At 39.8% G+C, this 54,710-nt stretch carries 51 protein-coding genes and 1 tRNA gene; 5 read left to right on the forward strand and 47 right to left on the reverse strand.

What is annotated here, in order from left to right:
• Window positions 1-151: 151 nt before the first annotated feature.
• From RYP29_RS02265 to thiT, 4 genes are all read right to left on the reverse strand, one after another.
• Window positions 152-1,174, reverse strand: a complete 1,023-nt coding sequence (locus RYP29_RS02265; protein WP_311532031.1) for an AraC family transcriptional regulator — start codon at window positions 1,172-1,174, stop codon at window positions 152-154.
• A 554-nt stretch (window positions 1,175-1,728) separates the two neighbouring features.
• Window positions 1,729-2,964: a molybdopterin molybdotransferase MoeA gene (locus tag RYP29_RS02270; protein WP_311531972.1), complete on the reverse strand. Its 1,236-nt coding sequence runs from the start codon at window positions 2,962-2,964 to the stop codon at window positions 1,729-1,731.
• The gene (locus RYP29_RS02275) at window positions 2,945-4,069 is read right to left on the reverse strand and encodes a molybdopterin-guanine dinucleotide biosynthesis protein MobB (protein ID WP_311531974.1); all 1,125 of its coding nucleotides are present in this window, start codon (window positions 4,067-4,069) and stop codon (window positions 2,945-2,947) included. Before RYP29_RS02275 ends, RYP29_RS02270 begins: the two co-directional genes overlap by 20 nt.
• Entirely contained in the window at window positions 4,062-4,592 is a 531-nt protein-coding gene (thiT, locus tag RYP29_RS02280; RefSeq protein WP_311531976.1) for an energy-coupled thiamine transporter ThiT, read from the reverse strand. Before thiT ends, RYP29_RS02275 begins: the two co-directional genes overlap by 8 nt.
• A 194-nt stretch (window positions 4,593-4,786) precedes the next feature.
• On the opposite strand from thiT, the gene RYP29_RS02285 reads away from it, so the two are divergent.
• On the forward strand, window positions 4,787-5,773 hold the full coding sequence (locus RYP29_RS02285; RefSeq protein WP_311531978.1) for a GMP reductase: 987 nt from the start codon (window positions 4,787-4,789) through the stop codon (window positions 5,771-5,773).
• Window positions 5,774-5,847: 74 nt separating this feature from the next.
• Here the strand turns inward: RYP29_RS02285 and RYP29_RS02290 are convergent, their stop codons facing one another.
• The 3 genes from RYP29_RS02290 to RYP29_RS02300 form a co-directional block, all read right to left on the reverse strand.
• The gene (locus RYP29_RS02290; RefSeq protein WP_311532032.1) at window positions 5,848-7,032 is read right to left on the reverse strand and encodes an MFS transporter; all 1,185 of its coding nucleotides are present in this window, start codon (window positions 7,030-7,032) and stop codon (window positions 5,848-5,850) included.
• 171 nt (window positions 7,033-7,203) lie between these two features.
• Complete coding sequence (locus RYP29_RS02295; protein WP_311531980.1) at window positions 7,204-7,920, reverse strand: DUF554 domain-containing protein; 717 nt, start codon at window positions 7,918-7,920, stop codon at window positions 7,204-7,206.
• Window positions 7,921-8,049: 129 nt separating this feature from the next.
• Window positions 8,050-8,646 (reverse strand): DNA-3-methyladenine glycosylase I, encoded by a 597-nt coding sequence (locus tag RYP29_RS02300; RefSeq protein ID WP_311531982.1) that lies wholly within the window; start codon window positions 8,644-8,646, stop codon window positions 8,050-8,052.
• 377 nt (window positions 8,647-9,023) lie between these two features.
• Between RYP29_RS02300 and RYP29_RS02305 the strand changes: the two genes are divergently transcribed.
• The gene (locus tag RYP29_RS02305) at window positions 9,024-11,279 is read left to right on the forward strand and encodes an autotransporter outer membrane beta-barrel domain-containing protein (protein WP_311531983.1); all 2,256 of its coding nucleotides are present in this window, start codon (window positions 9,024-9,026) and stop codon (window positions 11,277-11,279) included.
• Between the two features lie 321 nt (window positions 11,280-11,600).
• On the opposite strand, the gene dcuC is transcribed toward RYP29_RS02305, so the two are convergent.
• From dcuC to ilvB, 16 genes are all read right to left on the reverse strand, one after another.
• Window positions 11,601-12,956: a C4-dicarboxylate transporter DcuC gene (dcuC, locus tag RYP29_RS02310; protein WP_311531984.1), complete on the reverse strand. Its 1,356-nt coding sequence runs from the start codon at window positions 12,954-12,956 to the stop codon at window positions 11,601-11,603.
• Window positions 12,957-13,256: 300 nt separating this feature from the next.
• Window positions 13,257-13,517 (reverse strand): hypothetical protein, encoded by a 261-nt coding sequence (locus tag RYP29_RS02315; RefSeq protein WP_311531986.1) that lies wholly within the window; start codon window positions 13,515-13,517, stop codon window positions 13,257-13,259.
• Window positions 13,504-14,757 carry an HAD-IC family P-type ATPase gene (locus RYP29_RS02320; RefSeq protein WP_311531987.1) on the reverse strand — a complete coding sequence of 418 codons (1,254 nt, stop codon included), beginning with the start codon at window positions 14,755-14,757 and terminating at the stop codon, window positions 13,504-13,506. The genes RYP29_RS02315 and RYP29_RS02320 overlap by 14 nt, the downstream gene beginning before the upstream one ends.
• 387 nt (window positions 14,758-15,144) lie before the next feature.
• Window positions 15,145-15,681 carry a flavin reductase gene (locus tag RYP29_RS02325; RefSeq protein WP_311531989.1) on the reverse strand — a complete coding sequence of 179 codons (537 nt, stop codon included), beginning with the start codon at window positions 15,679-15,681 and terminating at the stop codon, window positions 15,145-15,147.
• Window positions 15,682-16,085: 404 nt separating this feature from the next.
• Window positions 16,086-16,511 carry a hypothetical protein gene (locus RYP29_RS02330; protein ID WP_311531991.1) on the reverse strand — a complete coding sequence of 142 codons (426 nt, stop codon included), beginning with the start codon at window positions 16,509-16,511 and terminating at the stop codon, window positions 16,086-16,088.
• A 262-nt stretch (window positions 16,512-16,773) separates the two neighbouring features.
• Window positions 16,774-17,952, reverse strand: a complete 1,179-nt coding sequence (locus RYP29_RS02335) for an amidohydrolase (protein WP_311531992.1) — start codon at window positions 17,950-17,952, stop codon at window positions 16,774-16,776.
• A 128-nt stretch (window positions 17,953-18,080) separates the two neighbouring features.
• On the reverse strand, window positions 18,081-18,263 hold the full coding sequence (locus RYP29_RS02340; protein ID WP_311531994.1) for a hypothetical protein: 183 nt from the start codon (window positions 18,261-18,263) through the stop codon (window positions 18,081-18,083).
• Window positions 18,264-18,394: 131 nt separating this feature from the next.
• On the reverse strand, window positions 18,395-19,582 hold the full coding sequence (locus RYP29_RS02345) for an aspartate aminotransferase family protein (protein ID WP_311532034.1): 1,188 nt from the start codon (window positions 19,580-19,582) through the stop codon (window positions 18,395-18,397).
• Between the two features lie 89 nt (window positions 19,583-19,671).
• Complete coding sequence (gene argB / locus RYP29_RS02350) at window positions 19,672-20,529, reverse strand: acetylglutamate kinase (RefSeq protein WP_311531996.1); 858 nt, start codon at window positions 20,527-20,529, stop codon at window positions 19,672-19,674.
• On the reverse strand, window positions 20,526-21,476 hold the full coding sequence (argC, locus tag RYP29_RS02355; protein WP_311531997.1) for an N-acetyl-gamma-glutamyl-phosphate reductase: 951 nt from the start codon (window positions 21,474-21,476) through the stop codon (window positions 20,526-20,528). The genes argB and argC overlap by 4 nt, the downstream gene beginning before the upstream one ends.
• 60 nt (window positions 21,477-21,536) lie before the next feature.
• A complete protein-coding gene (gene argF / locus RYP29_RS02360) occupies window positions 21,537-22,547 on the reverse strand; it encodes an ornithine carbamoyltransferase (RefSeq protein WP_399553308.1) in 1,011 nt (336 codons plus the stop codon).
• A gap of 62 nt (window positions 22,548-22,609) precedes the next feature.
• Window positions 22,610-23,797: a M20 family metallopeptidase gene (locus RYP29_RS02365; protein WP_311531999.1), complete on the reverse strand. Its 1,188-nt coding sequence runs from the start codon at window positions 23,795-23,797 to the stop codon at window positions 22,610-22,612.
• Window positions 23,798-24,215: 418 nt separating this feature from the next.
• Window positions 24,216-25,220: a metallophosphoesterase family protein gene (locus RYP29_RS02370; protein ID WP_311532001.1), complete on the reverse strand. Its 1,005-nt coding sequence runs from the start codon at window positions 25,218-25,220 to the stop codon at window positions 24,216-24,218.
• Window positions 25,221-25,485: 265 nt separating this feature from the next.
• Window positions 25,486-26,073, reverse strand: coding sequence for a carbonic anhydrase (locus tag RYP29_RS02375; protein ID WP_005381899.1), 588 nt, complete (start codon window positions 26,071-26,073; stop codon window positions 25,486-25,488).
• A 281-nt stretch (window positions 26,074-26,354) separates the two neighbouring features.
• Complete coding sequence (ilvN, locus tag RYP29_RS02380; RefSeq protein ID WP_005381918.1) at window positions 26,355-26,867, reverse strand: acetolactate synthase small subunit; 513 nt, start codon at window positions 26,865-26,867, stop codon at window positions 26,355-26,357.
• Between the two features lie 8 nt (window positions 26,868-26,875).
• Window positions 26,876-28,603, reverse strand: coding sequence for a biosynthetic-type acetolactate synthase large subunit (gene ilvB, locus RYP29_RS02385; RefSeq protein WP_311532002.1), 1,728 nt, complete (start codon window positions 28,601-28,603; stop codon window positions 26,876-26,878).
• Window positions 28,604-28,785: 182 nt separating this feature from the next.
• Here ilvB and RYP29_RS02390 point away from each other — a divergent pair, with 182 nt between their 5' ends.
• On the forward strand, window positions 28,786-29,064 hold the full coding sequence (locus RYP29_RS02390; protein WP_205096883.1) for a glutaredoxin: 279 nt from the start codon (window positions 28,786-28,788) through the stop codon (window positions 29,062-29,064).
• 75 nt (window positions 29,065-29,139) lie between these two features.
• Here RYP29_RS02390 and RYP29_RS02395 read toward each other — a convergent pair whose 3' ends face one another.
• From RYP29_RS02395 to RYP29_RS02415, 5 genes are all read right to left on the reverse strand, one after another.
• Window positions 29,140-29,640 (reverse strand): folate family ECF transporter S component, encoded by a 501-nt coding sequence (locus tag RYP29_RS02395; RefSeq protein ID WP_105084401.1) that lies wholly within the window; start codon window positions 29,638-29,640, stop codon window positions 29,140-29,142.
• Window positions 29,630-29,977, reverse strand: coding sequence for a nitrous oxide-stimulated promoter family protein (locus RYP29_RS02400; protein ID WP_311532005.1), 348 nt, complete (start codon window positions 29,975-29,977; stop codon window positions 29,630-29,632). Before RYP29_RS02400 ends, RYP29_RS02395 begins: the two co-directional genes overlap by 11 nt.
• An 8-nt stretch (window positions 29,978-29,985) precedes the next feature.
• Entirely contained in the window at window positions 29,986-30,804 is an 819-nt protein-coding gene (locus tag RYP29_RS02405; protein ID WP_311532006.1) for a class I SAM-dependent methyltransferase, read from the reverse strand.
• Window positions 30,805-31,010: 206 nt separating this feature from the next.
• Window positions 31,011-32,009, reverse strand: a complete 999-nt coding sequence (locus tag RYP29_RS02410) for an ATP-binding protein (protein WP_311532007.1) — start codon at window positions 32,007-32,009, stop codon at window positions 31,011-31,013.
• Between the two features lie 181 nt (window positions 32,010-32,190).
• Window positions 32,191-32,910 carry a LemA family protein gene (locus RYP29_RS02415; protein WP_311532008.1) on the reverse strand — a complete coding sequence of 240 codons (720 nt, stop codon included), beginning with the start codon at window positions 32,908-32,910 and terminating at the stop codon, window positions 32,191-32,193.
• Between the two features lie 303 nt (window positions 32,911-33,213).
• On the opposite strand from RYP29_RS02415, the gene RYP29_RS02420 reads away from it, so the two are divergent.
• On the forward strand, window positions 33,214-33,630 hold the full coding sequence (locus RYP29_RS02420) for a hypothetical protein (protein WP_005382895.1): 417 nt from the start codon (window positions 33,214-33,216) through the stop codon (window positions 33,628-33,630).
• Window positions 33,631-33,677: 47 nt separating this feature from the next.
• Here RYP29_RS02420 and RYP29_RS02425 read toward each other — a convergent pair.
• The 11 genes from RYP29_RS02425 to moaC form a co-directional block, all read right to left on the reverse strand.
• Window positions 33,678-33,752: transfer RNA gene (locus tag RYP29_RS02425), tRNA-Arg, on the reverse strand.
• A 127-nt stretch (window positions 33,753-33,879) separates the two neighbouring features.
• Entirely contained in the window at window positions 33,880-34,338 is a 459-nt protein-coding gene (locus RYP29_RS02430) for a low molecular weight protein-tyrosine-phosphatase (protein WP_311532011.1), read from the reverse strand.
• A 36-nt stretch (window positions 34,339-34,374) separates the two neighbouring features.
• The gene (locus RYP29_RS02435; RefSeq protein ID WP_311532012.1) at window positions 34,375-35,010 is read right to left on the reverse strand and encodes a flavodoxin family protein; all 636 of its coding nucleotides are present in this window, start codon (window positions 35,008-35,010) and stop codon (window positions 34,375-34,377) included.
• A gap of 247 nt (window positions 35,011-35,257) precedes the next feature.
• Entirely contained in the window at window positions 35,258-37,504 is a 2,247-nt protein-coding gene (locus RYP29_RS02440) for an autotransporter outer membrane beta-barrel domain-containing protein (RefSeq protein ID WP_311532014.1), read from the reverse strand.
• Window positions 37,505-37,655: 151 nt separating this feature from the next.
• Entirely contained in the window at window positions 37,656-38,378 is a 723-nt protein-coding gene (locus RYP29_RS02445; RefSeq protein ID WP_311532016.1) for a DUF4198 domain-containing protein, read from the reverse strand.
• Window positions 38,379-38,644: 266 nt separating this feature from the next.
• On the reverse strand, window positions 38,645-40,456 hold the full coding sequence (gene typA, locus RYP29_RS02450; protein ID WP_311532017.1) for a translational GTPase TypA: 1,812 nt from the start codon (window positions 40,454-40,456) through the stop codon (window positions 38,645-38,647).
• A 195-nt stretch (window positions 40,457-40,651) separates the two neighbouring features.
• Complete coding sequence (locus RYP29_RS02455) at window positions 40,652-41,599, reverse strand: 4Fe-4S double cluster binding domain-containing protein (protein WP_311532019.1); 948 nt, start codon at window positions 41,597-41,599, stop codon at window positions 40,652-40,654.
• A 139-nt stretch (window positions 41,600-41,738) separates the two neighbouring features.
• Window positions 41,739-42,671, reverse strand: a complete 933-nt coding sequence (gene murB / locus RYP29_RS02460) for a UDP-N-acetylmuramate dehydrogenase (protein WP_118353616.1) — start codon at window positions 42,669-42,671, stop codon at window positions 41,739-41,741.
• On the reverse strand, window positions 42,643-43,011 hold the full coding sequence (locus RYP29_RS02465) for a YlbF family regulator (protein WP_005378601.1): 369 nt from the start codon (window positions 43,009-43,011) through the stop codon (window positions 42,643-42,645). Before RYP29_RS02465 ends, murB begins: the two co-directional genes overlap by 29 nt.
• Before the next feature lie 170 nt (window positions 43,012-43,181).
• Window positions 43,182-43,667: a tRNA (uridine(34)/cytosine(34)/5-carboxymethylaminomethyluridine(34)-2'-O)-methyltransferase TrmL gene (gene trmL / locus RYP29_RS02470; protein WP_005381877.1), complete on the reverse strand. Its 486-nt coding sequence runs from the start codon at window positions 43,665-43,667 to the stop codon at window positions 43,182-43,184.
• 112 nt (window positions 43,668-43,779) lie between these two features.
• Window positions 43,780-44,292 carry a cyclic pyranopterin monophosphate synthase MoaC gene (gene moaC, locus RYP29_RS02475; protein ID WP_311532021.1) on the reverse strand — a complete coding sequence of 171 codons (513 nt, stop codon included), beginning with the start codon at window positions 44,290-44,292 and terminating at the stop codon, window positions 43,780-43,782.
• Between the two features lie 105 nt (window positions 44,293-44,397).
• Here moaC and RYP29_RS02480 point away from each other — a divergent pair, with 105 nt between their 5' ends.
• Entirely contained in the window at window positions 44,398-45,075 is a 678-nt protein-coding gene (locus RYP29_RS02480; protein ID WP_311532022.1) for a metal-dependent hydrolase, read from the forward strand.
• A 781-nt stretch (window positions 45,076-45,856) separates the two neighbouring features.
• On the opposite strand, the gene RYP29_RS02485 is transcribed toward RYP29_RS02480, so the two are convergent.
• The 8 genes from RYP29_RS02485 to RYP29_RS02520 all read right to left on the reverse strand — a co-directional run.
• On the reverse strand, window positions 45,857-47,494 hold the full coding sequence (locus RYP29_RS02485; RefSeq protein WP_311532023.1) for a VWA-like domain-containing protein: 1,638 nt from the start codon (window positions 47,492-47,494) through the stop codon (window positions 45,857-45,859).
• 30 nt (window positions 47,495-47,524) lie between these two features.
• Entirely contained in the window at window positions 47,525-48,616 is a 1,092-nt protein-coding gene (locus tag RYP29_RS02490) for an AAA family ATPase (RefSeq protein ID WP_311532024.1), read from the reverse strand.
• 15 nt (window positions 48,617-48,631) lie between these two features.
• The gene (locus tag RYP29_RS02495; protein WP_311532025.1) at window positions 48,632-49,438 is read right to left on the reverse strand and encodes a hypothetical protein; all 807 of its coding nucleotides are present in this window, start codon (window positions 49,436-49,438) and stop codon (window positions 48,632-48,634) included.
• 112 nt (window positions 49,439-49,550) lie between these two features.
• Window positions 49,551-50,201 carry a TrkA family potassium uptake protein gene (locus RYP29_RS02500; protein WP_275249204.1) on the reverse strand — a complete coding sequence of 217 codons (651 nt, stop codon included), beginning with the start codon at window positions 50,199-50,201 and terminating at the stop codon, window positions 49,551-49,553.
• 27 nt (window positions 50,202-50,228) lie between these two features.
• Window positions 50,229-51,590, reverse strand: a complete 1,362-nt coding sequence (locus tag RYP29_RS02505) for a potassium transporter TrkG (protein WP_311532026.1) — start codon at window positions 51,588-51,590, stop codon at window positions 50,229-50,231.
• 4 nt (window positions 51,591-51,594) lie between these two features.
• Complete coding sequence (locus tag RYP29_RS02510) at window positions 51,595-52,593, reverse strand: PfkB family carbohydrate kinase (protein WP_311532027.1); 999 nt, start codon at window positions 52,591-52,593, stop codon at window positions 51,595-51,597.
• Window positions 52,594-52,793: 200 nt separating this feature from the next.
• Window positions 52,794-54,434, reverse strand: a complete 1,641-nt coding sequence (gene hutW / locus RYP29_RS02515; protein ID WP_311532028.1) for a heme anaerobic degradation radical SAM methyltransferase ChuW/HutW — start codon at window positions 54,432-54,434, stop codon at window positions 52,794-52,796.
• Between the two features lie 19 nt (window positions 54,435-54,453).
• The coding region (locus tag RYP29_RS02520) for a flavodoxin family protein (RefSeq protein ID WP_311532029.1) at window positions 54,454-54,710 on the reverse strand (257 nt) is incomplete at its 5' end.

A 54,710-nucleotide genomic window follows, 5' to 3' on the forward strand; every position in this document is an offset into this window, starting at 1 on the left:
CAACCAGTTTAGGTTACTCGGAAATAAAAGTCTAACTTTTTGGGGTCACTACAATGCTCGTCTAACAAATATATGGTTTTTTAATATATAGAAAATCACCTAGGTCTAATTTTTCTATATGCTACAAAAAATATTTTGCCGCTCCAAATAATTACAACTCGCTAACAACATCGGCGAGCTTCGCTTTCAATGATTCTAGCTTGTAGCTCATGTACTCTAACTCCGCCTTTGCTCTAGCATCATCTTCATAGGACAAGAAGGAATGTAATAGGTCTAGCACATCTTGATTTTCAACGGAAATAATTTCTTTCGACCCTTGTACTATTGTTTTACGACCTATTTCTTTCACTTGCTTTCGATATTCTGTAGGTGTCATACGGAAATGCTTTTTGAAAGCCACATTAAAGGCCTTAATATCGGCAAATCCACAACTACTTGCAATTCTTGCCACAGCCTCATCCGTGTTAGTTAATTGTGTTGTAGCATCTCGTAGTCTTAACCGCAATACATAATCCACAAAGGAAATTCCCATTTGTCGTTTAAAGAATTGAGATGTATAAGCCACATTATAGCCACCAATTTTTGCAATGTCTTCAAGCTCTAGCTTTTGTTGGTAATGCTCATCGATATAGGCAATCATTTTATCAAAGGTAGCCGGTTTAATATCACCAGGCCGCGCATTTTCATGAACCTTTTTGATTGGATCAAATTCCCTAAATACATCACCTGCTAAAGCCAAGTAATGATGCTCTATCCACATGCGATGAATTGGATTCTCACCTTTATGCATCAATAACATCGTCATAGCTGCATGATGGCGTAAAGTCGTAAAAAACTCATTGTGACGTGTGCTCGCATCAGAACGAACAACAAACTCATACATGCCAAAATCCGGATCATACTGTTGATAAAATTCATTACCTACATGAACAACAAAGGCTACCACGTCCTCTTCAAGCGCTAGAGTTGAATGTCCCACCTGAGGCGAAATAACGACAACATCAAGAGGTCCCATTGTAAAAGTCTCATCATTACAACTCATTTCAACACGACCTTTTAAGAGAATAAAAATCTCCGTACCTCCGTGCCAATTGTAATTATAAGTACCAACCTTATATATACTGCTGCTGAACTCTATATAATTGTGCTTGTAAGTATAATCGAAATAATCCATAGCATCTAATCGCTCCATATGCATAAAAGCATCCCCTACCGATCTAAGAGACACTTTCATTATGATATATTCATTCAGTTACGGTCAATAACATCTTTATCCTTTAATATCTATTTCGCTATATACTGTTCCAAAAATTAGTACAGGCCTGTTCTATTGGCTATGAGCCTATACATAGGGTCCCAGAATTAGTACAGGCCTGTTGTATTGGCAGCAAGCCTATACATGCGATCTCAGAATTAGTACAGGCTTGTTCTATTGGCAACGAGCCCTATACATAGGGTCCCAGAATTAGTACAGGCCTGTTCTATTGGCAATGAGTCTATACATGCGGTCCCAGAATTAGTACAGGCCTGTTCTATTTACAACGAGCCTATACATAGGGTCCTAGAATTAGTACAGGCCTGTTCTATTTGCAACGAGCCTATACATAGGGTCCCAAAATTAGAACAGGCCTGTTCTATTTGCAATGAGCCTATACATAGGGTCAAAAAAATTAGAACAGACCTGTTCTAATTTAAAAAGGGACTCATACATGAGTCCCTTGCAGTTTATTATATTGTTGGTAAGATGCCTAGTAAATACACCTTAAATATATCGCCTTCGTGTACTTCATGCACACCTTGAGGAATGCAGGCTAAGGCATTAACGGTATATAATCCGAGCATACTACTGCTATTAAAGTGACGATTTGCCACAAAACGCGGTTGGCCTTCACCGAATATAACCTGGCCTTGCACGTAGCGATCGAAGGCATTGCGTTTAGACAGGTCGCAATCCATTACACAATTAAGTACTGGAGTAGACCAATTTTTAATACCTTTATATCTACGCAATGTTGGAACCACTAGTAGGTGCCAACCATTAAAGGCAGCACCGGGGTTACCAGATAAACCAAAGATAAGTTGGCCTTTAGGGGTAACCGCACCATAGGAGGCTGCGCCAGGTCGCATTTGGATACGCTCATATAGGGTCTTAGCACCTAATTTTTCATATATAAGAGGCATTGTATCAAACATGCCTACAGATACACCACCCGAACTAATGATGATATCGGCTTGTTCCCCGAGTTCAAGAACGCGTGCAATTTCTAAGTCTAATTTATCCGGTGCATCGCTTACATGATAATGCGTAACGCGCCGAAAACCTAAATCATTAAGTAAACTGCAAATCATCATGCGGTTAGAATTGTAGATTTTTCCAGGAGCTAACGGTTCGCCTGGTTCGATAACTTCATGGCCGGATGTGATAACAAGAACACGTGGCATCGCATACACAGATACATCCGTATGTCCTAATCCAGTTAAAATGGTCTGCACCGTAGAGGTTATTTCTGTTCCCTTTGGAATGACAACGGTACCAGCCGCGCATTCTTCGCCGCGAGGAATAATGTGGCTTCCCTGTTTCTGATTGCCTTGGATAGTGATTGTAGAACCAACTTCACCGGTTCCTTTCACTTGTTCTTGCATAATAACAGTATCACATGTACTAGGTACAGGAGCGCCGGTCATAATACGAACCGCGTGTCCCTTCGCTACAGGTTTATCCCATACGACACCGGCACCGATGATACCATCCACGATATATTCATCATGACCAGCCTCATAGGCTAGGGCATAGCCATCCATTGCCGATTTATGAAAGGCAGGTACATCGGTAGGTGCCAAAACATCTTCGGCCAACACACAACCTTTTGCATCGCCAACGGCGACGGATTCGATGCTATGATGTTGTTCTCGTAAAGCCTCATTCCACAAATGAAGCGCTTCATCAACAGTAACGGCTATCATCTAAATTCCTCATCATACTTTGTATTCGACATACCAAATCCGGTATGCATTGATCTAATTCAGTAACCTCGATGGTCTCTACGCGTTCTATATCACTAGATATCAGCGAATCGGTATACCCTTCTCTAGTTACCTCTACAATAGGGAATATACCTTGAGATCTCGTTTCTAGTATAGCAATATCTACAGGTAATTGCTGTACCAAATCATACAGACTAGATTGTTTTTCAGTGCGAATGCGTATGGCCGTTTCTGTTGGACCTGCAATGGCTACGGCCGTGGCGCCTGCTTTCATAGCGAGATCTGTATCGGTTCCTTCATAGTCCATGTGAAAGCCATGTTTATCGCTCTTTACAACACCTACAGAGAAACCAATTTCTTCTAATTCCCTAACGAGTCGCGTTACCACCGTAGTTTTACCGGTCTTACGTTTTGCAGCAACCACGCTAATAAGTGGAACTTGACGATTAGCATTAACAGCCTCTGACCGTGCCCACTTATAATCCTCTATATGATTTACATTACGTAAGTGATGACCGTAATCACCTGCATCGATAGTTACCACAGGCCCTACAATGTCTAAGGCATGATGCAAGGATACATCGTCACCTGCTAATGCAGTTTGTAGTAAAGGAGCAATGGACGGCTTATATATCCCTGCCATCGGCTCAAAGCGCCCGCTTTCACCAACAGGCACAATAACATTCCAGTCATCACCTTCTACTTGGTAGAGCCAATCGTAATATAAATTAAAATCCATAAACGGCATATCTACAGCTAACACCGCATAAGCATGACTCTTGCCTACGGCCAATGTGCTATATAATCCGCCTAATGGACCACTCCGAGGAACAGAATCCCGAACGATAGAAACTTTTTCTTTCTCTTTATTCGACAATGTGTCGATAATATTAGCCTGAATGGCTTGGCCTAGACTTTCATCATCACCGATAGAAATAAGTATATCGTTGGCATCATGTTCTAATGCATTGCGCAGCGCATGAGAAATGAGGCTTTCACCATTCGTCCAAGGCAATAAAGCCTTAGGATATCCCATGCGTGAACTTAGGCCACCAGCCAAAATAATTACGCCTAAATTAAGCACCGCGTTTCAACCCTCTTTTTACTCCTTGGTAAATAAACAACAACACAACAATATTAAGAATTCCATCCGGCACCATATAAGATGCATTATAAATCATAGAGTAGATCCATGGATTTTGACCTTGTGGCGCATAACTAGCAAATACAACAGCACCACTTGTTACGGACGCAAACCAACGGAGCACAATGGCAACAATAGAACCGCTAACAAGACCTGTCATATTATCCTTGAAATACCCGCACACACCAATAACACCATAAGCAACAAGATAGTCTAGGATGATGCTTAAATAATGGATGGATGATTTAAAACCGAGCAAGAAATGAAGTATACCATATACAACGCCAGCCAAAATACCACGCGTACCGCCCCAGCGATAGGCAAAAATCATGAGAGGTACCATGGACGCGGCCTTAATGGAACCGCCTTGTGGCATATGAAAAAGAGTAATAAATGATAATACTTGTGCAATAGCGATAGCTACACCGGCTTCTGCTATCATGCGTGTCTTAGAATGTTCCATTAAAATAACCTCCTATTAATATAATGTTTATATAATGGGCTGAACATAGAGAAAATGTACAGACAAGCTACCTATAAAATTGTATAATAACTATATGAGTGTTTTTAATATTCGGAATGTATTGAAAATTGAAAACAAATTCAGTATAATGGTACAGGTTCAATTTATTATACCTCAAAGGAGATATAGAAACTATGATTAATACAACTAACATCTTCGATTATGAAGACGTACAACTGATTCCTAATAAATGTATCGTAAACAGCCGTAGCGAATGTGATACTCATGTTAAACTAGGTAATCGTACATTTAAATTGCCTGTAGTTCCTGCAAACATGCAAACTATCATTGATGAAGAGTTAGCTGAAAAACTAGCAGAAAAAGGCTATTTCTATATCATGCATCGTTTCCAACCTGAACGCCGTCTCGACTTTGTAAAACGCATGCAAGAAAAAAACTTATATTCTTCTATTTCTATCGGCGTAAAGGAAGAAGAATTTGCATTAGTTGATGAATTAGCGAAAGCTAACCTTATTCCTGATTATATCACAATCGATATCGCACATGGTCATTCTAATGCGGTTATCAATATGATTCAATATATTAAAAAGAATTTACCAAGCACCTTTGTTATCGCTGGTAACGTAGGTACTCCTGAAGCAGTTCGTGAACTTGAAAATGCTGGCGCTGATGCTACAAAAGTAGGCATTGGTCCTGGTAAAGTTTGTATTACGAAATTAAAAACTGGCTTCGGTACTGGTGGTTGGCAATTGGCTGCTGTACGTTGGTGTGCAAAAGCAGCTACAAAACCTATCATCGCTGATGGCGGCATCCGTGATCATGGCGACATCGCTAAATCTATCCGCTTTGGCGCTACTATGGTTATGATTGGTTCTCTATTCGCTGGTCATCAAGAATCTCCAGGGGAAGAAAAAATCGTTGACGGCCAAGCTGTAAAAGAATACTTTGGTTCCGCTTCTGAATTCCAAAAAGGGGAACGTAAAAACGTAGAAGGCAAAAAAATCTTCATTCCTTCCAAGGGCTCTATTTTCGATACATTAATCGAAATGGAACAAGATTTACAATCCGCTATCTCCTACGCTGGTGGTACTACTCTACAAGCTATCCGCAAAGTAGACTACGTTCTTGTTAAAAACTCCATCTTTAACGGCGACCGCTAATCGGTTACTAACATACCAAGAGGGGCTACGATTCATACGAATCGTAGCCCCTCTTCTTTTTTATGCTCACTAGACTATTCTTCTAATCCACAATCTTTACTCATTAAGTGATATGCATATTTGCCGATACCAGCACTGATAACAAGCAATGCAGTCAATACAATGAATGCAATGGTAAGGCTCGTACCATGAGCGATGAAGCCAATCAACGCAGGTCCCATCAAAATACCCATATAACCGAGCATAGTAGATGTTGCTACTGCTTGTGTCATTGGAATTACATTTTGTTCACCCATAGCGGAGAATAGATTTGGTACAACCATGGCTAAAGAGATACCTAGTAATAAGTACGTATACATAGAAGCATGGCCAGGTAAGAACACGATGAGTGCCATAGCAATAGCACCTAGTAAGTAACCACCTACAACGACTTGCTTAGATGTTACATGTTTACCGATTGTATTACCAAGGAGACGACCAATACACATAGTGCCATTAAAAAGCATGACGCCCATGACAGCTTCTTGAATAACAATACCTTTATCTTCAAATAAGTAAAGCGCACTCCAGTCACCTACGGCCCCCTCTACTAAATAGGATACAAATGATAAGAGACCAAAAATGATGGCAATTGGATGAAATGATAATGGGCTTTTAGATTTTTTTACAACCTTTGCATTTGGATCGCTACCAAAGGTTAACATAAATTGACTAACTACGACCATCGCAATAAAAAGTATGATGAGAAGTCCCCAAATACTTTCATTCACAGGCAAAGATAATATTTTTAAAAGAACAAGCAATACCCCAGCACCCGCAAAACCACCAAGGCTCCAACCGCCGTGATAAGCGCCCATTAAATGCTTTTTACTTACCTTTTCCGTTAAAATAGCTTGTAAGTTGGCAGAAGCACCACTAAGGCCTACGCCAATGCCAAAGAAAAATAATGCTATTGTGGTTGTCACAATTGTAGAACACATGGTAACAATAGCCAGAGACAACATGCCGATAAAACTAGCTAATAAAACGACTCGCTTACAGCCAAAGCTTTCTACAAGTTTACCAGCTATAGCCATGGATAAACAAGAACCTACACCGAGCAACAAAATCATGGAACCTAATACATCCTCACCGATGCTTAGTTTCGCTTTTAAATATGGCACAAATCCGGCCCATAAGGCAGTGTACATACCAGGGATAAAAAATGCACCAAATGCACCACGAATATTAGATTTTGAAACAGAAACTTGTTCGCTCATCATGTCCTTTCTGGTTTCTAGAACCGTTCGGCGAAGAAAGGCCCTTTTGTATCCGCTAGACCGCGATAACATGCGTTTCTAGGGGAAACCATTTTAACTACAAGAAAATTATATTGAGAATATAGTACCCCTCTTTACACATAATGTAAAGAGGGTTCTTAAAATTTAAATTTAAATTAAAAACGTAAGGCCCATAGCGATAAAAATAGCAGGTAATAAATTAGCTAAACGAATCTTATTAGGCCAAATTATATTAATGCCTACACAGAAAATTAAGATGGATCCTACATAGGATAAATTGTCGATAGCCTGCTGTGTCATAAGTGGCGCCGCAACATGCGCTAAGGCCGTGATCAACCACTGCGTGATACCTACAGGAATGAAGGAAAACAATGCGCCCTTCCCCATGGATGAGGTCATAACCATAACGATAACACCATCAAGAATTCCTTTGAGTAGCAAGGTTTGGTAATCTCCTGTCAATCCATCTTGAATTGAACCGAGCACGCCCATCGCACCAACAGTAAACGTAAGCGATGCAGTGATAAACGCTTGCGTAAACTTAGGGTCCCCTGTATTACCGGTTTTATCTTTCACCCAGTCACCAAAGACCGTAATCCATCGGTCTAAATCAATGATTTCACCAATCACAGCACCAACTACCATGCTGATAATCATCAACAAAGGTCCCGTAGTTTGCAAGGAACCATTAACGATAACCAGCATAAATTGCATGGCCCCGCTCATCCCTAGTAACAGTACGATGATACCACATACTACCATAAGGGTTTGTTTTAAATTGTCCTTCATAAATCGGCCGCACGTGAGCCCAATAATACTACCACCGACAATGAGCCCCATGTTGATGGCCGTTCCTAACCCAATCATACTTGTATCCTTTTCCTTATTTCTGAAAGTTATTATGAAAGTAGTATATCAACTACATCGATAACAATCAATATAAAATATCACAAAAAAAACCGTATCTATGTTTCAGTAGATACGGTTCTATTTATATTAATCATCTATGGTCATATAAACCACAGGATTAGCCTCATTGATTTCATTAAAACAAGGGCAATCCTTACCGTGATCGTTGATGAGACCACTAGCTTGTAAATGGGAATAGATTGTCACAGGTCCTACAAATTTGAACCCTCGTTTCTTAAGGTCTTTGCTAATGCGCGTAGACAATTCATTTTGAGCAGGCACCCTTCCCTCTGGATGGCCTTTGTAAATAATAGTTTTATGATTGGTGAAAGCCCATATATATTCGCAAAAGGATCCAAATTCGTCTTGAATGCGTTGGAACGCCTGTGCATTGTTGATGATGGCCTCAATCTTCTTGCGGGATTTTAACATTCCCTCTGTACTCATAATACGCTCTATATCTGTTTCCGTATATTGAGCCACCGCATCAACATTAAAATGTTCAAAGCACTGACGTATAATTTCTCGTTTATTTAAAATCGTGAGCCAACTCAGACCGCATTGTAGGCTCTCCAAACATAAATGTTCAAATTGACGTTGGTCATCATGAATAGGACGCCCCCATTCATAATCATGATACGCCTGATACAATGGCGTTGTGGGCCAAGAACAAGTGACTTTCATGAAGGCTCCTTTCTATACTACAACCAGCCTGTTACTAGAAATCGCGCTATACATACAATAATACCCATGCTCACTAGATTTGTAAAGAATACCATACATCGTATTCACTGCCCCTAATATGTAACTCATCTATTAATAATTTAAATATTTTTAAAATAAAATTGTGAAAATTCATTTACAATTCACGAAAAATGTTATATTATTTTAAATATATTTTAAATGTGTCTGACACAAAGTCTTTATAAAGTGAGTATATATCTATCTTTCATTATATAAGAGAGTATTAAATCAATCGATAGATATATATTCATTTATGAAGAGTCTTTCACAATATAAAATAAATTACAAATTAAGTAATATAGTTGAGGTGTAAGAGAATGAGAGCGAGAAATAAGATGTTATTGTCCGCTGTAATGATGACCATGTTGTCATCTACAGTGGCCCTCCCTAGCACGTGGGCAGCAGCAGGCCTCGGTTCTAATGGCAATGTGTTTGCCGTAGGTTCTGAAAGTAAATTTGAAAGCACTGGCGATACGACGGCAACAGGTGTCATTGCATCAAACGGCGGTCAAGTGACTATTACCTCCTTAGATACACCTGATCAAAACCAATTACCTAAGCGCCATCGCCAACCAGCTTTCATTACAGGCATGCTAGATAATAGTTCCATTCAAGTGGATGGCGGGATTATGAACGTGAATACAGCCCCATGGGACGCACCCTATCCACTAGCATTTGCCTATAATAGTAAAATTAATCTTGGTATCGATGATTCAGGCACTGTAAAACATAAAGTATTTAATATGCAAGGTAATATACTTGTATCTGATAAAACGATGCCTCCATACCAACAACAGCAACCATCCGTGATTAATATTGGCCTCGGCCGTGCGCACAATAGCCCTAACCAATTTACCGGCAAGGCTGTGAACACATTAGAGGATAAGGGTGGCGAAATCAACATGACCTTTGATGGTGGCATGTGGAGCCACGATAATATGGGTGGCTTGGAAGCATTCCAAATTAAAGGCAACGAAGCGCGCAGCAGTATCAATACACTCAAAGGCACTCGTACACGTGAAGGATTCAGCCGTATTTCCCAAGATTCTCGCAGCGACATCCACGTTAATAATTTGGACGGCCACATCAATGTCATTTACGACATGAGCGCTGGTACTGGTTTGAACTTCGCTAAACCAGCCGCTCAAAAAACAGGCCTTGATGCATCTGACATCGAAGGCGGTAACTTCATCGTAAAATCCGCTACAACAGGGTCTGGGGTACATGGCTATGTAACAGGCGATCATCTCGATACGTCCTCTGAAAGCAATGTAAACAAGATTCTAGATAACTTGGCGCATAAATTCTATTACGAAAATTATATGAATGGTGAAAGAAACCTTTCTGGTACTGTATCCATCGCTTCTAATGGCATCGTGTCAAGCTTCCAAAAAGCGTTAACTACAGATCAAAAAGAAGGTGCTATTACATGGCAAAGCGGTAATGGTCAAGGTTCCTATGCGGCTCCTACTCCAACGCCTACGCCAGCTCCAACACCAGTAACTCCTGTTACTCCGGCGCCTACCCCTGTAACTCCAGTTACTCCAGCACCTACCCCTGTAACTCCGGTGACACCTGCGCCTACACCTGTTACTCCAGCTCCTACGCCTGTAACTCCAGTGACGCCTGTTACTCCAGCACCTACTCCTGTAATACCAAGTCCTATAGTAACGACTGGCTCTTATGATACACCACAAATGCGCGGCATTCGGTCTGCTGTAGTTGGTAATATCAACGCATGGCGTACAATGACGAGCGATATGAATCGTGCTAACCAATTGCAACAAGGTTCCCCAACAGGTATTTGGGCTCGTATTGGTGGCGGTCGATATAACTATGCTAATGACGGTATCAATACAGCTACTGATTACACAAGCATCCAAGGCGGTTATGATACTAAAACTAGCCGTGACTGGACCGTAGGCGGTCAAGTTTCTTACCTACGCGGTTCTGAAGATTATGTATTCAATGGTTCTGGCAAGGTAAAATCCTATGCTGTTGGCGCTTATGGATTGAAAGACCTTGGTAAGGATCAATACGTACATGTAGAATCTCAAGTAGGTCGTATCTCTAATGAATTTACAGCACGTAATGAAATCGGCCAAGCTAAATCTGGCGATGTAAAATCCAATGCGTATAGCTTTGGCGTTCGCTACGGCAAAACTATAAAATCTGCTAATGGTTTGTATGTAGAACCACAAGCGCAATTAAACTATACACACTTCGGTGGTCGTGACTTTACAGCAGGTAACGTCTCTGTTAACCAAGCTGGTGTAAATAGCACATCTGGTAAACTCGGCCTTGAAGTAGGCAAACAATTCGGCAATGGTAACCTATATACACGCTTGGCAACAGGTCATGCTTTTACAGGCAATGTAAAAACTACCTATGCTAGCGGTAATGCCGTAAAATTGACAGAACAAGACATCAAAGGCACTTGGACTGAACTCGCATTCGGCGGACGTTATGGTTTCAATACTAACAACAGCGTATATGCGGACGTTACTACCGGTCTATCTGGTGATTACCAAGCTGACTGGGGTGTAAACGCTGGGTTCACGCACAAATTCTAATTAATATTACATACCGTTATATACGGCCATATAGTTGTACAACCATAGATATCTCCCCTGTATATCCCTTGCATATCTATGAGAGACGCATCCTAATATATTTCCCCTTTTTATGCAATACTACTCCCATAGGATGCTACTTCCCCCCTCTTATCGTAAGCTGTATGGCCTTATATACATACATTTAGATTCCGTCTAAATGTTTACTAACTTTCTTACTACAATGCAAAACGCCCCCTTCATTGGCAGCCTTAGATGGTTGCTGTGAAGGGGGCGTTTTGTTTTACAAAATAATATTCGTTATTATATTATTCATCAGTATTAATAGAGTATCCATATCCCCACACAGCTCGTAATTAGTGCTACAAGTACAGGTATCGAGGTTCGTTTAAGCAAATCTACAGATTTAATATGCGCTACCCCAGCTACACCGACCATAACAGGGCTGATAGGGCTCAAGAACAAACCAAGACTAGCACCATTTTGCATGCCAAGCATAGTCGTAATCGGATCTAGTCCAAGGTTAGATACAATATCAGGTACTAGCGGTACCAATGTAAATAAAGGAGCCACATTGCTACCAGTTACCATGCTGAGTCCTAGCATGCCACCACCCATGACAGAGGTAAGTCCCACAGAGTTAAGGGATAGTGTTTGTAGTGCGCTAACTAGCGAATCAATAAGTCCTAAGCTCACTAAGCCTTGTGCGAAAACCTGTCCACCAATGATTAAAGTTACAGCATAGGAAAACTGATTACCCATTCCTTCAAAGAATACGGTTGTACTTTTAAGGACGGTCCTTAAATTACGATGACGGATAAGTTCTGCCAATAAAGCTAGGCCAAAGGCGAGCATCATGGCAAGGGTTACATTCATCTTTACGCCAGGCAAACCATATTGACTAAAGCCCAATATAAAACATAGTGGCAATAAAGGAAATATCATATATATCTTAGGGCCAATTGGCGCCTCAGGAATGCTTTCACAATCACCTATGTCCATAGGGCCATCTAAGCAATCGCGATATCGTTGCCACAAGAAATGTGCTACAGCCGTCACAACAGCAACTAAGAAATAAAGGCGTAATTGATAACCTACGAAATAGTTTGGTACCGGTATATTAAGTGTCTTAGCTATGAGCAATGTCGAAACGGCACCAGGCCCAACATCCATCAAATGTCCTGTAGCGATAACCGCTGCTGCCCCTATGGGACTTACGCCAAGGCGCAATAGAACAGGATAGATGGTAACCATCATAAGTAAGGCAAGGCTCAATGGATTCGGTACACATATAGATAGCCCCATGTTGAGTAGAAACATAAGTGCTAGCACTATATACGGTCGATTGAGACGATATAAGGGACGAATAAATGTATGGGCTAAGCGTGTTCCTGCCCCAATGTGTTCCATATATTTTGCATAACCAGCACAGGTCATAATCATGAGTCCTAAGCTCACTACATTCTCCGATGTTGTAATCCGCACAATATCCATTGCATCAAATACCAGAACGCCTGTAGACTGAGACTCATCTAATATGGCATTAATCCAGCTACCTTCATAGGCGATATACATCATGAGGATGCCCATGCCTATCAAAATTGGTTGTGGCTGATAGCGCTTCATCAATAATATGCCTGTAATAGCAATTATGATGACACATATAACTATATTCATAAACACCTCTCAACTAGAGAATATATTAGGATTACAGCAGGTTTATATGATACATATACTACACTTTTATTAAACCTATCTTATACCTATATTATACGCAAAATATAAATAAAAATATAATGAAAATCCCCCTTTGCTGGTTGTCCAGTAAAACAAGTGGGGCATTGAACCGCACCCCAAAAGCGCTATCTATCCCACAACTCTAATTGAGTTTTGTTCGGAATAGATAGCGCTATTTTATTGACTATATTAGGTTTAGCTCATGACGCCTTATCAATCAAATCAGTAAATAAATTTTAATTACCCTTCAAATACGCATTTGCGAGCTACTTTTACAAGAACAGAATGATCATCCTCTACTACATGATTAGATTTATAAGCCCATCGTAAAAGTAGTGCAGAGTTTGCTACTACGAGGAAGCTACCACCGTTATGAACGAGGGCGCCCCAAACTGGAGATAATGTACCAATCATAGCTAAGATGATAGCAACAAAGTTCAAAAGCAAGGAGAAGGAAAGATTAATTTTAATAGTAGTCATCATACGTTTAGACAATGCCACTGCCCACACCACCCATGGCGATGCCTACATCAGATTTCTTAAGGGCTGGCGCATCATTCACACCATCGCCTACCATGGCAACGATGTTACCTTCTTGTTGTAATTGAGCCACAGTATTCATCTTGTCTTCTGGTAAACAATCAGTGATAACATTAGGAATATTTAATCGTTTACCAATTGTTTTCGCTGTTGTTCCATGATCACCGGTTAATAGGACAGGCATGACATGAAGATTGTTCAAAGACTCTACTACGGCACGGCTTTCACGACGAACACGGTCGGCCAAAGCTACATAACCTGCTAATACACCATCAACGGCAACATATACGATAGACGCACCACGGTTCAAGTGCTCATGAACGGCGGATTTCACAGTATCAGAAATAGACACATTAGACAAGGTCATCATCGCTTCATTACCAGCTAACACAGTTTTAGCATCTACAGTGGCCTCTAAACCTTTACCCGGTACCATGTGGAATGAATCTACGAAATTAAAGCTTTCACCATGACGAGACGTAAAACCATTCACGATAGCCTTGCCCAATGGATGCTCAGATTTAGTCTCTACAGAGGCCACCAAGCGATAGAGTTCATCAGCATGCATGGAGCCAACAGTTTCAACGGTAGTCACCTCAGGCGTACCATAGGTCAACGTGCCTGTTTTATCAAAGGTCATTGTATCAACCTTTGCCAAGCGTTCCATAATGTTGCCACGGCGCACGAGGAAGCCATGTTGGCTAGCATTGGAAATAGCCGCCATAATCGCTGCCGGCGTAGCCAATACAAGCGCGCAAGGGCAAAACACAACGAGGATAGTTACGGCCCGGATGATTTCACCAGTCACCACATAGGTACCAACCGCTGCCAAGAGCGCAATCACAACAATCCATGTGGCCCAACGGTCGGCAAGGCTAACGATTTTTGCATTGCCTGGACCAGTAGATTTAACGAGACGCTCAATGCCTGCTTGTGCTTTAGACACTGTGAACTCTTCTAGCATCGCACCGAGTTGCATGATGAAAGCAATTTCTGCGGCCGCAAATACTTCACCGATGGCTACCGCTGCGCCCCATACGATAGGCAACCCACATAATACAATTGTAAACCAAGCCCAATCGAATGGCAGGCCTAAACGAATGCCTAATAAACTAAATACTACGCCGATACCACCGGCTACTAATGTGATCTTTTCCCGATTTAAATCGAACCACTCTGCTACTTTGCTCAACCGTTCCATACTTACCTCCTGTGAAAGCTTATATAATAATATGTACAAACATTCATATATGATGCAAAATACAGATGAATACTGGATCTAATGACATTATATAATTCATGCATCAGCCTATTACACAAATGAATGAGCAATCATTCATATATCTAGATAATCAGATGGATTTTTATTTGGTACATGGCATAGTATTTTCTTCTTCCCTGCTCTTATTTCTATCGTTTAGCTACTACTGCAGCATAAAAAATTCCGAGCAACCAGTTTTGGTTACTCGGAATAAAAAGTCTAACTTTGGGGGGGCACTACACTTGGGGGCTGCCTTTTTTGTATTTTGAAATCGTTTTAGCTATATTATATTTCGCTTTATTAAACTTTATTTTGTTAATCTCTAACCTATTTCTCTATAGCCTCAACTACTTCGCCGATGTACATATAGTGTGGTTCCCAACGATCATGACCAATTTGAGTATAGGCAGTAGGGTATGCTGCATAATATTCCTTTACTTTATCTGCCAAATGAGCTTCATCGAATTGGTGTTCATATAACTTTTTACATACAAATATTAAATCTGCTTCTTTGAAAGTCACTCCATCACCGACTGCCACTGGTGTTAAACCAGAATTGGCAACCTTATCTTCGTCGCGACCAGAATGAGAGCCTAAATAGCCAAGAGCCTTACGCTGGCTGTCAGGGAATAAGCTAACTGTAAAAGTATCGTATTTCGCCATGAATTCTTGAGTATAGCGGGCTGGATGAATGTACACAGTCACGGTAGATATATCATTGCCAAGCATCCCCCACATGTTACCCATGCTGCCCCAGTTAACCGTACAACTATTGAAATCATCAAGCGTACCTGCTGTAACCACCGCCCAACGATTCTCGAACATGGTAAAAGCTTTATAATCTTTTGTTTCAAATGGTTTCATAAGAACCTCCGCATATAGAATTTACTTAACAATAACCTCATCAAAATGTTCTTTATTCACTTCATAATACACCGCATCAGCGATATCGTAAACTCTTTATTTTTAGAATCTTTCACAACTGGTCTACGCATGAAGGCACCTCGATGGATAGGTCAAGGCGTTCCATCAAAGCCAAAGCGGCTGAGAGGTGAACTCCTCAATCGTGATTGCTTGGGCTGGAATGGTGAAAGCTAAAACACAACCTTATAAGCATAAGTATACTATGCAAATAAGACTGTGCCTATTATTAATAATTTTATAATTTAGTATGTAGGATGTACTTCTAATAGATATTTATAAGATTGATATTTATAAGATTTATCTCCATTTGACGATATATATACGTGTTCAAAAGCTTTCAAGAGCTAACGAAATATCAATCTAAGAATCATAAGCAAAGGCAGAACTAATACACCACCAGCCAAAATAAAACCAGCAAAAACAACCATAGTGCCATACGTTATTAGACATAACTTTATTAAAAAATCTATACAACTATATATACACATACCCACGGTAGATTGTTCTTTTAAAGAAATGAACCATGCTTTCACTCTATAATAAATTTGAGGTTTATCAAACGCAGGATATAATTTCTCATACCATAAAATCAGCCACGGCAAAATCCAAATATTCCCAAAGCAAAATATCAATACCGGCAGATAATCTCTTAATGGATATGCTTCTAATACATATCGATCGTACAGTAATGTATAAATCCCCCAAATAGAGGCTCCCCAAATAAGTAAAAGCACAAACTTTAACAAAAACAAAAAAATAAGTTTAATCATCAATTTAATTCTATTCTCTGTTCTAACCATTCTAGTACTGTCTACAATCTATCACAGCTCATCATCATAGGCCACTCCATAGGCTTTCTGATAAATTATATTTGCTATTGTATATCGCTCCATGCCAAATTGAGGCGGTAATATCATTGCTTTTAAGTGTTCTTTTTGAAGTCGTTGTCGGCGTGTTCTATCGTCATTATTTTGTGTCCAAATTTTGGGGTTCAGTTCATCAGGAAGGCCTATTCATATATTAAAATTAATTCTATTTATTCTCCTTCAACCACTGAATAGCATATTCCGCATACACCGCTGATGCAGCAGATAGCACTGTATCGTCCATGGTAAATCGATTATTATGGTGATCAAAGGTGGCGCCTACCTCTGGGTTTTGGATACCAATAAAGGCAAAGCACCCTGGTTTTTCTTGTAGGTACCAAGCAAAGTCTTCGCCTGGCATTACCTTGCGCATTTTAGACAGTTTTTCTTTGCCTAGTGTATCGATAACAACACGTTCAGCTAGTTCACTGGCTGCTGCGTCATTAATGGTTGGCGGTACTTTCTTTTCATAAATCAATTCAGCAGTTGCTCCATAAGCTAATGCTGTATGTTCCACCACGCGTCGTATGGATTCTACGTAATGGTCTTCTTGTGCTGGATCAAAGAAACGGATGGTACCACCCATTTGTGCTTCGCCTGGGATGACATTCCATTCTGAGCCAGAATGAATATTACCGATGGTAAGTACAAGAGAGTCTAAGGCACTCACATTACGAGATACTACAGTTTGCAAGTTCATAACGATGGCACTGGCTACGACAACCGCATCAATAGCTTGATGTGGTTGTGCCCCATGACCTTGTTTGCCTTTTACACGGATTGTAATTTTACTGCTAGCCGCCATGCGTGGCCCTTCTTCAACGGAAATGAGACCTGCTGGTAAGTCAATCCATACATGACCACCAAAGATGGCATCAATTTTTTCAAACCAATTATCAAACTTCATGAAATCAGGAGCGCCCGCACCGGTTTCTTCGGCCGGTTGGAAGGCAAGGTATACGTCACCTTCGATACGGTCTTTCATAGCAGTAAGCATCTTAGCCGCACCGAGTAATATCGCCATATGGCCGTCATGACCACAGGCATGCATCTTGCCATCTACATTGGATTTAAAATCAAATGTATTATGTTCCTGTACAGGCAAGGCATCGATATCTGCACGAAGGGCAATCGCTTTACCAGATTTATCGCCATGAATAATACCTATAAGTCCTGTTCCACGTTCCGTATCTACATGAACCTCTACACCCATGGACTCTAATTCTTTGGCTAGAGTTTTTGTGGTTTCGAACTCTTCATTACTGAGTTCTGGATGTTTATGAAAGTACCTACGCCAATCTTGTACATAGGTTTTATATTGTTCAATTAAATCGCGACTATGCATGATATCGCCTCCTTAGCTTTTAGCACAGATTAACAAAATATACTGGAAATCCCCATATTTATGGGAATAACAGGGTAAATGTAAAAGAAAACGACAGGCAATGCCATGTCGTTTTCTTTATGCTTCTCTTATCGATTGCGCAATACTGCTTGTACCGCCAAGGATACAACAGCAGTTGCTACCGCTACAGCTGCTGTAATTTTTGCAGTTGTGCAGAGCTCATCTTTTGTTGGTTTTGCTTTTGCTACAATGTCTAATGTTTTAGCAACAGCAGGAACCAATACATCATTACGTAAGGATTCTGTATTCATATTTACTCCTCCAATATAGACTATTTATTTTAGGTTATCACGAATAGAATATAAAGTCTACATATTCATCGGATTTTATCTATATATTTATCAATTGTTCATACAAAACGAATGAATCTATCAATCTAAGACTATTTGCTAGCCAATTCACCAATGACATCAGCCAAGATGGTAATTGCTTTTTCTAGTTGTTCTTGAGGGATGTTAAGAGCTGGCAACAAACGAACCTTATTTTTAGCAGATAAACATACAACGCCTTTTTCTAGACATTTAGCAATGACTTCTTTAGGATCTACAGTTGTTTCGATACCAATCATGAGGCCCATACCACTAACGCCAACAACGCCCAGTTTACCGTCTAAGGCGTGTTTTACATAATCACCTTTAGCTTTTACAGTAGCCAAAAATTCTGGTGTTAACCGTTCAATGATGGTACAGCCTGCAGCCGCACAGATTGGGTTACCACCAAATGTAGTAGCATGCGCACCTGCAGTTAATACGAATTGCGTTTTTTCATTGAATAAGGTTGCGCCCATAGGCAAGCCACCAGCTAAGCCCTTAGCAGTAGATACGATATCTGGTTCGATACCAAATTGTTCATATGCATACAGGCTACCAGTCCGACCATTACCTGTTTGCACTTCGTCGATAAGCACGAGTTGATCGTGTTCATGCGCGTATTTTGTAATCGCTTGAACGAATTCTTTATCGAGAGGCATAACGCCACCTTCACCTTGAATTGGTTCCATCATGATAGCGCAAACTGCTGGGTTTGCTAGGACTTTCAAAGCCGCATCAATATCATTAGCAGGGGTATGAACGAACCCTTCTGTGAATGGGAAGAAATGTTGATGGAACACATCTTGACCTGTAGCGGACAAGGTTGTTACTGTACGACCATGGAAGCTATTAACGAGCGTAACGATGACATTACGACCATCGCCGTATTTGTCATGGCTATACTTACGAGCTGCCTTGATAGCACATTCATTAGATTCGGCACCAGAGTTACAGAAGAACACCTTTTTCATGCCTGTCCGTTTACATAATAATTCAGCCAATTTAATTTGTGGTACGGAATAATATAAATTTGAAATATGGTTTAAAGCATGAGTTTGTGCAATCACGGCCTTGGACCATTCATCATCGTCTACACCAAATGCTGTAACGCCAATGCCAGAACCAAGATCGATATATTCTTTTCCTTCTACATCCCATAACAAGGAACCTTTGCCTTTTTCAAAGCAAACGTTAAACCGGCCATACGTATTGGCTATATACTCTTTATCTTGTTGTTCAAAATCTTGTGTCTTACTCATCATATCCTCCAAACGTACGGCCTAGCCGCCGTCAATCTATATGCAATGTAACGATGACAAATGATGTTACCATCGTTATATCTACTATATTACTTTACAAACATTGTGCCAAGACCTTCATCGGTTAATAGTTCGATGAGGATGGCGTGTGGTATTTCACCATTGATGATGAAAACCTTTTGAGCCCCTGCATTGATAGCCTCTAAGCAACAGTCTACCTTTGGTATCATGCCACCAGCGATGACGCCCTCTTTTTTCAGCTGTTCCGCTTCAGCAAGAGTAATCTTTGAAATAAGGGAATTAGGATCGTTTACATCCCGTAGTACGCCATCGATATTCGTCATGGCCACCATGGTTTCCGCATTGAGGGCACCTGCAATCTTTGCAGCTGCTGTATCGGCATTGACATTATATACATTGCCTTCCGCGTCACAACCAACGGAAGAAATAACCGGAATATATCCCTTACTGATGACATCGTCGATAATCTTTGGATCGATTGTATCTACTTCGCCTACATAGCCAAGTTCTTCATTTTTCTTGTGCACTTGAATGAGTTCACCATCGACGCCACAAAGGCCAATAGCACGGCCACCAAAGCCGATGAGGTCCGCTACGAGGCCCTTATTGACCTTGCCAGCAAGCACCATTTGTACTACATTCATCGTTTCTTTGTCGGTAACACGCAAACCATTACTGAATTTCGATTCAATATTCATAGCCTTTAAGGTGCTATTAATATCTGGACCACCGCCGTGAACGAGGACTACTTTCACACCTACCAGTTGAAGTAGTAGCAAATCATTCATAACGGATTTTTTAAGTTCCGGATCCGTCATGGCATTGCCGCCGTATTTTACGACTACGTATTTATCTGTATATTGTTTAATATATGGAACGGCCGCCGTTAAGATATGCGCCCGCATTGCATTTGTTACACTGTTCATAATGAAAGCCCCGTTTCTTCTGGCAATCCAAGTGTGATGTTCATACATTGTACGGCTGCACCAGAAGCGCCCTTTCCTAAATTATCAAAAATAGCGTGAACGACCATGCGATCATTGTTACCTGTTACAGAGATGACCATGCCATCCGTATTGCTTAGTTTGTTAGCATTTAGCAATTGTTTATTGTCTTCTTCTAAGTTAAGTGGTGCTACCTTAACGATGGTGCTGTCCTTGTAGAAATCTACCAGTGCAGCGTGCACATCCTCTACGGTAACCGGTTTTGCTAGTAGACGTGTATGTAGGCCAACACTGACCTCCATGCCACTGTAGTAATCGTCTACGATGGGCATGAATATAGGCGCTTCTGTAAGACCGCATACATGTGTTACTTCTGGCAAATGCTTATGTTGTTGACTAAGGCCATATTGACGTGGTGCGTAGAGGAAATAATCCTTTGGCTCCGATTCGTATTGACCAATCATCTTCTTACCGCCACCGCTATAGCCTGTTAAGGATGTAATGGTGAAAGGATAATCTACTGGGGCAATACCTGCTTTCACAAGAGGTGCAATGCAAGCAATCATGCCGCTTGCATGACAGCCAGGATTGGCGATATGTTGTTTCGTTTTAATATCGTTTTTATAGCTTTCACCAAGTTCGGGAAAGCCATAGGCCCAATCATCAGCCGTTCTAAATGCTGTGGATGTGTCGATAATCTTGCAAGGGTAATCGCCGATAGCAGCCACCACCTCTTTGGAGGCCGCATCAGGCAAACACAAGAACACGATATCCGCGTCCTTTGCAATGCTCGCAATGACATCTATATTTTTACGGTCCTCATCGGAAATGGATAATAATGTAATATCCTTCCGACCGGACAGCCGTTCGTGAATTCTAAGGCCCGTCGTTCCTTCGTGACCTACGATAAATACCTTATATGGATTCATTCTATAACCTTCTTTACTATACGTAGTAGATGACCTCTCCCGCCATCTGTGTTCTTTATATTATTTCATTGGATAATCGCTAAATGTAGCAACCATAACTGCCTTGATGGTATGCAAGCGATTTTCTGCTTCTTGGAAAGCCAAGGAATTAGGCCCTTCAAATACATCTTCTGTTACTTCGATACCATTCATGCCGAATCGTTCAAAGATATCTTTACCAACTTGCGTTTCCGTATTGTGGAATGCTGGCAAGCAGTGACAGAATTTCGTATTTGGATTGCCTGTTAAAGCCATCATGTCCGCATTGATTTGGAATGGTTTAAAGAGGTTAATCCGTTCTTCCCACATATCGTAAGTATCGCCCATCGTTACCCATACGCCTGTGTAAATCACATCAAGACCTTTAACGCCTTCCGCCACATTATCTGTGCATGTAATTGTAGCGCCGGTTTCCTTCGCTACCTTCAAGCATTCTTCGTAGAACGGACCAGCTGGCCAGAATTGTTTAGGACCGATAAGACGGAAATCCATGCCCATTTTCACGGCACCGCTCATTAAAGCGTTACACATATTGGATTGACCATGACCTACATAAGCATAAGAAATTTCGTTCAATGGCTTGTCGATATTTTCTTGCAATGTAAGGAAATTAGCTAATGTTTGTGTAGGATGATCCATATCGGTTAGGCCATTCCATACAGGCACGCCTGAATATTGTTCCAATGTATCCACGTCTTCTTGGTCAAAGCCACGGAATTCAATGGCATCATACATGGAACCAAGAACACGCGCCGTATCCTTTAAGGATTCTTTTTTATTCATTTGAGAGCCTGTAGGTCCAAGGTATGTCGTATGCGCCCCTTGGTCTGCTGCCCCTACTTCAAAGGCACACCGTGTTCTCGTAGAATCCTTTTCAAAAATGAGTACGAAATTTTTGCCTTCCATCGTTTTGATTTCTGTGCCCGCTTTTTTATCTGCCTTTAATTTAGCAGCTAGATCTAAGTAATATTTAATTTCTTCTGGTGTGTAATCTAGCATTGTCTTAAATGATTTATTATGTAAACTTTTCATGATAACTCCTTCAATCTATACGGTATATATTTATACAATTTTATTTTTGTTATTTGTGAAAGCTACTCTTTCGGTTGTAAATATTCTGCAGCTAGTGCCGCCATCATGGTAATACCAGATTCTAAAATCTTTTCATCAATGGTAAATCCTGCATTATGAAGTGCTGGATTGCCTTCAAAACCAGTTCCCAACCAAAGAAAAGCGCCTTTGATTTTGTGTAAGTATGCAGAAAAATCTTCTGCCGCCATAGACGGATGTTCTGGATGTACTACGGCGTCCTTGCCAAGGTATTTTTCTACGATGGATGTAGCATAGTCGATGGCATCTGGGTCATTCGTTGTCGCTCCATGACCGCGTTTATAATCTAAGGTACTCTTTGTTTTGTACATCATATCCAAAGCGTGTAAGCTTTCACCTAAACGACGTTCAATATAGTCACGTTTCGCTGGTTCGTAGGTACGACATGTCCCTTCGAGGTATACATCGCCGCAGCCTACATTATAGCGGTCACCACCGTTGATTACCCCGATGGTGCATACGAGATTTTCCATTGGATTCGTCTCACGAGCCACCATGGATTCAACATTAACAATCCAGTTGGCCGCAGCCATGATAGCATCGATACCATTGTGAGGTTCTGCACCATGCGTAGATTTACCGTGAATATGAACGAGAAAATGATCAGATGCCGCCATAAGATGACCTTTTTTAAGACCTACCGTGCCTACCGGCAATTGAGGCCATACATGAAGTCCAAAAATTTCATCTACATCATCTAGGATACCGCTGTCCACAATGCCTTGTGCACCAGGAAATAACGCCTCTTCTTCAGAAGGTTGGAATACGAGTTTAACGGTACCGTGCAATTCATCTTTTATAGATTGCAACACAGCTGCCGCACCAAGCAAAATCGATATATGTCCATCGTGTCCGCAAGCATGCATAACACCTTCGTTTTGTGATGCAAAAGGTAGTCCCGTCTCTTCATGGATTGGCAATGCATCAATATCCGCCCGTAACGCAATAACAGGGCCTGTGTGAGCGCCCTGTATTTCACCGATAACTGCATAATCTGAAACATCATTAACAAATGGAATCCCTAATTCTCCAAGAGTCTTTTGAATGAATAAAGATGTTTCTTTTTCTTGACCAGATAATTCTGGATGACTATGAATATGTCGACGCCATGCTATAACTTGTTCTTTATATTGTGCTGCATATTTTTTTATTAAATCTTGTAATGTATTCATGACGTTATCTCCTTTATACACAGTATGTATATTTTATACATTTAATGTGTATTTTTATAACCTATGTACGTATTATAATACTATCACTTATATTATTCAAGTTTTATACATATATTTTGTATTTTTATTTGTTATTCTATGCATTAATTTTAATCATAGAACCATAAGCTATAAATTATATGAATGTCTAAGTATAAAAAAAGTTGTAATAGCATGCGTTGATGTAACGCATACTACTACAGCTCCATTTATTTTTCAATGACAGACTCATCTACCTGTGTCCCATCAGCTAAGAAGGCTCTTACAACTAATCGATTTGGTGTAACAGTCATAGTCATATAATTACTTGCCTCTCGATCTGGTATTACATATACATCGAGGGGATGTTGTTTCCACTTAGGATGCCGCGCATCCCCTGCTATACCGGTAAGAATGTATAAAGGCCCCGATGCATCGCGGTCAAAGTTTCGAACATGGCCACGATTACGATAGGAATGTAGATGAGCAGATTTGACGCTAAATCTTGTCGTAGCCACTGCACCTGTACATCGTATAAATCAGGGTGATGTGTATCGTGATTATCCTCATGAGTACTTTCATATAGCTGCGTATCTAACACAACATAATGGACATCGCCATAATCATAGGAATAATACCTGCGATCGAATGTGGCATTACCATTATTCGGCACATCAAAATAGCTCAAATAGGCACGAGGCTCACGCATCTTCCAATCTAAGGTATACATCTCGTGATTGCCCAATGTAGGGGCCAAAGGAATACGTGCACTCAACGGCTTAATGGAATCGAGCCACGTCCGCCATTGATAAGCCTGTTCACCATTATCTACGAGGTCCCCCATACTGATATACAAGGCTGCACCAGGATTACGCTTAGCAGAATTCTTCACAACTTGCTCCCACCCAGAATAATCGCCAGATTGAGAATCTGGATAGATGAGAACCTCATACTCACTAGCACCTGCCGTTTCTAAGGAATACCAATTACTACGTCGGTCTGTACTATAACCAACGCGATATTCATATTTAGTATCAGGTGTAAAATCTGTAATCGTCCCTTCATGAATATACGTCGTACTACCATCATCTGTGAAAGCAGTATCCGTAGCCGATAATTTCTTAATATCATCACTACCAACTAGGCGATACTCAATAACCGCATCAGGTTCGCTGCTATCCGATTGCCACATAATGGTTCGGCTCGTGCTATTATCCTTTGCTACGATTTGGCGAATATAACGACTTTCAGAATCAAGGAGCGGTTTGATCTCTTGTCCACTTACAACAGCTACCGTTCGAGCGATTCGACTTTGTATGGCATCTTTATATATATAGCCTCCAGTAACTAAAGCAGCTAGCGCTACAATAGCTACAGTCATTTTTACTAATCTATTTTTTCTCATAAAATTCTTGAACATCTACTTTTCTATATCTAGCAGAAATACATCCCAACATATTTAATTGCGGTATGTTCCATTCATTAGGTAAATAGATATCACAGGTAAGCTCATCGCCTATAGAATTATTAGCTATAAATTGATAGCGACCTAACAAATGAGATTTTTAAAATTTGAAAAGTCTCCGAGAAAATGTTTACACGCTACCTCAAATGTATCTAATCTATCTATATTGCTCAATTCACAATACCTCTATTAAAGAATTTCTCTACTATTTTTCGTAATATTGTTTCATTTGTGTATAGCCATTGACGATGACCTCAATTTCACCAGTTCTAGGATGGAAAATAAGACCATGAACAGGTACGTCTTTTGGAATCAACGGATTCATACGCAATTCGTCCACTGTTTCCTCTACATTTTCAGCAGGATGTGTAAACCCATCCGCCCAGTGTTCCATTTCCTTTTTCACCATATGAATCGCTTCTGGTGCAATACCACGAGCTAACATTTTTTCTGTTAAGTTTTTAGCTGTTGTTTTAGCCATACCGCATTCATGATGACCGATGATAAAGATTTCGTTAACACCTAACTCATAAATGCAAACCAACAAACTACGAACAACACCATCAAAAGGCCCTGTAATACAATTACCTGCAGTCTTAACAATCTTAGCCTCACCTCGACCAATATCCATAGAGTCTTCTAAGAAATTCACAAGGCGCGTATCCATACACGTTACAATCGCCATCTGACGGCTCGGCATCTTACTGCATTTTGTATCTACATCAACATATCCTGTATTTTGATCCTCTACATATTCCTTATTATGTTTCAAAATATCATCAAGTAAACTCATATTTCCTCCTGATAAAAAAGACCTTGTCTAAATTAAAGCAAGGTCTCTATATTTAATACATTCGATATTTTATTATACCATATATCCGTATCCCCTATCTCTCCTGTCCATAGACTTCGGCTCGCTTAGTGACAGTAATAAACCGAAAGGAAGAGAGTGTTGAGTAGTCCGTGCTCGCGAGCGACTTTGGCCCTGCGAAGCCCGAAGGGCGAAGTCAGACCCGGCCGGTGGAGCGAGCAAGTATGGGCTACTCAACCTGAATACTCTAGGTTTATATGTCACTAGCGATCCGGAGTCGCCAATGCCTCGATTGCGACACTACCACCACGAACGACTTCGATGCGATTAACGAACATGTCTTTAAACAAGGCAATCATATCATTATTCTTAGACACTGTTTTTACGCATTGTACAAGTACGGATTTTCTATTGTAGTCGATGACCTTAAGGTCAAAGGTTTCTGCAATGCGGAATATTTCTTGTTTGTCTGATTCTTTACAGCTATTAATCTTGATGAATAATAATTCTTTTTTTGTAATCGGCATGTCTGTAAAATCGATGACCTTAATAACCTCAACACTGCGGTTAAGTTGCTTAATGATTTGTTCATATGTCAAATCATCGCAGGTGAGCTCTATGGTCATACGTGACATGGTAGGGTCTTCTGTTTCACCTACTGTCAACGTATCAAGGTTATAGTTTTTACCAGCGAAGAGGCCTGAAATTTTGGCCAATACGCCGATTTGGTTTTCTACATATGCTGAAATGCAGCGTTTTTCTAAATGTAATTCCATAGCCCCTCCTATTTTTTATCCTTTAATAACATGTCACTCAACGATTTACCTGCTGGTACCATTGGCAATACATTTAACTCGGTTGGAACGATACATTCAATAAGTGTTGGTCCTTTTTTGAAAGCATCCGCTTTTGTAAAGGCCGCTTCTAGTTCTTCAACTTTTGTAACACGTATACCTTGTGCACCATAGGCTTCTGCTAATTTCACAAAGTCTGGTACATATTCAAATTCATCGTTATCAATCATATCACGAGTGACAATAGCGCTTTCATCCATCAATAAATTCGTACATGCATAGCGTTTATCGTAGAATAATTGTTGCCACTGACGTACATTGCCAAGATAGCCATTGTTGATGACAACCAAGGTCACAGGCAAATGGTAATGCATAGCTGTTGCAAATTCTTGAATATTCATTTGCACGCCCCCATCCCCACAAATGGCGAATACGCGTTTTGTAGGATTACCAAATTGAGCACCAATAGCCGCAGGAAATCCATAACCCATCGTACCTAAACCGCCGGATGTCAACAATTGATGATTGCCTTCGATTTCGAGGAATTGCGTAGTCCACAATTGATTTTGACCTACATCAGTAGCCACCACTGGACGATCATAATGATTATTAATATACTCAATAATATTTTGTGGCGTAAGACCTTCTTCACCAGCTTGCGTAACAGGTCGTTCTTCTTTTAATTGTTGTAACTGAGCTGGCCAATCGCCTAAGTCGTGAGGTTCAATATATTCTAATAAAGCCTCAATCGCTAGTTTTGCATCCGCTACAATTGGAATATCTACCTTAATATTTTTAGAAATAGATGCTGCATCTACGTCGATATGTACAATCTTACAGTTTTGTGCAAATGTACTCAATTTGCCGGTAATACGGTCATTAAAGCGCGTACCAATGGAAATCATAACATCACAATCAGTAATGGCCACATTCGGTGCATAACCACCGTGTATGCCTACATTGCCTAAGTACAATGGATGACGTGAACTAATAGCCCCTTTCCCCATCAAAGTAGTGACTACAGGAATACCCGTTTTATCTACCAGCTGTGTCATCAATTCATTAGCACCACTGATGCTAATACCACCACCTAATAAGAATAAAGGGCGTTTAGCCTTAGCAATAACAGAACAAGCCTTCTTCACCTGACCAATATGAACAGTTGTATTTGGCTTGTAGCCACGAATATTGACCTCACTTGGATATACATCAGACCCCATCGCTTTTTGAATATTCTTTGGAATATCTACTAAAACAGGACCTGGGCGACCGGTACGAGCAATGTAAAAGGCTTCTTTCAAAATGCGCCCCAAATCTTTACGATCACGAACTGTCACTGCATATTTGCTAACATTACGAACTATACCGACTGTATCTACTTCTTGAAATGCATCATTGCCCATTAAGGACAAATCAACTTGACCAGTAATACATACCATTGGCACACTATCAGAATAAGCTGTAGCGATACCAGTAATGAGATTTGTTGCACCTGGGCCAGATGTAACCATACAAACGCCGACCTTGCCAGTACTACGTGCATAACCATCGGCAGCATGTGCCAATGCTTGCTCATGACGAGGTAAAATAACCTTTACTTGATCTTGTTTGTATAATTCATCCATAATATCAATGGTTGCTGCACCAGGATAGTTAAATAAAAACTCAACATTCTCCTCTTGCAATGCTTTCACCACATATGCGGCACCTGAAATCATAGTTATCCTCCTACATATGTCTAACAACCTATAGATACATTAATAGATTGTATATCTAAAAAATTGAATATTGTTATAATTTATGATATACTTTTAAATATATCATATCTTACTTGATGTGAGTATGAAATAACTCAATAAATCACTAAATTTAGCCATATTTTCTGAAAGGACTGAATACTATGAAAGAAATTTTAGGTTTCCACTTAAATGGCTGCCCTTATTGCCATAATGCATTCCGTGCAATCGAAGAATTACAAGCAGAAAATCCTGCCTATAAAAACATTAAAATTGATTGGGTTGAAGATCAAAATGCCCATGAATTATTCAAAACTCACCCTTATGAATACTACCCTAATCTTTGGTTCGGTACAGACAAACAATACGAAGCACAACCTGGTGAAAGCTATGATCAAACTAAAGCATATATCAAATCTGTATTCGACAAAGCCCTTGCATAAAAATCTATGTAATCAATAAAATGCACCGCTAACATACAAGCTAATGTTAGCGGTGCATTTTTGTATACGGCAAAATTATAACTTTTTTTGTACCATGAACTTGCTGACTGCCTTATACACAATTAAGATTAATGCAATTTCTAAGGGGAAGCAAATGATATTTTTAATAAGACGTCCAACAAATATAGCAGATACTGCTTTGTTATAAAATATTGTTAACCACAATGTATTCAATATTAAATGTATACATACAGTAACAATTATTTCTGGTAACAGTAATTTTTTTAATGTAATATCACGACCATGTAAAAAATACCCATATATATAACCTACTAGAAATTCAGATATGATAAATCCGGGAAAAAACACCCCTTGTCCAAATAGAGACATTCCTATAAAACAGGCAATAGCAGCCATTATTCCTGCTGCCATAGGCCCATAAAGAATACCAAATATGGCAGTTGATAAAAATCCAAAGGTAATATGTATAAATGTAGTATGAATAGCAAATATATAAGATAGTAAAACCGTCAATGCTACAAATATGCCTGTCTTTACAATCATATCAGTTTTCATGGAATGTGTCGCTCCTTTTTCTATCCTTCCACTCTAAATACATATGACGAATAACTTGAATGGGAGATACAAACAACATTCTAGGCCCACCATAGCGCATAATTTCACGAATTTTGTCTCTGTACGTTGGCTCATAACAATGAGTTTTGCATACGCTACAAAATGTTTTATGTTCCATATGTGGACAGACAGCAATACGATGTTGTGCATACTGCCATACCTGTTCACAATTCTCACACAATTTTCCCTTCTGCGTATGATGTTTATCATGACAATAGATGCCAATAATTTGACGCATCGTTTTCAATTCTAGTTGACGCTTTTCTTCTACTGTCATAATACCTCCTAATTAACAGACCACGATACCCATGCAACCGTATCCACTGTTTTATTATGAATTTTACCATCTATAGTACGGGGTTCAATGAGTTGTCTAATTTCTCGCTTCATATCTTCTATGATCCCCCACTCATTATTGTGGAGGCGCAATGTAAAATAATCTACCGCTTTATCGATGCTCATAACCTCTGTTTCAGGAACTGTTTTGTAGGTAACTTTCACATTATGACCTATCTCATGAATAGCATCTAAACATTCTTTCACCTTACCAGGCCACGGAAATGAATCTCGCCCGAAGAAATGTTCTGACAACATATCTACCGTTTCATCCATACGTTCACTAAACGCAATCCATAGACATGTATCATGGCTTGCATCATGCATGGAACGTATATTCTCTACATCAAACATAATAGGACAAAAAATACTATATGCCAAATCAAACGTTTTATCCCAGCCTAATGTCTGCCTAGTTTCTTCAGACCATGGTGCAATATATAGGCTTACATCAAGGCCTTCTGTATCTGCCAGTTGTTTTGCACCATGAATCATACCATCGGATAAATCAATGCCCGTAGTTTTATAGCCTTCTCTAGCTAATCCAAGTGCGTAATCGCCGACACCACAACCAATATCGAGGGCAGTCCCACCATTTGGAGGTAATAGATGTTCGTCCTTTAAAAATGAGAGAAAGTCTGTTACCTGTGCCTTACGATCTGCTCGATTATGTAGTTCCACAAAAAATTTAGATCGATTATTCCAGGCCGCTTGTTCATCGCGCCAATCATGGAGATCAACGGATACTTCTTGTATTGTATTATTCATATTATATCCTCTACTATGATACTGTATATGTGACTGTAAATATAGTTAACGCAATATCCATATAACTCCATCGGTCCAAATGGGCAGTTCAGATTTTATATATGGATACTATATTTTTTATTGTATATTATTCTCAATAAAATTTGTGTTACTATAGTCACATTTACATATATTATCTAAAGTATCGAATATCCTATTCTATATATTTACATTGTATCGGATAAAATATATCGTATAGAACGTCCCTTGCCAATCTGTTTAAGTCGCCCCTTCTCCACTAATCGTCGTAACACTCTACCGCTCGTGGCCTGTGCTACTTTTAATTCTGTATCAACATCACTCCGTTTGATGCTTCCACAATCACGAACTAGATTAATGATCTGCTCTTCTTGCTGATAGCTAATTTTAGGTACATTATGTTCAGATATAGGCTCATCGATATTGCAATTTGGTAATATTAATTTAAATGCATTAGTAGTCACAATAATTTGAGGTTTAACTGTTTTATTTTTATAGGCATCCATAATTTTTTGTAAGCCTGTCCCATAGGCTTCAATTAATTCTAACCGATAAAATACATTAGCTAATTTGGGATTCCGGCACAATGAAAACCCATCTAATAAAATATCGTCTAAACTAGTTCTAGGTGGCAAACCACCAAGCGATGTAAACTCAATACGATTATCATATATGCCTATGGTTGGACTAGCCATATACGAATAATCTCTATGAACTAGCATATTTAATAATGCTTCACGAATAGCAATCTGTGGATAATCTCGTTTATCCTTTCTATGAAGCCCTTCAATAGTGGCTTTAACTGCATTTCGATTATCTATATACTCGTACGCTTCATATAATTGATCTAATAAGGCCCCTCTGATTTCACGCCTATCTCTAAAAATATATCCATCGGTTCCCTGAAATACTGCAATTTTCAACTCATGAGGGCATTGATCAGACAATAGTAACCCCAGATTGGTATAAATATCATCAAATTCAGTAATGCCTAAGGTTCTTTTTTGCGGATCATTAAAGGCTAGAGTTTTATCATCAAATTCATGTTTTAACCGTTTAAATGTTAATTTTTGTTGTAAGGATCTAGCACTTTCATAACTATCTCCGTCAGTATCGCGAATCATATCCTTACGAATATCCGCTGTATATTCTCTTTTTAATTCTATTATTTCCGATTCTTTATACATATAAACCTCCTTTCTAATCTAATCTAATCTAATCTAATCTAATCTAATCTAATCTAATCACATTGTACTATTTCAATGATTAGAAAACAATATATTTCATTATTTCCCAATAATCATCAAAAGGGACTATACCCACATGCAATATATTTGCATAAGGTATAGTCCCTTATAGTTAGATAAATTATTTTTTATCATCTTGCTTAGTTTCTTCTGTATCTACAGATTTACCAAGCTCATTTTGTTTTAAAACTTGTTGTTCTAATTCTTCTACACTAGTTGGTTGTTCAGATTGTTCAGGTTTATCTTGAGGTTTAAATCCAGCAGGTTTCTTATCGAATGTATCTCTAAGTTTATCAGTACCTTCTTTAGCTAAGTTTTTGATAGCCTCAGGATCTGCACCGCTGAATGCTGCAAGAGCTTCTTCATTCTTAGGATCAAAGAAAGGCGCTTGTTTAAAGCCTAACATAGCTGCTACGAATACCATGGGAATTTGAGCGATAGCACTATTGTACTCTTTAACTTGGAAGTTATAAATTTCGCGTTTATTAGAAATGAAAGTTTCATTTTCACTAATCGCTTCTAAAAATTTACCATATTGACTATCTGCTTTTAACTCTGGGAATTGATTAGCTAACGCCGTAATATTTTGAACAGCCTTAGCCGTTGCACGTGCCATTTCCAAGAAATTATCGGACACCTTTAATTGAATAGATTTCTCATAATCGCCATATTCATCAACTAAACCAGAGTATTGATTGATAATAGCTACCTTTTTCTCATAGGCTACAATAATATTAGCGCGAGCTTCTTTAATCTCTACAGTTAATTTTTGCAATGTATTATATTGCTTAATAAAGAAAATTACCAATGCTAATATCAGCAGAAATATTAATGAACTCATATAATCCTCTCTCCATATCTGTAATACTATAATGAAAACCAAACTAACATGAACAACATGAATAATTTGGCAACATTATACCATATCAAATATATAACTGATATGAAATTTCATTCATGAAGTGCAAACTATAGAATACATTTTATGAACCTGTTATAAGCCGATATATTGAAGTTTCGTCATCTAAACGATGCATACCTTACGACTATTAATACATACAAATAACGCTTCAATGTTAACGATAAAAATTATTTCGTACACCACTTATATTTATTATAATAAAGAAAAGGAGGACTTGAAAGTATGGGAACCTATATACTAATCCTAATGTTTGTATTAGTTGCTATTGCTGTCACATTTGCGACTTATAACTTATCTATGATTAAATCCATGCCGCCTGAAGAACGTTATAAACTTCTCTATTTTAAAGATGATCAAGTCTCTATAGGCATTGGATTAGTAAGAAGAACATATAAATTAAAAGATATTCGCGAAGTACGTTTCTCTAAAGGCAAAAAATTCCGCAGCATGGGTAGCTGGGCCGGTAGAATGAAGATTTGCAAAATAAATGGTAAAACAAGTCGTTGGATAGAATTTGATGGTACTGTCTATTACAAAAAAATGGTATATATATCTAACGAAGAAATTATTGATAAATCAATAGACATACTCATGAAAGAATTTAGATCTAGAGGAATTCAATGTAATAAATATAGATAGTAACATATAAAAACGGCTTCTCGAAATTTCGAGAAGCCGTTTGCTATTGGTGCGCCTAGCAGGATTCGAACCTGCGCACCCGGTTCCGGAGACCGGCGCTCTATCCCCTGAGCTATAGGCGCATGTGTACTAAAGAATTATACCATATTACAGCATGCTTCGATAGTATAAAGTATATAAGCACATAGACATATAGAATACGCCTCTATCATTAGCTAATCGATAAACTAATAATAAAGGCGTATTATACTACATATTCTTTTGAATGACCTGTAAGAGTGCATCACAGCTACGACTGACATCAGCATAGGTTTCGTCAAAGTTTCCCGTATACCAAGGATCCTTTACATCTCGGCTTTCACCAACAAAAGACATAGCCTTATGCACCTTATGCTCCACATCATCACCGATAATGCGACGTAAGTTTCGGGCATTATTTTCATCCATGATGATTAAGTAATCAAATTTACGGTAATCATCCATTGTCACTTGGCGCGCCTTACGACGAGTATAAGGAATACCCATTTCATCTAATTTTTGTTTAGTACCATAATGAGTATCATTTCCTATCTCCTCACGAGATGTGGCAGCAGATTCGATATAAATAGAATCAGTCAAACCTGCCTCGTTAACGATATGCTTCATATAAAACTCTGCCATCGTAGAACGACAAATATTTCCGTGACAGATAAATAAAACATTAACCATTATAGCTCCTTTAACACCACACCAAGTGCTGAATTATTAACGTACAAAGTTCGTAGATACATTTTTCTCTGTATCTGGATATGGCACACCTTGCTCCTTGGCTACCGCAAAGCTACGCATCATCCAAATCATATTACGAGCCAAGTTACGCATGGTTTGCATGCCTTCTTCATCTTGCTTAGCATCCTCTGCTACTAGGCCGTGGCTAATATTCCAATATGTAGATCCTGCAACTGGCATTTGAGAAATACCAAAGTATTTATTGAGTACATCAAAGGAAGCCGTTGTACCACCACGTCTAGCTACCGCAATGGATGCCCCTGGTTTAAAGGCAAATGGATTTGGTGTTACATTTTCTGCACTGAAAAACACACGATCTAAAAAGGATAAAATACGACCACTTGGATGCGCATAATATACAGGTGTGGCAAAAATAAATCCATCTGCATCCTTTGCTTTTTCTACGAATGCATTTACATCATCATCCTTAAATACACATTCACCATGTTCAAAACAATAGCCACATTGGATACAATCTCGAATCGGCTTATTACCAAGTTGAATGACCTCTGTATCTACATTGGCATCATGGAATACCTTTTCTACTTCTTGAACTGCTTGCATAGTTGTGCCATTCACATGGCTACTACCATTTACGATTAAAACTTTCATATTATAGCCTCCTAATTCTTACTTAAGAAGTGTATAAACACTAGTTATTTTATCTTAGCATAGGAAAATGAATTTGTTAAATTAATAGATTTAGATGCCCGAACCCTCTTTTCAGAATTAAAGAAGGAATAACAAAAGCTATCAGTTAATGATATAAAATCAACTGATAGCTTTTTAGTATTAAGAGGCTGTTTTGTTACAGCCTCTGGCTTTAAACTACAAAATAATTAGGTGATGTATTATTCAATTAGAAATTATGTCGTACCCCCGCATCGATACGCCATGTATTATCTATGGTAGCACCAAAGTTTTTCGTGAATGTACCATATAAATATGTACTAGGGCGAACGCTCCAGGAACCACCTATTTCAGCATCGAGCCAAGTATCTTTCAAATCGAGTTCCGTTTTTACTGTTGGATTGCCAGGTGCGGAATAGGTTGTATTCATCTTACCAGCAAATTCATGGGCCAATGCAAGTTTTGCAAAGATATTAGATTTTTCTGTTTCTTTACCAATGCCAAAACCTAATCTACCCACAGCGGAGTTAACGCCGTCTGCTTTCACATGCATGGATCCACCACCAGCAATATTCGCATCATAGGAAACGCCATTCAAACGACCTACGATGAATTCTACGCTAGGGTCAATGTAGAAACCATTTTGTTTCTTAATGCGTTTACCGTATTCGGCGCTCAAGGATGTACCAAATGTGTGATAATCACCGTTCACACGTTGACCGCCTACAGAGTAAAGTTTGTAATTATTGGATAAGCGATTTCCACGAGCGATGATGTCTAGATAACGACCATCATCATGTTGTTTTGTGCCATATAACGCAAGGCCTCCAATTTTACCATCACCACTGCCAACGGCATAGGAATTGCTAGATGTACTGTAATCTAGGGTACCGCCAAAGATCCAGCCATTAGATGCCTTATGGTCGTAACCAAGTTGTACACCATTATAGGTCATACGAGCATCAGCGCCATCTGTAATCTTTGATTTACCACCAATATATTTAGCCCATACACCTTGATCTGTATTAGCTAAACGAAGGTCGCCTAAACGGCGTTGTAAATCGTTTGTATTATTACGCCATGCCATAGCCGTAGATGCAAGAGCGGATTTGGTACCGCTTACCAATGAGGATTCCCCAGCGTGTTTAACAGTCGCCGTATTACCTACAACGAGATTACCTTGCGCATCAAATGCATCTGTACCAAGTTCTGCAACAGCTGCAGGACGTGTAATTCCTTCATTAATTTGAACTGCGGTAGCTAATTTTTTATCATTTCCAGTATATTGCAATTTATTAGCCAAAGATTGCATTTCAGCACGATAGCTAGCATCATCGGTTAAGTTTTTAGCACTATCCCCTTGCACCATTACATGGCTATTGTCAGCTGCATGTTGGATAATGATTTGCCCCTTACCGTCTTCACTAGCTGGTACACCAGCCTTATAATCGGCATTCACAAAGCCGCTATAATTTTGAATGGTAATTGGACGTGCATCGATAGGGTGGATAATACCTGCCGCAGTTGGGTTCGCCCCACCTACGAGATTACGTACTTTACTCCCCTTATATAGGTACGCCGCATTATCCCCAGAAGGACGTTCTTTCTTAGGTGTAGGACGTTCCATACCAATCCATTCATTATTCCAAGTAGCCCCATTTTGTAGATAAATATCGGCGCCAGAATTATGTGGATTTTTATTGCTTTCAGCATATTCATTCAAAACAGCACCACTAAGGCTAGAGTTAGGTGTTGTGAAAGCTAGTGCTATATTAGTTGGTTCAACATTATGATTTGGATCGCGGCCATAGTCCTTATTGATAAGGCCCACATTGCCAACAGCAACTAGGTCCTTAGTACCTGGATGTTTGCCATCAGCGCCTGCATTAACATATACATCCCCTTCTTCTGCTACTACAGAATAGGTATCAGATGTTTCTACAGGATGCGTGATAATCTTACCGCCTCCATCAACAAGGATATGACCTCGTTGATTGACTTGTAAACCAGAGCCGATAGCATCAATATCTACATTACCTTTAACGTGAATATTGGTATCCCCAAAATCTCGGTCCGGATTATCCTTGCTAAGACGTGGCACCTTCCCACCGTAACCAGCATACACAGCACTCATATAATAATGACCCAATTCGCGTTTAGAAGCAGGCGCATCATTTTTAAGACGAACCACTAAATCCTTATCTACCGTTAACTGAGATCCAAATCCATTGTAAATACCTGTTACATTTTTGGTTTTCCCTTCATCGGTTAAGCTTTTTCCATGTACATTAACCGTTAACGTATCCGTAATATGTTTAACTTCAGGTGCTGTTTGTACAGGTGAGCCCATTGTTAAACCGAGCAGTTCTTCTGCTTTATCACTCGATACATTAATATCAGTAGCCCCAGCAGAATAAGATAAACCTGTTAACACTAAAGCAGCCATGACTGCCGATACATGACGATATAATTTCATAACGTTCTCTCTTCTTTCTTAGCCAGTCTTAATTTACACTCTCTACAGACTGGTTTATATACACTCAAAAACATAGAAAGACCCCCTAAGGCCAACTTAGGAGGTCTTTTATTAACTCACACACTCGGTAAGTACTAGAAAATACTAATTATTATTCTTCAGGAGAAATAAGGAATGACAATGCACTAAAGTATTTATTTTGTTCCCCTTTATTTTGTGTAGGGAATGCTACTTCAACGCCCACTACATTTAAACCATCAGCAGTAACCGCTACAGTAGCTTTACCGTTTTCATCAGCTTTAGCTTCACCAGTCAAATCATTTACTAAATCTTTAATAAGAGGTGCATTTGCATAAGGTTTACCATCTTTCAATACTTGAATTTCATAAGTATCGCCTTTTCTAAGTGTTAATGGGTTAACAGATGGAATGATTTGGATAAATGCATTTTTATCTACGAAAGGTTTTGCTTGTGCATTCCAATAGTGAATATCATATTTGATAGCATGTGTACTCTTAACAGCACCTGGTACTTCTGTAATTGGTTTATGAATCATTTTGCCATCTTTAGTTTTAGTCCAGTAGCCATAGTCAAAATTAGTTACTGTAACACCAAGATCTGCTGGTGGAACAATAGCTATATTTTTTTCATGTTTAACAACTTGTACTGGAATTTGTTTGCCTTGAACATCATAGCCAGTAATATTTTTTACCATATCTGCAGTATAGGCATTATCTACAGGGCCTTCACCAAGAACAAGGACTTTTTCATCAGTACGGTTAGCAAAGAATACACCATGAGCGTCAACGGAAGAGCATACAAAACCTGCAGCCAAACCTACAGCAAATAAGGATGCTAATAATTTCTTATTCATAAAAACCTCCATAATCAATAACTTATATCAACAAACTTGTTATTATTATACAAATTTATAGAGGTTTCGTATATACCTATACCCGTATAATCAAGCTATTATGCATATTCTATATATACAAGCATTACTATGCTTATCTATCATAAATGATAAATTTATCATCTAACTTTCATATACATATAATAAATAGGAATATTTCATCATCACAACAAACACAAAAACCGGCACCCCTCAGGAGTGCCGGTTCTCTATATCTCATATAGATATTATTTTTTATTTTTTGCAGCTTTCGCACGTGCAGCACGATCAAGGATTGTTTTACGCATACGAATGCTTTCAGGTGTTACTTCAACAAGTTCGTCATCGTTGATCCACTCAAGAGCTTGTTCCAAGGAGAAGATACGAGGTGGAGTCAAACGAACTGCTTCATCAGAGGAGCTAGAACGCATGTTAGTAACATGTTTTTTCTTACATGGGTTGACATCCATATCAAGTTCACGAGTGTTTTCACCGATAACTTGACCTGCGTACACGTCTTGGTTAGGACCAACGAACAATGTACCACGGTCTTGAACAGAGTTCAAGCCATATGGTGTAGTTTCGCCATTTTCAAATGCTACCAAGGCACCGCGTGTACGGGAAGGAATTTCACCTTTGTATGGTGCATAACCATGGAATACATGGTTCATGATACCATTACCTTTTGTAGCTGTTAAGAATTGTGCACGGAAACCGATCAAACCACGTGCAGGAATTACGAATTCCATGCGAAGGTAACCAGCTAACTCAATCATGTTAGTCAATTCAGCTTTACGTTGGCCAAGATTTTCCATTACAGTACCCATGAATTCTTGAGGTACGTCGATAGTCAATGCTTCTAATGGTTCGCACAATTTGTCGTTAATAGTTTTGAAAATTACGCGAGGTTTACCTACTTGTAATTCATAGCCTTCACGACGCATAGTTTCGATCAATACAGCCAAATGCAATTCGCCACGGCCAGATACTTTGAAAGCATCTGCAGAATCAGTTTCTTCTACCTTCATAGAAACGTTAGTTTCTACTTCGCGGAACAAACGATCACGTAAGTGACGGGATGTTACGAATTCACCTTCGCGACCTGCGAATGGAGAGTTGTTTACGGAGAATACCATGGACAATGTTGGTTCGTCGATGGAGATGGATGGCAATGCTTCAGGATTTTCAGCATCTGCTACAGTTTCGCCGATGTTGATATCGTCGATACCAGCGAACGCAATAATATCACCCATTTGTGCTTCGTCAGTTTCAACACGGTTCAAGCCATTGTATGTATATACACGACCGATTTTCGCTTTACGAGTGCTTTCACCAGTCATGATAGCTACTTGTTGGTTAGTTTTCATTTTACCGCGAACGATACGGCCTACTGCGATTTTACCGATGAAGTTATCGTAATCAAGTGTAGTAACCATGAATTGAAGAGGACCTTCCAAATCACCTTGTGGTGCAGGAATTTCTTCAATCAATGTTTCAAACAATGGTTCCATATTTACAGCTTCGTCATCCCAGTTAGTTTTAGCCACACCAGCACGAGCAGATGCGTATACTACAGGGAAATCGAGTTGGTCATCATCAGCTTCAAGTTCCATGAACAATTCAAGAACTTCATCTTCAACCTCTTTAACACGTTGGTCAGGACGGTCAATTTTGTTGATAACAACGATTGGTTTCAATTTTTGTTCTAATGCTTTACGCAAAACATATTTAGTTTGAGGCATTGGACCTTCGTAAGCGTCTACGAGAAGCAATACGCCGTCAACCATGTTAAGTACACGTTCTACTTCACCGCCGAAGTCAGCATGGCCTGGAGTATCAACGATGTTGATTTTGATGCCATCATGCATAACTGCAGTGTTTTTAGACAAGATAGTAATACCACGTTCACGTTCCAAATCATTGGAGTCCATTACGCGTTCTGCTACCTTTTCATTTTCACGGAACACATGGCTTTGTTTTAATAATGCGTCCACCAAAGTAGTTTTACCATGGTCAACGTGGGCGATAATCGCTACATTACGAAGATTTTCGCGAATCATAAGATCCTCCCTTTAATTCCTTCAGTATATTCTATATCATATAACGCTTGTGAAAGTCGCTATATAGGTATATTCCCAAAATTGGCAACACTTAATTATAACGCAGTCTCTAGAAAAAAGTCAAAACAGACGCCTATTCTAATCATGGCAATTTCAACATTTGATTATACTTTTGACTCATCTTAAACCAAACACTTATTTACGCTCTATCACGCGTTTAGCAGATTTACGCAACAATGGAATTTGTTCATTCGTTAAATGAAAACAGAATTTAGGAATTACCTTTTCAGTAAGTTCCTCATCTGAGGCTGCCAAAATATATTCCGGCTGTAGCAATGGCTCTAATTCATCTAGCCCTGGATAGTCTTGTCCGACACTCCAATCATGATTTTTGTTAAATGGACAGTAATCTTGACAATTATCACACCCCACTACCCACTCTTCCAGCATATCTTCTGTTATTCCCTCTGGCATATTCCCATCACCAAAGGTATTGATAAAAGAAACACATGTCATTGGATTCATCGTAAATGGTGCAGATAAAGATTTTGTCTTACAACCTTGCTGACATAGGTTACAAGAATCTGGGCACGGAGGAATATCCGTATCATGAATATATTCACAAGACTTATCTATTAAATAGGCTACCAATTCATAATTAGAACCTTTAGGACCATAAAAGAAATTATTTTTCCTATAAATGCCAAGTCCTGCTGCTACGGAAGCGGGGCGTAGAGGAAGAACGCCTGCAGGCCTTGCTGTTTCACCGCCAATAAATTGGATATTCTTACTATGCAACCACGTTTCAAAAGATCGTCTTCGTTTGGCTTCAACACCATCTGGGATATTGGCTAATGATAATAGTAAGCCTTTTGCATATCGCTTCTGCAGCGACACAGGAAACTTATAATTTCCAAAATACTCGGTACAAACTACTATAGATTGTGCCCAAGGATAATTATCTTTTAATGCTAGAAAGTCTTTACTATGAGCATATACATCTTCACTTTCAGGTACATCTTTTAAACGCTTCGTTAACCGGTCTTTATAAAAATCAAGTGCATCAAGAGGCACTATACCACAACTGTCATATCCACATGCTAGCGCTTTATCATGAATCTCCTGGGCCAACAAAGTATTCATATCATCGCCTCCTAAATATAGATTAACTATATAATTATCATATACTTTTAAAGACTATAAAAAAAGATTTCTTATGAATCCATTCTCCTTAAAAAAAGTAACAGCACATAAGAAATCTTGTATGAGTATTTAGTTTGTATTAATCTTCACCAATCATACGTACTTCTGGTTCAAGATGTACGCCATGTTGGTCATATACGCGACGTTGTACTTCGGCAATTAAATCGAGTACATCCTTCGCACTAGCACTGCCTGTATTAATAACAAAGCCCGCATGCTTATGGGATACTTGCGCATCTCCTACGGATAATCCCTTTAGGCCTGTTTGTTCAATCAAGGTTCCTGCAAAATACCCTGGTGGGCGTTTAAAGGTGGATCCAGCACTAGCAAATTCTAAAGGCTGTTTGGACTCGCGTTTCTCTGTAAGCTCATCCATTCTAGCCTTGATAACATTTTTATCGCCTGGTTTTAGCGTCATAATCACTTCACCAATAACCTCATGATTATCATGGAATACACTATGACGATACCCAAAATCTAAATGCGATGCATCATATTCTTTGATATTGCCTTGAAAATCTACAGCTCGCACCGCAGTGACTACATGGCTCATTTCCCCATCATAAGCACCAGCATTCATAAATACGGCACCCCCTAATGTGCCAGGAATACCGATGGCAAACTCTAGGCCAGTCAAGCCATTTTCCCAGGCAAACTCGGATGCGTCCTTTAACATATACCCAGAACCGATACACAATACATTATCATTGCAGTCCATAATTTGTGTCATATGTCGAACAGATACAACAGCACCGCGAATGCCACCATCCTTCACGAGAATATTGGACCCGCAACCGATAATAGTAACAGGCACATCAAACTCGTGAATGGTGCGAAGCGCAAAGCTCAATTCAGCCATCGTAGTCGGTTCAACGAATAGGTCCGCAGGGCCACCAATTTTAAATGTCGTATGATGACGTAAATATTCCTCTTCCCGTACACGTGTACTTGGTAATTCTTTTAATAAAGCCGTTTGTAGGGCCTTAATGTTGTGGTTGTTGTTTTTCCCCATGATCTAAAACTTTCATCCCCTCAGTGATTGGTTCGCTAATGATTTTGTAAATATCATTAGATACTTGGCTCCAACGCATTTGCGCTTGCAAATAATTAGCAGCTGCAGTATTTGCTTGAATTTGAGGCATCAATTCCTCTTGTTTCTTTTGCAAATCATCCGCTTCAGGCGCGCCGGACAACTTAGCATATTCCCATTGCATTTGTTGAGCCATAAATGTGCGCACCAATGCAGTTGCTTCTGCGTCAGCTTTCACAGCCTCTTGCGCTTGCATCAACTCTTTATACTCTTCAGATTCACGCATTGCGTGTGCTAAATCATGGGCTTTATCGTAATTCATATTCATTCCCCCTATTGCATACACTATTCTTTGTGAAAGCTAACTTTCACAATCATAATACATTTATTGCATATACTGTTTTTTGTGAAAGCTGAGTTTCACCAACATAATACATTTATTGCATACACTATTCTTTATGAAAACTAACTTTCACCAACATCATACATATTTTACTTATGGCTAATCCAATTGCCTACTTCTTTCAAATCTGGATAATCCAATTGACGCATAGCCTCATAGGCAATAATTGCCACCGAATTTGAAAGGTTTAAAGACCGCGCCTCTTCCACCATAGGAATGCGAATGCACGTTTCTTCATTGCCTTCTAATAAACTTTCAGGTAAGCCTCTAGTTTCAGGGCCAAACACGAGCATATCACCGATTTCAAATTTCACATCAGAATGCACATGTTTAGCCTTCGTTGTGGCATAAAAATAACGACGATCAGGATATTTCGCATATAGTTCTTCTATATTTTCATGTACCTGTACATCTACCAAATGCCAATAATCAAGGCCCGCCCGTTTAACGTGCTTGTCATCAATGGAAAAGCCTAACGGTTTGATGAGATGCAAGGTCATATGGTTTGCCGCACAAAGGCGTGCAATATTGCCGGTATTACCAGGAATCTCCGGTTCATATAATACAATTTCCATACTATTCCCTCTATTCTTATATCTATATTATTTTACCTAATCTAAAGTGCGTATTCAAGTAGTGAATTCTATTTTTCCTAGGCGGGACACAAACAGCACTACACTACTAAGATTATTTACTACTACTTCGAATAAAATGGCCACTCTTACCACCATCTTTTTCAACGAGATAGGTCGGTCCCATAATCATGCCTTTATCGATGGCCTTACACATATCGTATACCGTAAGAAGGCCCACTTGAACGGCCGTAAGAGCCTCCATTTCGACACCGGTTTGTCCCGTAGTTTTCACCGTAGCCGTAATCTTAACTGCTTTATTGTGTGTATCCGTTGTGAAAGCCGGACTTTCACCATCAATAAGATGACAATGAACCTCCACCTTTGTAAGCATCAATGGATGACATAAAGGGATAAGATTACTTGTCTGCTTAGCGCCCATAATGGCAGCCAATTGAGCAACGGACAAAACATCCCCCTTCTTCATCGTTCCACCTTGAATGCGCTCATAAATAGCATCATTGATGGCGATAAATCCTTCTGCTACTGCAATGCGATGCGTATGGTCCTTTTCAGACACATCCACCATCCACGCGTTTCCTTGTTCATCAAAATGTGTTAATTCCATAATATTTCCTTAATTTATGTATAAATGTACATCAATAGTTTTACTTTTTCCATTTCTATTATACAATATAATTAAATTAGTATATATGAGGAAGGAAGTGTTCCTATGAAAACAAAATTAACTTATTTCGGCCATGCGTGCTTTATGCTAACAAACGGTGATGTATCCATGATTTTCGACCCATTCTTAACGGGCAATACATGGGACATCGCAAAAAAAGAAGATATTAAATGCCAATACATCTTCGTCAGCCATGGTCACGATGATCACTACGGCGACACTGATTTCATCGCCAAAGCTAACGATGCACTCGTAATCTCTACAGCTGAAGTTGCAGGCAAAGCTGCCGCTGCCGGTTGCCGTACACACGCTATGCACCTTGGTGGTAAATATGACTTTGAATTCGGTTCCGTTCGTATCATTCCAGCATTCCATGGCGCTGGCGTACCAGGAGGTCATGCCGCTGGTTGCATCGTCAACTTCTTCGGCGACATCGTATACTTTGCAGGCGATACAGCCCTCTTTAGCGACATGAAACTATTGAACCGCTTTGGCGACATCGACTATGCACTTCTCCCTATCGGCGATAACTACACAATGGGCGTTGAAGATGCAGCCCTTGCAGCAAGCTATGTAAAAGCGCGCATCTCCATCCCAATCCACTACAAAACATGGCCTGTTATCGACCGCGAACCAGGCGTATTTGCTAGCCTTGTAGAAGGTAAATACAACCAAACTGCGGTTATTATTGATCCAGGTTCTTCTATTGAATTAAACAGCTAATTAAGCATACAAGACTGAGGAGGCACCTACTTCCGAAATCTTCCACCGGCTATTTCTTCGCCCCTTCGGGGCTCAGGCCAAAGTCAGATTTCGAAAGCAGGTGTCTCCTCTTTTTCTTTTACTGTAAAGGGAAACATAAAAAAGGACGCAATCGCGTCTTTTTTTATGTGATGAATACTTTAAAATCACAATAAAATAAATAGTATTTACGCCCTAAAGGAAGCTACGGACATCTAAAATTTAACCCGTCCCGCCCTCTGTATATGTGGTTAAAAATTAGAACAGGCCTGTTCTATTTCTAGAACCCTTGTGTAATCGGTAACTTAACACTCTTAATTGATTAAGTATCATCTCCGCTCAAAAGAAAGTTAGAGACCTCTAAAATTTAACCCGTCCCGCCCTCTGTATATACGTCTAAAAATTAGAACAGGCCTGTTCTATTTCTAGAACCCTAGTGTAATCGGCAACTTAACAATCTTAATAGATAAGTATCATCTACGCTCAAAAGAAAGTTAGGGACGTCTAAAATCTAACCCATCCCATCCTCTATATATGCGTCTAAAAATTAGAACAGGCCTGTTCTATTTCTAGAACCCCAGTGTAATAGGCAACTTAACAATCTTAATAGACTAAATTAAAGAGACGTTCAGAGGGGAGGTGAGGGTGTTTAAAATCTGACTTTGGCCTGAGCCCCAAAGGGGCGAAGAAAAAGCCGGTGGAAGATTTTAGTCACCCTCGTCCCCCTCTGCCGTATAAAAAAACAAAGATTGTTAAGTAATGATTACTCCTGATTTGCCATGGAAAACCCCGACCTACTGCTCATTCTCACGAATTCGTCGATGTCTTGTGTTTCGTCAACGGCTACGTAGCCCATTTCGCGGACTATGCCGTGTGGATTATGCAAGGATAGTTTAGGTTCAGAGCCCGTAAGGACCCAAAGTACTTTGTATCCTTTTGGCGCTTCGCGAAGGCGATCTTCGCCTTTGCCATCCGTAAAGTATACGAGTAAGTCTACGTGATGTTGATTAGCTAAGGAAAATACTGGTGAAAAAGCGGTTGATCCGCGCACATCAAGGCGTGGTTTTACGTCTTTTACAGTTCCCATTGTATACGTACGGCGTACTTCGTTATCACATTCTACAATGGTAATGCGATGATTATAGGCATGAACAATTTGTAATACTTGTTCTAAAGCATTGGTAAATTCTGCATCTGTAATACTACCGCTCATATCGAGAGCTACCCACACATTTGCCTTATGTTGGCGTAATGTGCCAGATAATTCCAAACGCTCAGGTTGACGACGATTACGACGCATCGTCGTTTTTTTATGTCCACTAGCCACTTTCCCCATCAATTTTTTAAGATAAAAATACCAAGGTAAGGAACGACGCGTCTTTTGGAATGTGTCGATAAGGCTTTTTACATAGCCTTCCATATCCCCTTTTGATGCTTCGTTGATATAGCGTTCCGTAATTTTATCCATGGTTTCTGTATCGATAGAATCGGACTCATCCCATATATCATGGCTCGAATCAGCATTAAATTCCATCGCCACGATTTGACTAGCATCATCGACGGATACAAAGAGGTCTGGTTTTTCCTGCATTGCCTTGTCAATGGCCTTTGCGTAATACTCCAATGTGCGGAAACGCTTTAGTAACAGTCCATATCTCGCATTTACATTGGCAACGCTTATGGCATCGCGGTCAACATGTTCTAAATAATCATTGACAACCATATCCATAGCCATGTGAACGGCTTTTTTATCAAACCGTTGACTAAGTTCTTTCACCCGCATCAAATGAGCGGATATAACATGTAATATTTCTCGCTTAATACCATCTTTCATAACATCCGGCGGTTGTCGTAACATAATGAAAGGATTCACATAGAGCACATAGCCCCCATGTTTGAGGTTTACGCCAAAAGCACTGGTCATATCTAAGCGTACACGATGCGTCATTTGTAGATAAAAATAGCCAAAGAATTGGTCCTCATCGAGCAATAGACTATTTACATCGTGTAAGATATGCCATAACCGTTGTTCATATCCATCGGCTAACACATGTTGCGTCAATACATCAAGATCTGTGCCTTCCCCATCATACAGTTCCGTTAAGCCCTTACCTATCGTACCAATATGACTATCCGACATATTGTGATTTACCATATCTACAGCAATCTCTTCTGCGTGTTGCTTATGCACGGGATGTTCATCTACATACGCTTGATAACGCGCGTATAATTGCTCATACAACGCATCCGCATCACGAGCAATCTGATTACGCTTTCTATGCCATCGATCGAGTTCCTTGATAGCCTCTTCATCATAGCGTCCCGTTTTCTCCCATCCGTCTATATGAGTGAGCAGGTCAGACGCATCCCGAATATCGTCTTTATCTAAATTTCGATTCATAATTTCTACCTGTCATATGTACTTTCACAATTAACGATTGGCTTCAAAAAACGTTTCAATAAAGAGATCATCTTCAATAGCATAGCGATACACATGAGCATATGTGTTGCGTAAATCTTTCATAACAGCAATGCGTAAATCGCCTGGATATAATGTAATGAACTCGATAAAGTGATGAACTTCCTCTGCATTACTATTGCGATTCAAACGATACAACATATTTTTTGCGGATACATAGAGGCGAGTAGGGCTTTCACCATTGACACGTTCTTGCAAAGACATAATAGCACCCGGTTTATGCACAGCCTCTAACACATCATCAAAGGAGATCAATGGCTCTTGCTCAGTTTCAACAAAATTGACGAATGCCTCTGCAATGAGTTTACCCACATTACCGCGAATTACATTTTGGAATACATCACGGCTGTAAGCACCTTCCTTATAGATACCATAAATATGAGATATCCGTTCAAAGGAACGCGGTGTCGCATCGATATCATCTTCGTGACGTTGATTCAAATAATCTGGATACGAGGAAATAAATTCCACCACCTTATCTTCAATGCCTGCGGAAATGGCCCAGTCAATCCATTGCATATAATCCGCTTCCATATAAAGCCATACAAAACGATTTTGTTGAGCTGGGTCCATATCAATCGTTTGGTAATCAAAGGAGTCCTCTGGATTCATAGCGGCAATGATGCGCACATCATCACTCAAAGCAAATCCATTGATTTCTCGGTTTAAAATCAAGTTCATCAACTCTTGTTGCACCGCATGTTCTGCACGGTTGATTTCATCGATAAATAGCAACACATGTCGACCTGCATTAACGGCCCGTGATACATGTTCCAATGTATGATGCACGGCATACACGGTAGTCTTTATTTCTTTAACCGCACCATTACTATCTTTGTGGGATACAGTTTCCACTGTTGGGAGGCCCCCAATTTCGCCTTCTTTTAAAAGATTGCCATCAATGGTGACGAGTTCCCAATCATGAACCTCTGCGACGCGCGCTGCTAGCGATGTTTTACCAATCCCCGTTTCACCAACGAGCAGTGGTACTTGATTAGCGGCTAGCACCAATTCTACACTAGCCATTGTATCTGTAAAATTCATTATGACTCCTTATTCTTAATACAGTAAATATTGATCGATAGCGATTTTCTTCGCCTGTACTGATCCATATACATCAACTAATGACAATATATCGATAGGCCATGTTGATTGGCGTCCGCCAATGGCAGGATTGCTGACGAGTTCCCGTACGTATCGCTCCTCTACAGCTGGGTTTGCAATCATTTCAGTTATAATTTGTCGAACCATATCGACAGTCAAGCCTAGTTGTTTCGGTACATACCCAAGTATCAATGTAGAAACCTTCAATAGCTCTAGCACTGTGTCTAAATCCAAATTCGTAATTTGACGCATAGCCTGTGGATCTTGTAAGACTGCGGCTTTCAAAATCTCCAATGTCGGATTCTGGATATAACGCAATGCCAAATAATTAGATTTTACAGCCGCCATTTGAACCCGCTCTGATGGATTTGCAATATATTGCAATGCATCATATTGTGTTTCTACAGCCTTTAACTGTAATTCCTCTGATGGATTTGTAATGTATCGAATGGCCCATCCCGATTGGTCTAATGCAATGCGAATGACTTCATCCGATGGATTTTGAATATACTCAAGAACTGCCCAATCTTGTTTTACCAATGCAATCAATAAATCGTCACTTGGATTCTCCACATATTGAATAGCCCGAGGCGACTGTGCTAACGCAGTTTCAATCACTCGCTGAGTAGGATTTTTAATGTATTGTAATAGCATCCCATTCTGTTCCACACATACTAGTTGCATACCCTCTGTAGGATTAGGGATATTTCGAATGCCATGGGGATTGTTTTTGAGAGCCGTTATATATTGTTCTTCTGTCATACTACCCTTCATTTCTATCTAAAAAGGCCATACGAATACGCATGACCTATACTGAATTCTATTCTATTATATCATGTTTTTTCGATGTAGTTATATTTCTTTCGTATACCAACTACTTAGTTAACTCATCTAAATCAGAATTATTCCCAATTACGAGCAATTTATCGTCTTCTGAAAGTATAGCCGTCGGGTCCGGTGGCACATCGAGACCTGTACTTCTTCTAACTCCTACGGCATTAAGATTATATTGCTCACGCAATTTAGAATCTTTTAAACAACGCCCTACCATGAAAGAAGGCATACTGATTTCAATAAGGCTAATATTTTTAGATAATTGTAGATAGTCCATCACATGTTCTCGCGTTAACGATTGAACGAGTCGCAATGCCATATCATACTCAGGATAAATGACCTGATCTACACCGATTTTTTGAAGCATTTTACCTTGTAGGCTATTTTCTGCCTTAGCCACAACCTTAGAAATATGCATCTCCTTGAGAAGCATGGAGGTCATCAAATTTGCTTGGATATTGCCGCCAATGGCTACAATGACCATATCAAATTGACTTAATGCCAATGCTTTAATCGCTTCTTCATCAGTAGTATCCGCTACGATGGCATGTGTAAGATAGGGGGATATTTTTTGTACAATATCTGGATTGATATCTACACCTAGCACCTCATGGTTCATAGATGCTAACATCTTGGCAATGGTCGTACCAAATCTACCAAGGCCTATAACGGCTATTGTTTTTTGTTTCATTATGTACCTCTTTTAGATTTACTATCGCTATAACATTACATTCTCTTCTGCATAGGAAATTGGCTTGTTTGGTTTCGTACGTAGTGCCCAGGTTCCAATGACGGTCATGACGCCCACACGACCTGTAAACATAACCAAGATGAGAACCCATTTGCTGCTTTCAGATAAATCAGGCGTAATTCCCGTCGTAAGGCCTACGGTACCAAATGCGGACGTAACCTCAAACAGCAATCGGATGAAATCAAAGGGCTCATCCCATGCCAAATAGCACGTAGCTAACAATACCAATAATATGGAAAGAAAAATAATCCCATTTGCCTTAAGAACGGTGACCATAGATATGCGTCGACCGAACACTTCTACGTCTGAGCGGTTGTTGAACAATGTGCACGATGCTAATATAGCAACCATAACGGTACTGATTTTAACACCGCCCCCTGTAGAGTTCGGACCAGCCCCAATAAACATGAGGATAATACTGACAAACAATGTAATCGGATGTAGTTGACCATAATCGACAGTAGCTATCCCCGCTGTACGCGGTGTAACCGATTGAAATAAGGCAGCCATAACCTTATCCCACACTGGCAGAGGGCCAAAGGTCTTTGGATTAGCCCATTCTACCCCAAGGAATACAATAGCACCCAGTGCTATCAACATAAAAGTCCCTATGAGCATAAGCTTAGTATGCAGTTTTAAATCTGCGAAGCGTCTCATCTTGCGATGGGACCATATATCAAAGGCTGCTAAATAACCAAAGCCACCGATAATAATTAGGGCCATCGTATTAATATTAAATAATACATCGCCTACCATTTTATAGGGCAAATCATTGTCAAAGAATACGAATCCTGCATTACAAAAGGTAGAAATGGCCTGCATAAAACCTATATAGAATGAATCATCTCCTATATATGGATGCAGTTGAATAGCATACAAAATTCCGCCTATACATTCAACGGCCAATGTATATAAAGTCAATTTTTTCGTCACATGGAGAAGACCTGTCATCCCATCTTGACCTACATCTTCTGAAAGCAATAATCGATTCTTAAGGCCTACCCGTTTCCCCAATAATAGAGCCACAATGGTTGTAAAAGATACAATGCCAAGTCCACCCAATTGAATAAGGATGACCATGACGATTTTTCCAAACAACGACCAGTGATAATAGGTATCTACAGTAGCTAGCCCCGTTACAGAAACGCAAGATACAGCAGTAAACGCCGCATCAACGAGGGCTGTACCTTGTCCCTGTGCACTGGCTATAGGCAACATGAGAAGTATAGTTCCAACCGCCATGACCGTTAAAAAGCTAAGTGCTAATAATCGGTATGGATTCTGTTGCATATATCGCTGCACATGATGCGGTCTATGTTCTTGCCACATATGACTACTCCAATCCAGCTAGGCTAAGCGCTGTTTTTAATGATGGTAAAGCACTACGCCCACCTATGCCCTGTGTATTGAGCGCAGACACAGCAGATGCAAAAATGGCAGCAGCCTCTAACTGTTTATGATCTAATGCACGTAATATATCTATAGGCTGTACGAATTCATCATGCGGTGCATGAACTTTGCGAATCGACGCAGCCAGTTTCGATAAGAATGCACCGTGGAAACTATCACCTGCCCCAGTCGTATCTACTACATGATCTTGTGGAAATGGTTGACAGCGATATGCCGTTCCATCAGGCCAAACAAAATAACTGCCATTGGCCCCATCGGTAACACCGGCTATTAACGCGCCTCGGTCATGAATGATACGACAAGCCTCTTCTAAATTAGTAGTTCCTGTATATTTTTCTGCATAGTCGCGCGCCACAATAACGACATGAGATGATTCGGTAATTGGTTTCATATCCTCATCGTAACGCTGAGCACCGCCATCTAGAGAGATAATAGTACCACTTTGCCTAGCTATATCAATAGCAGTACGCATCAAATGGCGATGGCGCCCATTGATATGCACGATGGATGCATTTTCTATTAATCCCTGATAATCGCTTAAGAATTCTGGTTCAGGCGCTGTAGAACGTTCAAAAAATACAGCTCGTTCCCCGGTTTTCTCTTTCACAAGAATCGTTGCGGTTCCACTCTTAGCATCCGCATCAACTTGGATGCCCTCTGTATTGACATTATATTTTTGAAAGTCCTCTAGAATATAGCGTCCAACCATATCATCACCGATACGGTCAATCATTACCGTCCGAGATCCATATTTACCAGCCGTAGCTAGTGCAGTTGCCACAGGACCACCGCCATCTGTAGTAGACGAGATGGCCTGTTGCACCTCGCGCCCCGTTGGAAAATGATCAACTACGATGAATCGATCTAAGGTACTAGCCCCAATACCAACAATATCTATCACTTCGTTAGGAAATGTATTCATACTAACCTCCTAATACCTTGTATAACTATATGTACAGAATACATTCCGACACATAAAAAGTAAACCCTAGACCACAATATACTCTAGCTGAACCGAGTAGTCCAGTTTAAAGAATAGATTGTAATCTAGGGTTTTAATACTAAGATAAAACGTACCTGTCAATGTTTGTAGATATTTATATGAGAGGTTGTTAGTGATAATTAGGACATCATACGTTCCATCATGTATTCAATTTCATCAGCACTTAGATTGTACATGGCTTGTACCATGCGGTTAGCTGATTCACCAGAGGCACCACTCTTAGCAATTTCCGCTTTCGCTTTCGCAATAAGAGCTTCTTTACGTTGTTCCTCTGTATCTTCATCTGTTGGTACCGAAATATTGGCTTTACCTTGGCCAATACCACGGACCTCTTGGTTAGGATTTTCTTTAGATGTAGTCTTCGTATCTTGAGCCGCTACGGATTCTAGGGCAAAGGAGTTTTTACCCGTTAAAATATATTCCATAGCCTCCAATGTACTTTGCGTAATGTTAACAGTCCAGAATTCACCAGCTGATGTCAATTTGTATAATAAGCCATTATACGAAACTAGGCCTCGTTCTTCCCATAGTTTATACAACCAATTCAACTCATCTAAACGAGAATCCATATCCACTAATGTATTGATATTCAAGTAGCCTTGTTCTAATTGGCTTACTACTTGGTTTATGAATGGTTGTAAATCACTTTGTTTCATAAGTGCCATGAATGGTTTTTCACCACGGCTCACCATATCTTCGTATGGTTTTAGCGCACGATGTAGCATCATGCCATACCCATCTACATTGCCACCGGCACCACTACCAAATGGGAACATCGGTACGCCAGCTTTCGCTAAAATGTTATATAAACTACGTTCACGATTATTGGCACTCCAATGAGCGGCACTCAATCTACGGTATGCACGAGCATCTAAATATGTACGACCAAATTCGAACATATCCCCTTGCATAGCTGTTGTTGCTGCAGGTGGCACCTTTCCGCTTGCAATATCGCGGTTTAGGTCACTACCATCAAATACGTTCAATTGATATAAATCGGCTCCATCTACACCAGAGCTTACTAAATCGGCTAAGTCTTGTTCCCAGACCTCCATAGTTTGACCTGGTAAGCCATAAATCAAGTCAATCACAACGGAACATTGACCATAGGCTTTTAAAGCCGCTAATCGTTCTAGTACCGTTTCTTTTGTATCTAAACGACCTACCATTTGGCGTACTTCAGTATTAAAGGATTGAATGCCGATGGACATACGGTTAACACCATTATTCATCCACACTTCAAGATTTTCAGGAATCAAATCATGAATGCGCCCTTCTAGCGTAAGCTCATAGTCATTAGCTAATGGTAAGTATTCCTTAATCGCCTTTAATAAACGATCAGAATTTGCTGGAGACAATGATGTCGGTGTGCCACCACCAATGAATACGGCGTGGATAAGCCCATCCTTTAAACGTGGGCTTTCACTAGCCAACTTAAGTTCCCCAATAAGGCCATCAATATATTTATCTTCAATGCTCTGACTTGTACCATTTTGGAAGAATCCACAATACGTACATTTTGTCTTGCAAAATGGAATATGTATATACGCACACTGCATTTGCCCCTTCTTAGGAGAACCACTCATTACAGTATCCCATACAGATTGAGATTCCTTCGGTGAAATTAAAGTTCCATTAAGACCTGCATGAACAACGCGCTTATGAGGAAAGGCACCGCTCATGGGATTATCACAGGCCAAGCCTAGTTGTAGATTCCGTTGTTTTTCTGGAATCGATTCAAAAAAACTCGCTAAACTCATACGTTTCCCCTTTCACTCATTAGCCTTGCAACTTTGCAAGCACGGATTTAGCAAATTCTTTGGCATTTGCAAAATCTTGTTCATCCGGATGCGTTTCTGCGGCCTTATGCAATGCATCACGTTCAGGGCTTTGGCCATGAGCAGATCCTGGCGGGAACATTTTGTACATCATCTCGATAACCTTAGGATCGATTTTGCCTTGGCATACAAAACCATCTACGAGAGATTCTTTATTAGGCAATAAGGCAGATGCCTTTTCAATACTTTCACGAGCAT

Origin of the sequence: uncultured Veillonella sp. (genome assembly GCF_963534045.1) — a bacterium.
GTDB lineage: Bacteria > Bacillota > Negativicutes > Veillonellales > Veillonellaceae > Veillonella.

Bases quoted from the DNA above. Each gene is read 5' to 3' on its own strand.
- RYP29_RS02265 (WP_311532031.1), bottom strand. From the start codon at position 1,174: ATGGATTATTTCGATTATACTTACAAGCACAATTATATAGAGTTCAGC.
- RYP29_RS02270 (WP_311531972.1), bottom strand. From the start codon at position 2,964: ATGATAGCCGTTACTGTTGATGAAGCGCTTCATTTGTGGAATGAGGCT.
- thiT (WP_311531976.1), bottom strand. From the start codon at position 4,592: ATGGAACATTCTAAGACACGCATGATAGCAGAAGCCGGTGTAGCTATC.
- RYP29_RS02285 (WP_311531978.1), top strand. From the start codon at position 4,787: ATGATTAATACAACTAACATCTTCGATTATGAAGACGTACAACTGATT.
- RYP29_RS02290 (WP_311532032.1), bottom strand. From the start codon at position 7,032: ATGAGCGAACAAGTTTCTGTTTCAAAATCTAATATTCGTGGTGCATTT.
- RYP29_RS02295 (WP_311531980.1), bottom strand. From the start codon at position 7,920: ATGATTGGGTTAGGAACGGCCATCAACATGGGGCTCATTGTCGGTGGT.
- RYP29_RS02300 (WP_311531982.1), bottom strand. From the start codon at position 8,646: ATGAAAGTCACTTGTTCTTGGCCCACAACGCCATTGTATCAGGCGTAT.
- RYP29_RS02305 (WP_311531983.1), top strand. From the start codon at position 9,024: ATGAGAGCGAGAAATAAGATGTTATTGTCCGCTGTAATGATGACCATG.
- dcuC (WP_311531984.1), bottom strand. From the start codon at position 12,956: ATGAATATAGTTATATGTGTCATCATAATTGCTATTACAGGCATATTA.
- RYP29_RS02320 (WP_311531987.1), bottom strand. From the start codon at position 14,757: ATGGAACGGTTGAGCAAAGTAGCAGAGTGGTTCGATTTAAATCGGGAA.
- RYP29_RS02325 (WP_311531989.1), bottom strand. From the start codon at position 15,681: ATGAAACCATTTGAAACAAAAGATTATAAAGCTTTTACCATGTTCGAG.
- RYP29_RS02330 (WP_311531991.1), bottom strand. From the start codon at position 16,511: ATGATTAAACTTATTTTTTTGTTTTTGTTAAAGTTTGTGCTTTTACTT.
- RYP29_RS02335 (WP_311531992.1), bottom strand. From the start codon at position 17,952: ATGCATAGTCGCGATTTAATTGAACAATATAAAACCTATGTACAAGAT.
- RYP29_RS02340 (WP_311531994.1), bottom strand. From the start codon at position 18,263: ATGAATACAGAATCCTTACGTAATGATGTATTGGTTCCTGCTGTTGCT.
- RYP29_RS02345 (WP_311532034.1), bottom strand. From the start codon at position 19,582: ATGAGTAAGACACAAGATTTTGAACAACAAGATAAAGAGTATATAGCC.
- argB (WP_311531996.1), bottom strand. From the start codon at position 20,529: ATGAACAGTGTAACAAATGCAATGCGGGCGCATATCTTAACGGCGGCC.
- argC (WP_311531997.1), bottom strand. From the start codon at position 21,476: ATGAATCCATATAAGGTATTTATCGTAGGTCACGAAGGAACGACGGGC.
- argF (WP_399553308.1), bottom strand. From the start codon at position 22,547: ATGAAAAGTTTACATAATAAATCATTTAAGACAATGCTAGATTACACA.
- RYP29_RS02365 (WP_311531999.1), bottom strand. From the start codon at position 23,797: ATGAATACATTACAAGATTTAATAAAAAAATATGCAGCACAATATAAA.
- RYP29_RS02370 (WP_311532001.1), bottom strand. From the start codon at position 25,220: ATGAGAAAAAATAGATTAGTAAAAATGACTGTAGCTATTGTAGCGCTA.
- RYP29_RS02375 (WP_005381899.1), bottom strand. From the start codon at position 26,073: ATGAGTTTACTTGATGATATTTTGAAACATAATAAGGAATATGTAGAG.
- ilvN (WP_005381918.1), bottom strand. From the start codon at position 26,867: ATGGAATTACATTTAGAAAAACGCTGCATTTCAGCATATGTAGAAAAC.
- ilvB (WP_311532002.1), bottom strand. From the start codon at position 28,603: ATGATTTCAGGTGCCGCATATGTGGTGAAAGCATTGCAAGAGGAGAAT.
- RYP29_RS02390 (WP_205096883.1), top strand. From the start codon at position 28,786: ATGAAAGAAATTTTAGGTTTCCACTTAAATGGCTGCCCTTATTGCCAT.
- RYP29_RS02395 (WP_105084401.1), bottom strand. From the start codon at position 29,640: ATGAAAACTGATATGATTGTAAAGACAGGCATATTTGTAGCATTGACG.
- RYP29_RS02400 (WP_311532005.1), bottom strand. From the start codon at position 29,977: ATGACAGTAGAAGAAAAGCGTCAACTAGAATTGAAAACGATGCGTCAA.
- RYP29_RS02405 (WP_311532006.1), bottom strand. From the start codon at position 30,804: ATGAATAATACAATACAAGAAGTATCCGTTGATCTCCATGATTGGCGC.
- RYP29_RS02410 (WP_311532007.1), bottom strand. From the start codon at position 32,009: ATGTATAAAGAATCGGAAATAATAGAATTAAAAAGAGAATATACAGCG.
- RYP29_RS02415 (WP_311532008.1), bottom strand. From the start codon at position 32,910: ATGAGTTCATTAATATTTCTGCTGATATTAGCATTGGTAATTTTCTTT.
- RYP29_RS02420 (WP_005382895.1), top strand. From the start codon at position 33,214: ATGGGAACCTATATACTAATCCTAATGTTTGTATTAGTTGCTATTGCT.
- RYP29_RS02430 (WP_311532011.1), bottom strand. From the start codon at position 34,338: ATGGTTAATGTTTTATTTATCTGTCACGGAAATATTTGTCGTTCTACG.
- RYP29_RS02435 (WP_311532012.1), bottom strand. From the start codon at position 35,010: ATGAAAGTTTTAATCGTAAATGGTAGTAGCCATGTGAATGGCACAACT.
- RYP29_RS02440 (WP_311532014.1), bottom strand. From the start codon at position 37,504: ATGAAATTATATCGTCATGTATCGGCAGTCATGGCTGCTTTAGTGTTA.
- RYP29_RS02445 (WP_311532016.1), bottom strand. From the start codon at position 38,378: ATGAATAAGAAATTATTAGCATCCTTATTTGCTGTAGGTTTGGCTGCA.
- typA (WP_311532017.1), bottom strand. From the start codon at position 40,456: ATGATTCGCGAAAATCTTCGTAATGTAGCGATTATCGCCCACGTTGAC.
- RYP29_RS02455 (WP_311532019.1), bottom strand. From the start codon at position 41,599: ATGAATACTTTGTTGGCCCAGGAGATTCATGATAAAGCGCTAGCATGT.
- murB (WP_118353616.1), bottom strand. From the start codon at position 42,671: ATGGGGAAAAACAACAACCACAACATTAAGGCCCTACAAACGGCTTTA.
- RYP29_RS02465 (WP_005378601.1), bottom strand. From the start codon at position 43,011: ATGAATTACGATAAAGCCCATGATTTAGCACACGCAATGCGTGAATCT.
- trmL (WP_005381877.1), bottom strand. From the start codon at position 43,667: ATGGAAATTGTATTATATGAACCGGAGATTCCTGGTAATACCGGCAAT.
- moaC (WP_311532021.1), bottom strand. From the start codon at position 44,292: ATGGAATTAACACATTTTGATGAACAAGGAAACGCGTGGATGGTGGAT.
- RYP29_RS02480 (WP_311532022.1), top strand. From the start codon at position 44,398: ATGAAAACAAAATTAACTTATTTCGGCCATGCGTGCTTTATGCTAACA.
- RYP29_RS02485 (WP_311532023.1), bottom strand. From the start codon at position 47,494: ATGAATCGAAATTTAGATAAAGACGATATTCGGGATGCGTCTGACCTG.
- RYP29_RS02490 (WP_311532024.1), bottom strand. From the start codon at position 48,616: ATGAATTTTACAGATACAATGGCTAGTGTAGAATTGGTGCTAGCCGCT.
- RYP29_RS02495 (WP_311532025.1), bottom strand. From the start codon at position 49,438: ATGACAGAAGAACAATATATAACGGCTCTCAAAAACAATCCCCATGGC.
- RYP29_RS02500 (WP_275249204.1), bottom strand. From the start codon at position 50,201: ATGAAACAAAAAACAATAGCCGTTATAGGCCTTGGTAGATTTGGTACG.
- RYP29_RS02505 (WP_311532026.1), bottom strand. From the start codon at position 51,590: ATGTGGCAAGAACATAGACCGCATCATGTGCAGCGATATATGCAACAG.
- RYP29_RS02510 (WP_311532027.1), bottom strand. From the start codon at position 52,593: ATGAATACATTTCCTAACGAAGTGATAGATATTGTTGGTATTGGGGCT.
- hutW (WP_311532028.1), bottom strand. From the start codon at position 54,434: ATGAGTTTAGCGAGTTTTTTTGAATCGATTCCAGAAAAACAACGGAAT.